Below are 55,669 nucleotides of genomic sequence, written 5' to 3' on the forward strand. Positions count from 1 at the left end.
CAGAGATGTGTATAAGAGACAGTTAGTAGTTCGTGTCGCCGCGGGGCGCGGCACGCCTTCGAATGGAGCCGACGGCACCGACTCCGAGCGGGGTTACAACAGCGCGTCGAGCCGGGTCAGGTGGAAGTCGACCGCCGCCGTCCCGGTTCGCTCGGGGTAACCGGGGCGAGTCACCTCCCCCGTCGAATCGACCGCCGAGCGGACGACGGCGGCGACCCGATAGGCGCGTGGTACCGACGGAAGCGGCCGGACCGACTCGTAGCCCGCGCGGAACGCCCGGCGGAGCGGCGCGCCGTCTTCGACGTACCAGTCGGCGACGAGGTGTTCGACCTTGGCGACGGCGAGCCCCGGCGCGGCGGCCATCGGCTGGCCCCAGTCGAGGACGGCGGTCACGCGGCCGTCGGCGACGAGCGCGTTCCCGGGTCTGAAATCCCACGGATAGAGGTTCGACGGCGGGTTCGCGGGGAGTGACACGGCCGCGGCGACCTCCTCCAGCCGGCTTCGAACCCCGTCGAACGCCGGCGGGAGCGCCGCGATTCCTTCCCGGACGTAGGCGGAGAACCACGCCTCCCAGTCGGCGTCGGCGGCGCTCACGGCGTCGAATCCGCGGTCGGTCGGCGAGTCGGAAGCATCGCCACCGTCGGCCCGCAGTCTCCCGGAAGCCGACCGTCTGAGCCGACCGTACCCTCCGAAAGAGAACGCTTCGTGAAGCTGGCCGAGGCCGACGCCGAACGACCGTGCCACGCGGCGTTGGGTCGCCGAATCGAGCGAGACGAACCGCTCGTGGAGTTCGTCGCCGGCGGCGCGCGCTGCGACGACGTACCCGAACCCGTCGACCGCGCCCGACGCGAGGACGCGGGGGACCGGAATCGTCGTGCGCTCGCGGACCGCCCGGGAGAGGGCGGCTTCGAGGGCCAGCGCCGCGGCGTCGGCCGCCGTCTGGACGACGACCTCGCCGCCGTCGGCGAACGTCGCGACCGCGGTCCGCTTGTGGTTCCCGTTCGGGACGCGGGCGGTCGTCGCGACGCGTCGCTCGGGGAACTCGCGGGCGAGCACGGTTGCGACGGGGTCCATGGAGCCACTCTAGGGGCGACGCGAACAAAGGTGCAGCGGACGGCTCCCGCGCGGCCGACCGTAGGAGGTCGTCACGGTCCGCCGTCGAGAATCGCCGAGAACTCGGAGAGCGACCGGAGGACGTACGCCGGGGCGTACGACTCGGCGTCGGGACCGGCCGCGTCAGCGACCTCCGCCTCGACTGGACACCACGCGGCGTCGAGGCCGGCGCGGTGGGCACCGTCTACGTCGAACTCCAGCGAGTCGCCGACGTGGAGGCTCGCGTCCGCCTCGGCGTCGAGGGCGTCGAGCGCCCGGTCGAACGGGTCGGGGTGAGGCTTTCGCCGCGGCATGTCGCCCGCGAAGACGACCGCGTCGAACGCGTCGGCGATGCCGAGCGCGTCGAGCTTGACGGACTGCCGCCGCTCGGGGCCGTTGGTGACGAGACCGACCCGCGCGTGGTCCCGGGCGGCGGCGAGCGCCCCCTCGGCACCCGGTCGGAACGAGACGGCCGAGTAGTCGACCGTCTGGACGAACCCGCGGGCGAGCGCCCGAACGTCGACTCCCTCGCGGTCGTGCTTCGCGGCGACGCGCTCGAAGCCGTCGGCGAGGTAGGCCTCGTGGTCGTCGTGGTCCGGCGGGCCGTCGAGCGCGGTCCAGAGGTCCGACGGCTCGCCGAAGCGGTCGATGCCGGCGGCGTCGAACGCGCCGGCGTAGATGGTCTCGCCACTCTGGTCGTTCGTACAGAGCGTGTTGTCGAGGTCGAAGAGAATCGCGTCGAACGGTGCCACACGCTCCCTTGGCGCGGCGGCGATAAAACTTCGTCCACGAGCGACGCCGTCCGCGGCGACGACGAGTCGGGGCGGTCGGCGGAGGGAGACGACGGGTCGATAGCTTGCCGCCAGCGGGCCTCAGAAGCCCTTACCGAGCAGCTCGCGGGCGATGATGTTCTTCTGAATCTCCGTGGTCCCCTCGTAAATCTGCGTGATTTTCGCGTCGCGGTAGAGCCGTTCGACGTCGTGGTCGTTGACGAAGCCGGCCCCGCCGTGAATCTGGACGGCCTCGTCGGCCACGTCGGTGGCGACGTTCGAGGCGAACTCCTTGGCCATCGACGCGAGCGCGGTCAGTTGGCCCTCGTCGTTGTCGACGCTCCACGCCGACTTGTAGGTCAACTGCCGGGCGGCCTCGGTCGCGGTGTGCATCTCCGCGAGCTTGTGTTGAATCGCCTGAAAGTCGCCGATGGGGCGGCCGAACTGCTCGCGCTCTTTGGCGTAGTCGAGCGCCCGCTCGCAGGCCCCCTTCGCGATGCCGACCGCCTGCGCGGCCACCGCGGTCCGCGTCTCGTCGAAAAACTGCATGAGCTGGAGGAAGCCCATCCCCTCGGTGCCGACGAGGTTCTCCTCGGGCACGCGCACGTCGTCGAAGACGAGTTCGGCCGTGTCGCTGGCGCGGATACCCATCTTCCCCGTTATCTTGTCGGCGGAGAAGCCGTCGCGGTCGGCCTCGACGATGAACTGCGAGAAGCCCGCGTAGCGGTCGTCCGCGTCGGGGTCGGTCTGGCACATGACGACGAAGTAGTCGCCGACGCTCCCGTTCGTTATCCACATCTTGGTGCCGTTTATCACCCACTCGTCGCCGTCCTTCTCGGCGCGGGTGCGAACCGAGGTCACGTCTGAGCCCGCCTGCGGTTCGCTGATGGCCGCGCCCATGACGGACTCGCCCTCCGTAATCGGCGGCAGGAAGCGCTCTTTCTGGTCGTCGGTGCCGAAGCTGATGATGGCCTCCGCGCCGAACCCGGCGCTCGTGATGCAGAGCCCGATACCGGGGTCGACCGCGAACAGTTCCTCTGTGACGAGGGCGTTCTCCAGCGAGGAGTAGCCGACGCCGCCGTACTCGACGGGGAAGTGCGCCCCCGTTAGTCCCATCTCCGACGCCTTGCGGACGACCTCCGCGGGATACGTCTCCGCCTCGTCGTACTCGCCCGCGACCGGTGCGACCTCGTTTTCGGCGAACCGCCGGACCTCCTCGCGGATGGCCCGCTGTTCGTCAGAGAGCGAATAGTCCATGATTGATAATCACATACATGGCCGATAACAGTTGTCACACAGCGGGAAACGTGCGGCGAGTTGATTCGACGGACGTGGCGTCGGCCGCGCCCGGGGGGCTCAGTCAGTCGACCGAGTCGGGTCGGTCCGCGGCCTCGACGGCCGCGAGCGGGAGTTCGATGACGAATACGCTCCCCCGGGGTTCGTTGTCCTCGATATGCACGGTGCCGCCGAAGTTGGTGACGATTGTCTCGACGAGGTACAGTCCCGTTCCGGTGCCGGGGCTCTCTAACCCTTTCGCGCCCTTCCCGAAGACGACCGACTTTTGTTCGTCGGAGATTCCGGGGCCGTCGTCGGCGATGCGGACGGTGACGCGCCCGTCGTCCGCCGCCGCCGAGACGGCGACCGACGGCTCGTCGCGGTCGCTGTGGACGACCGCGTTCTTCAGGACGTTCACGAACACGGAGTCGAGCAGGTCGTTGGCGGACACCGTCGCGGACGGGAGGTCGGCGACCGCGAACGTCGCGTTCGGGTGCCCCTCGCGAACGTCTTCGACGGCCTCCCGGAGCGTGGCGCCGACGTCGAGGTGACGACGGCGCTCGTCGTCGTTCGTCGCGCGCATCAGCTGTCCGAGCACGTCGGTGAGGTCGACGGTGTTGAGCGCCCGCCGGAGCGCGGTCTCCAACTGCGACCGCGCCTCGTCGGACAGCGGCTCGTGTTCGAGGACGATGTCGATGTACGCCGTCACGAGCTGCATGTCGTTTCGGATGTCGTGGCGGACGATTCGGTTCAGCACCTCCAGTTCGTCGTTTCTCGACTCCAGGGCGAGTTCGTAGTGCTTCCGGGGCGTCACGTCCCGGACCGAGACCACCCACCCGAGGGGGTCGCCGGCGCGGTCGAGCGGGATGCGCGTCAGTTCGACGTAGCGCTCGCCCTCGACGAGCACGTCGCACGACGAGTGCTCGCCGTCGAGGTCGTCGTCGAGGTCGCCGTAGTTCGGGAGGGCCTCGCTCGCCGGACGACCGAGGAGGGGGTCGCCGGTTCCCAACAGCGGCCGGACGTGGTCGTTGACGTGGACGACGACCCCGTCGGCGTCGAGGACGACGAGGCCGTCAGCCGAGTGCGCGCCGGCGGTCGCGTAGGCGAGCGGGAGGATGTCGAGGAGCTTGTAGCGGTAGACGGCGATGCCGAACGTCACCGAGGGGACCGCGAGCGAGGCGGGGATGAGGTTGACGCCCCCGGCGAGCGGCGGGGTGTGGGTGAGTTCGAGCGCGGCGACGACCGACGGAACGAGCATCCCGACGATGAGGAGCGTTGCCTGCGTCCGGTAGGGGCGGTCGAGTTCGAGCGCGTACTGACCGATGATGCCGAGTCCGAGAAACAGCAGGACGAACCCGTAGACGAGGCCGAACACGCTCACCGGGCCGTCGGCGACGGAGAGTACGGCCACGCCGTCGACGGTCGACAGCTCCCAGCCGGTGTAACCCAGTTCCAGCGGGTTGACAAAGAGGACGGCGAGGAACACCGCGGGGACGACGTACAGCGACGCCACCACGTGGCGGTCGAGCAGCTCCCGGCGGTCGGTGTACGCGAGGGCGAAGACGAAGAACGTCGGCGCGGCCGTCATCGCCCCGACGTGGAGGAGCTTGTACGCCAGCAGTTTCGCGCCGGGGTCGACGAGGAACAGCTTGACCGCCGTCGTCGCGGTCCAGAAGGCGACGGCGGCCGTCAGCACGGCGAACGAGACGACGGTCGGGTTCCGCCCGCGGCGGCGGACGAACTGGACGGCGTAGGCGGAGAGGACGCCGGCGACCACCGCCGCGAAGACCATCGGGTAGGCGTAGGCGGTGTGCTGCCAGTTCATCGAACACCTCGCTCGTCAGTCACGGTTCGAGCGGTGCCCTCGGAGGCGTCGTCTCGGAGATGGTGCCCGGCATCGTTGACTATGGACGGCGATACTCCGCCATCGGATAAAGAACTTCTCAGGGGAACCGCCGGACTGCGGGAGCGCTTCCACCGGGGGCGGCGTCAGGCGTGCAGTTCCTCGTCGACGAGGTCGACCGCTCGCGAAATCGCGCCGACCGAGGTGAGATGACCGGCTCCGACGGTGGCTTTCATCGCCTTCGCGGCCTTCCCGCGGAAGATGCTCGGGCCGACCTGCGCGACCGCGCCGTCGCCGACCGAGACGATCCAGCCGGGCACTTCGAACCGGTAGGGGTCGGGCCGCGGCGCGAAGTCGTTCCCGTCGCCGTCGAGTTCGAATTCGACCTGCGCCGCGACGTTGCCGGCGACGGTTTTCGCCTCGCGGAGGGCCGCGGAGGCGCTCGCGGGGACCGGCTCGCCGTCGGCGTCGACCGCGCGGGCCGCGTCGCCGACGACGAACGTCCGCCGGTCGAGCCGGAGGTCGGCCCTGACGGGGGGTCGCTCGCCGCCCATCGCGTCGTCGCCGGCGATGCCGCCGGTCCAGACCAGCAGGTCGTAGTCGAGGTCGCCGGTGTCGGTCGCGACGGTCGCGTCCGTCACCGACTCGACGGTCGTCTCGGTCCGAATCTCGACGCCCCTGTCGAGGAGTTCGTCGCGGACCGCCCGCTGGAACGGCTCGGCGAACGACGGCGCGACGGCGTCCAGTTGCTCCACGAGGACGACGTCGGCGTGCGCGCCCTCCTCGTCGCGGAGCGCGGCGAGTTCGCCCGCGACCTGCACGCCCGACAGCCCCGCGCCGCCGACGACGACGGTCCCGCCCTCGTCGCAGTCGTCGAAGAACCGCTTGCGGATGGTTTCGGCGTCGGCGACGCGCTTCAGCGGGACCGAGTGGGCTTCGAGGCCGGGGATGCCGTAGTAGGCGGTCTCCGCGCCCAGACAGACCGCGCAGTAGTCGTAGTCGAGCGCGTCGCCCTCGGCGAGTTCGACGGTCCGCGCGTCGCGGTCGACGCCCGTCACGCGGTCGACGACGACCTCGGCGCGGTCGAGCGCCTCGTCGAGGGGGACCTGAATCGCGTCGGCGACCGCCGGCCGTCGAATCGCGCGGTGGACTTCGTGTTGGACGAGGTGGTGCGGGGAGTCGTTCACCACGGTCAGGTCGGCGTCGACGGGGAGTCGGCGTTCGAGGTCGCGGGCGAGCGTGAGGCCCGCGTACCCGGCACCGAGAACCAGGACACGCATGGCTGTCTCGTCGGGCGCGAGCAAAAAGAGGGTGACGGCGGTCGCGGTACGCGGCGGTCGGTCGGACGCTCAGAACAGCGCTTCGGACTCGTCGAGCACTTCGGCGGGGCCGCCGACGCCCCACACGTCGGTTTCGACGCCGCAGTCGGCGACGGCTTCCTCGACGCGGTCGACGTGTTCCTCGGTGGTGTTGACGTAGACGCTCGCGCCGGTGTCGGTCGAGAAGTAGACCGGCACGTCCTCTTCGTTCCGGAGCCTGCGGACGGCGTTGAAGACGGCGATGGTGCGCGGCTGCCAGTAGACCCAGCCGGCGGGCCCGGTCATCGTCGTCGCCGCGAGCGACAGCGAGTCGTGCTCGGCGAGTTCGAAGGCGGCGTCGAAGTCGGCGTCGTACAGCGCGTCGCGCATGTCGTCTATCTGGGCGTGGATGTGGGCCATCCGGGCCTGGAACATGTGGCTGTCGGCGGCCTCGGCGTGGGCCTGCTCGGTCTCCTTGTAGGCGGGGACGTGCGCGGCGACGATGCGCAGGTCGTCTTCGAGGTCGGTCTCGATGCGCTCGGAGCGGCAGTCGGTGTCGTTCATCCCCGAGTAGAGGTGCGAGACCGCGCCCGTGACGGCGCGGGCGGCGGACGCCGACCCGCGGCGGGCGATGGTCGAGACTTCGGGATGCGTCATGTCGAGGTCGGCCGCCTCGGCGAGCGCCATCGCGGCCGCGGCGAACCCGGACGCCGACGAACCGAACCCGATGTTCGAGGGGAAGGAGTTCTCGCTTTCGAGGCGGACGCGGTGGTCGAAGTCGGCCAGCTCGCGGACCCGGTCGACGACGGCGCGGATGCGCTCCGCGCCCCGGCCCTCGACTTCCTCGCCGCCGATGACGTAGACGTCTTCGTCGGCGTCGGGGAGGAATTCGACGGTCGTCTTCGTGTGGCTCGGGGCCGTGCAGACGCTGATGCTGTCGTGGTACGGCATCCGTCGCTCCGTGTCTCGCATCCCGTGATACTTCACGAGGCCCTGAATCGGGTGGGCCTTGGCGGTGGCCTTCATGTTCGAACGCCCGTCGGACTCGGGGTTAAACGTCCCGATAGGTGTCGACACCGGCGGGTAACGGGTACAGTCGGTCGGAAATCGAGTGCGCGCCGGCGGGACGGCCGGCGCGGGTCGGTCGCAACGGTGCGCAGGAAGGACGCACGTTCTCCCTCTCCAGCGGGAGGCGGTCGAGTTCGATACGGTGGGTCGCTCGTTCGGTTACTTGGGTAGTCGTATCGTGTTGGCTGTCTCGTGATTGATTCGCTGGGTTCGGTTCGATTGGTTGGCTGGTTAGTCGAGTTCGATGCGGGCGGTTCGTTACGATGCGGGCGGTTCGTTACGATGCGGGTGGTTCGTTACGATTCGATTGGTTGGCTGGTCGTTCGAGTTCGGTGCGGGTGGTTCGTTGCTGTTCGTCGTCGTGCGATTGGTTCTGCCCGGCTATTCTGTGGACTCGGATTCGTGTCCTCGCTCCCAGACGTTCATGACGCTCTCGCCTGTGGGCGGTGTGTGGCTGACGTCTCGCATCGTCTTCGGGCGGTCACTTGTGTTGCTCATGTGTTGCCTTGGTAGTTGCTACCACGGTTCGTGGATAAAGATTTCGGCGATGTTATATTACGACTTATTAGCATACTAGGAGATATGAGGGGCGAGTCGAGCCGGACCCGAACGCGGGCGGAGCGCACGCCGGAGGGGCGGCGACTGGCCGTCTCCCGACGGATTTCGGCTCCCGCGGACGCGGCGTGGGACGTGTTGGTGTCGGTCGCCGACTGGCCCGACTGGGGGCCGAGCGTGTCGGCCGTCCGCGGCGTCGACGGACGCATCGAGGCGGGGAGTCGCGGCGAGGTCCGCGTCGCCGGCGTCTGGGTCCCGTTCAGCATCGAGACGTGCGACGACGAGTCCCGTCGGTGGACGTGGCGCGTGGCCGGGATTCCGGCGACGGGACACCGCGTGGAGTCGGTCGGGGCCGACCGCTGCGAGGTGGCGTTCGAAGTGCCGGTTCTCGCGGGGCCGTACGCCGCGGTCTGTGCGCTCGCGCTGCGCAGAATCGAGCGGCTCGCGAAGCGGCGGCTCACAGACGAGGCGAGCCGGGGCCGAAGTGAGTGAGTGAGGTGAGTCAGCGAGCCGAGGACGTATCTCCAAGCGACGGCTCAGAACGGGCCGAACAGCACGAACGCAGCCGCGACCGCCGCGATGACCACGGCCGCGACGAGGAGTGCGAGCGCGCGACCGGAGCCGGCGTCCCCGGCGGCGTCCGCCTCGGCCGCGGCGCGGGCTTCCTCGGCGTCGATCTCGTCGACGATGTCCTCGAACTCCGGTTCGTGCGGCTCGTGATACTCGTCGATGATAGCCTCGTCGAGGTCGGCGTCCTCGAGCGCTCCGACGAGGTCGGGAAGCGTCACGAGTTCGATGGGGGCTTCGACCTCGTCGGGGTCGACGAGGAGCGCCCGGTCGCCGTTGTCGTCGGGCTCGTCGAGCTGTTCATCGTCCGCGAACGCGAGCGCGAGCGTCTCTTCGGCCCGCGCTTCGTCGCCGGTCGTCAGGAGCGTCCCGTCGATACCGCGGCCGTCGCAGCGCTCCGCGAACGCCTCGACGCTCCGGGCGTCGAACGCGGCCTCGACGTCTATCCAGACGACCTCGGTCGGCTGTGACTCGCCTTCGGGAGCCGCAAAGAGGAACGTCCGCTCGTCGCGGGCGGTCCGTTTCGTCCGCTCCCCGCGGGCCGAGCGGACCCGCTCGACGACGGTCGCCGCGTCGTCGGTATCGAGAAACGAGAGCACACTCGACAACGACACGTCGCTCATTGTTCGGACAGACTTCGCATCCCGCGATAAACCTTCGCGCCTCATTATCAATTTATGATAACCGGCGGGTCGTCGGCACAGCCTCGTCGGGACGTCAGTCGGGGCGGACGAGTTCGAACCGGTCGTCGGTCGTCGCGTACTCGTTGCCCGCGAGCCGGCCGACCGCGTCGAGTTTCCTCGTGTCGAGTTTGCCGTCGGTCAACACTTCGTCGGCGACGTGCGCGTGGACGACTTCGCCGAGGACGAGCGTCGAGGAGCCGACCTCCACGCTGTCGTAGAGGGTGCACTCGAAGGCGACTTTGGCGTCGGCGACGCGGGGAGCGTCGACCCGGACGGACTCGGCCTTCTCGATGCCGGCGTGTTCGAACTCGTCGACGCCGGGCGGGACCGTCGCGGCGGTCTCGTTCATCGCCTCGACGAGGTCTCGGGTGACGACGTTGACGACGAACTCGCCGCGGGAGATGGCGTTTCGCGGCGTGTCCTTCAGCGACGGGCCGCGGCCGACCGGCGCGAAGACGACGACCGGCGGGTCGACGCTGGCGACGGTGGAAAAACTGTACGGCGCGAGGTTGTCGGCGTCGTCGCCGCGGGTGCTCACCCACGCGATGGGGCGGGGGACCACCGCCCCCGAGAGCAGGCGGTACGGCGAGCCGAACTCGTCGGGCGCGCCGTCCATCAGCGACCCGCCTCCGCGGGCGGACGGGGTCGGCTATGCGGCGGGAGACGTGCGGGTGTCGAGTCCGGTATTGCGTCGGTCATGAATGGGTGTGTGGTGGGTTCGGACGCCGATGAATCTGTGGGGCCGCGGCGGGTCGGGAGGCTCGTCGTCGTCGCGTGGGAGTCGCCTCGGCGCGGTTAGAACAGCGTCAGGCCGACGGCGTAGGACCACGTCGTCCCGCTGAGCGCGAGGAAGACGAGCGCGCCGCCGAGCATGACGACGTTCTTCAGGAAGCTCGTCATCTCGGACTCCTGTTGGTCCTCGGGAACCGCCCAGAAGTCGTGGAACACCGGTGTCCCGACGACGAGGAAGACGGCGACGGCACCGGCGGCGAGCGCGGGCAGGACGCCGAGGGCGATACCGAGACCGCCGAACACGAGCATCCCGCCGGAGACGACGACGCCGAGGCGAGCCGCCGGCAGGCCCTTCATCTCGGCGTAGCCGGTCATGTGGTCGAGGTTCAGGAAGTGGTTGAGTCCCATGAACGCGAGCACCGCGCCGAAGAGGACGCGCGCGAGGAGGAACGCGATGTCCGCGCCGGGAGCGGCGAACTGGAGCGCGACGCTCATCTCGGTACCTCCGTCGCGGCGGTGGTTCTGTGACGGTCCGTCGTCGGGTGTGGTACTATCATTACGTTACCTGGTACGAGACGGAACCGATATATGTGTTTGCTGGCATACATGTCACCGGGTAACCGTGCAGGTATCCGGTTACGCCGGCGTCACTCCAAGTCGGTAACGTCCACGAAGAGTCCGGACGTTCGGTGGTAGAATCGGCACACTCTGGACGAGTAAGTGAGAGAACGTTTCGTTCTTAACCAATATATGGTACGTATATGGTAGTATTGTTTGACCCTCGAAAGATATACCCCGCTTGGCAGTGCATATCAGTACGGGACGTGTCAACCATGATGAAAACAACCAGCGGAGAGTCTCATTTATGACCGAGACGTGGGATTCCGCGGGGTACATTGCGAGTTCTCGGTACCGACTGGACGTGTGTCGGTACCTCTCAGAGCACGGTTCGGGACTTCCATCTCGAATCGCCGCGGAGACCGACCTCGCACAGCCGCACGTGTCTCGGGCGCTCTCCGAACTGCGGGAGCGGGGCATCGTCGAACTGTTGGTACCGGAGTCACAACAGAAAGGGCGACTCTACGGACTGACGGACCTCGGCGAACTCGCCTACGAACGGGTCGCACTCGACCGGGAGGCGGACATCACCGTCGTCGACGACGGCGGGTTCCCCGCGCCCGAACTATCCTCGGATTTACAGAAAGCGTACGGGGGCGCGCTCCGAGCAATCGCGTGGTGTGAGCCGATTCAGACGCGGATTCGCTTCTTCGAGCAGTCGCTCATCGAACGCTACGACGAAGACACCGTCAAGACGCTCGTCGCGACGCTCACGAACGAGGAGGCCATCGACCAACCCCTCGAAGACCTGCCAATCGGAGGGCCGGAACTCGTCGCGTTCGCCATTGACGACGCGCTCATCGTCAGGGTGCCCCTCGAGGACGGCGTGAAACTGCTCGTCTCGCTCGACGCGACCGTCGACGTGACGCTCAACGAACTCCGCGATTCCTGCCGGCAGATGACGGCTACGGCCCTCGACTCCTAACTCCGACGCTTTTGTCTCCCAGCCCCGTACTGCGAGCCGTGCCACAGCGATGCTCCGTCGTCGGTGTCGACGGCTGTCGGTCGGGCTGGGTGTGCGCCGTCGCCGCCGCGGACGGCCTCTCCGTGCGGATCGTCTCTGACTTCGCCGCCGTCTGGGACCTCGCCCGCGAGCGTGACGCCGAGCGGGTGCTCGTGGACATCCCTATCGGTCTTCCCGAGTCCGACCGCCGCGCGTGCGACCGCGAGGCCCGCGACCTGCTCGGCGCTCGGGCCGCCACCGTCTTCTTCGCGCCCGTCCGGGCCGTCCTCGACGCCGACTCCCACGAGGCGGCAAGCGCGGCGAACCGCGAGCGAACCGGGGCGGGGCTCTCGATTCAGGCGTGGCACCTCGTGCCCAAAATCCGCGAGGTAGACGCCGTTCTTCGGGAGACACAGCGCGCCCGACAGCGCGTGTTCGAATCCCATCCCGAACTCGCCTTTGCCGCCTTCGCCGGCGAACCGCTCTCGGAACCGAAGTCGACGCCCGAGGGGCGCGACCGTCGTCTCGACGCGCTCAGGACGGCGTTCGCCGGAGCCGGAGTCGGCGACGACGGTTCGAATGCCGGCGCGACGGACGCGCCGAAGTTCGACGCCGAGCGCGCCTACCGCGAGACGCTGGCCCGGACGCTCCGACGCGACGTGGCTCGCGACGACGTGCTCGACGCGCTCGCGCTCGCGGCCGCGTCCCGGCGACCGCTCGCGACGCTCCCGAGCGACCCGCCGCGGGACGCCGCCGGACTGGAGATGGCGATTCGCGTCCCGACGGGGGCTCTCGGGGCGAATACAGAAATTTGACAATCACTAGCATCTATCCGTAAAATCTTGAAACACACGAGTATATAGTCAACAATAGTGTTGGGTATTCTTTGGGGAGAAGATATTTATGCACGGTGTTCAATCGGATAGATGGCGCGGCCACTGTCGCCACCACGGAATACTCAGCCCAGCCCAATGCGTGATTCAGTGCCAGCACGCAGTCGGTCGCGCCTCCCGCTGCCTCTACGCGGGTTCGACGTCCCCGCCCCGGACTCGAACCCGACCGTTTCAACGCTCTGAGCGCCCGCCACGGTCGGTCTACCGCCCTGTTATCGCCCGGTTTCGGTCCTGTGTCCCCGGCCCGAAGCTACATCTACAACCCATCCTAACCCCGCGTATGTACACCGGCAGGACGGACCAGCCCTGCTGTCTCTGCGACGACCCGAAGACGGTCGCCCGCATCGCGGTCCCCCCGCGAGCGGTGACGCTCATGGAGAACGCCGCCCCCATCGCGTGGCGCGACATCGTCGGCGACGTGACGCTCCAGTTCTGCGAGAGCGACTGGGAACTCGTCACCGAGTTGGTCTTGGACCTCGGCATGCACCCTCTCTCTCGGTGCAACGTCGCCCGCGCGGACTTCAGTATCCGCGAGGACTTCGAGGCGCTCCTGAACAGCACCCGCGAGGAACCAGACCAGACAGCACAGGAAGACCGCATGCTCGCCGAGGCCCGCGCCGTCATCGACGACGCCGACGACCCGATGGTCGAAGCGCGCGACCTCGTGGAGGCCCACGTCGTGGTCCGCGCGCTGGCCGAACTCGGCGTCGACAGGCCCGCGTGAGTCGCGTTCGGTGAGTCCCACGGAACCGTCGACTCGGTCGTTCTCACCGGGCTGACTGTCTCGCGTAGGCCGAACACCGTATTTCTCCGCAGGGGACGTATCAGAGACCAGTTGGGTCGGTCCGTCGCCGCCCCCGCGCCGATGTCCGCGGACCCGGACGCCGTCGGTGCCGCCCGCCGGGACCTCACGATGAAGAGTTACACCGCTATCTTGGTCGCCGTACTGCTCGTCCTCGCCGCGCTCCCGACACCCGTCGCCGGCCAGCAGGCCGAACCGAACAACGTCCCCGTCTTCCGCGCGTACGTGGTCGACCCGGTGGTCGAACCCGGCGTCGAGACGACGGTGCGAGTGGTCTTCGCCAACGACCCGGTCGACACCGAAGACGTGGCGAAAACCGCGGAGAACGTCCGCGTCAGGCTTGACCCGCGGAGCACGCCGTTCACCGTCAGGACCGGCGACCTGTTCGTCGGCACGATGAACGACAGCGACACCCGCGAGGTCGCCTTCCGGGTCGAGGCCCCCGAGAACGTCGCGGCCGGCGAGTACAACCTCCGCCTCGACGTGTTCTACGAGTTCGACAACGCCCACCGCCGCGTCTACCGCCTCGACGTGCCCGTCAGAATCGAAGAGCGCGTGCGGTTCGCCGTCGTCGGCGCGGACTCGTCGGTCCCCGTCGGCGGGAGCGGCGCGGTCGCGTTGACCCTGCAGAACACGGGCGAACTCGACGCGCGGAACGCCGTCGTCGCGGTGACCGCCCAGTCTGCCGACGTGAGCTTCGACGGCGCGCAGACCGCGAGCAGTTTCGCCGCCGACTGGCCCGCCGGCGAGAATCGGACCTTCGTCTACGACACCGCGCTCGATTCCGAGGCGTCCGTCCGCGGCTACGTCCTCGGCGTCGCCGTCGCCTACGAGGACCCCGACGGCGCGCGCCGACAGTACCCCGACCTCGCCGCCGGGTTCGTCCCCTCGCCCAAGCAGTCGTTCTCCGTCGCGGACGTGACGAGCACGCTCCGCGTCGGCGACGAGGGTCGAATCGAGGGCGTCGTCGTCAACGACGGGACGACCCTCGCGCGCAACGCGGTCGTGACGCTTTCCCTCCCCGAGGGGAGCGCGACGGCGACCGAGACCGAGTTCGCCCTCGGCGACCTCGAACCCGGCGAGCGCGTCCCGTTCTCGTTCGACGTGGGAATCTCGGACGACGCGGACGCCGGCCCCCGGCAGTTCACCGCGACGGTCGCCTACCGCGACGCCGGGGGTGACCGGCGCACCGGCGACGACATCGACCTCCGGGTCGCCGTCGCGGCCGCGACCCCCGAGTTCGGCGTGACCGTCGACGAGGGCACCGTCGCGCCGGGCCGGAACGGACAACTCCGCGTGACGGTCGTCAACGACCGCGACGAGACGCTCACCGACATCTCCGCGAAGATATACCTCGAAGACCCCCTGTCGTCTGCCGACTCCGAGGCGTTCGTGGACGAACTCGCACCCGGCGAGTCGGCGACGCTCGTGTTCGACGTGTCGGCCGCCCGCGGCGCGCTGGAGAAGGACTACCCGGCCGAACTCGACTTCCGCTACGACGACGGCGCGGGCGAGACGACCATCTCGGACGCCTACCGCGTGCCCGTCCGCGTCGAGGCACCCGAAGACAGTGGCGGTCTCCCGTTCGGCCTCTCGGCCCCGCTCGTCGGCGCGGTCGTCCTCCTCGCGGCGGTCGGCGGCGCGGGCGTCCTCGTCGTCCGCCGGCGGGGGCGGCGCTGAGCCGTGGCCCGACTGGAGTTCCAGCGGTTCGTCGACTGGGTCGACCACCGCATCGTCAACCGCTCGCGGCGCGTCATCCTCGTCTTCCTCGTCCTCACGCTGGTGTTCGGGGCGGGACTGAGCGCCGTCTCGACCGAGGCGGGGACCGAGCAGTTCGCCGAGGAGGTGCCGGAAGAAGAGGCGTTTTCGCGCGTCACCGAGGAGTTCTCGCCGCGCTTCGAGGCGGGGACCGGTAGCACGCAGCTCATCCAGCGCGCGCCGAACGTCCTGACGAGGCGCGAACTCCTGCGGATGCTCGAAGCGCAAAAGCGCCTCTCGGACCGCGACGACCTCCGCGTCGTCGGTACCGCCAGCGCCGCCTCGGTCGTCGCGGAGACGCTCGACGCCGACGCCGACGGCCTCGACGAGCAGATTGCGGCGCTCGAACGCGCGACCGACAGCGAGGTCGCCGCCGCGGTCCGCGAGAACGCCGACAACGAGCGTTTCACCGGTCTCCTCGCCGACGACTTCAACCCGACCGCGGCGAGCGCCTCGGCGACGATTGCGGTCGTCACCCACTCGATTCCGCTGGCCGACGAGGCCGGCGCGGGACAGGGCGGCGACAGCCCGCTCACCCCGATTCAGCGGACCGCCGGGCGCGTCGTCGCCACCGTCGGCGGCGACATCTCCGTCTTCGGCTCGGGCGTCATCGCCGACGAGTTCGGGACCGTCATCGCCGACTCGCTCGTCCTCGTCGTGCCCGCGGCCGTCGTCTTCATCCTCCTCTTTCTCGTCGTCGCCTACCGCGACCTCGTGGACCTGCTGTTGGGGACCGCCGCGCTCGGGATGGCCATCGTCTGGACGTTCGGCTTCCTCGGACTCGCGGGCATCCCGTTCAACCAGATTATGATCGCCGTGCCGCCGCTGCTCCTCGCGGTCGGCATCGACTTCGGCATCCACGCGGTCAACCGCTACCGCGAGGACCGCGCCGAGGGGCTTCCCGTCGGCGATGCGATGCGAAAGGCGACGGACCAGCTCCTCGTGGCGTTCTTCATCGTCACCGCGACCACCGTCATCGGCTTCCTGTCGAACCTCGTGAGCAACCTCACGCCGATTCGGGACTTCGGCGTCGTCGCGGCCATCGGCATCGTCTTCACCTTCCTCGTGTTCGGCGTGTTCCTCCCGGCGACGAAAGTCGAGGTCGACAGGCTCCGGGAGCGCTACCCGATTCCGACGTTCAGCCAGTCGCCGCTCGGCCGCGAGGGGAGTTCCCTCGGGACAGTTCTCCGGGTCGGCGTCGCGCCCGCCCTCCGCGCCCCCGCCGTCGTGCTCGTCGTCGCGCTCGTCCTCTCGGGGTCGGCGATGTGGTACGCCACGGGCGTCGACACCGAGTTCGGACAGGAGGACTTCCTGCCGCCCGCGGAGGCCCCGGCGTACCTGAAATCCCTCCCAGAGCCCTTCGCGCCGGGCGACTACAGCGTCGTCGCCGACATCGAGTTCCTCGAAGAGCGCTTTTCGTCCTCCCAGAGCGGGGTCGTGACGGTGTATCTGGAAGGTCGGCCCACGGACGACGCCTACCTCGAAACGCTCGACCGGGTCGCACAGGACCCGCCGGACACCTTCATCGTCGAGGACCGCCGGGCCGACTCGACGAGCGTCCTCACCGTCATCGAAGCCGAGGCCCGGGAGAACCCCGAGTTCGCCGCGGTCGTCGCGCGACACGACCGCGACGGCGACGGCGTCCCCGACCGGAACCTCGCCGAGGTGTACGACGCGCTGTTCGCCACCGACTCGGCCGCCCGCGCCGGCGAGTACCTCGCCGACGACTACCGGAGTTCGCGGGTCGACTACCGCGTCCGGGCCGACGCGGACGACGACGCGGTCGTCGCCGACGCCCGCGAGGTCGCCGCGCGCTTCCGCGGTCCGAGCACCGCCACCGGCGCGGTCGTCGTCTTTTCGGCCATCTCGGACCTCATCCTCGACTCCGCGGTGCAGAGCCTCGCCATCTCGATGGCCGGCACCGGCGCGTTCCTCGTGTTCGTCTACTGGTGGCTCGAACGCCGCCCGTCGCTCGCGCTCGCCAACCTCGTGCCAATCCTCGTCGCGGTCACGTTCGTCGCCGGGACGATGCGACTCGCCGGCATCTCCTTCAACGCCTTCACCGCGACGGTGCTCGCGCTGACCATCGGACTCGGCGTGGACTACTCGGTCCACGTCGTCCACCGCTTCGTCGACGAGCGCGCCGACCACGACCTCGAAACCGCGCTCGACCGGACGGTCCGCGGCACCGGCGGCGCGCTCGCGGGCAGCATGCTCACGACCGTCTTCGGCCTCGGCGTGCTCGTCCTCGCGGTGCTCTCGGTCCTCGGCCAGTTCGGCCTGCTCACCGCCGCGAGCATCGTCTACTCGTTCCTCGCGTCGATGCTCGTGTTACCCTCGGCGCTGGTCCTCTGGGACCGGTTCAGCGGCAACGACCCGCTCGTTCCCCTGGGCGGCGTCGAGCGCGAGTCCGGCGCGGCGGCGACCGCCGACTGAGACCCGCGTCCCCGCTCACGCCCCGCTCGTATTCGCGCTCCCGCTTACGCGCCGGCTGGTATTCGACCCACTCACGCGCCGGTTCCGACGCCGAACAGCCGCGTCGACCCCCACGAGAGGACGACGATGCCGACGATGAACACCGCGAGCGCGGCCATCATCGGAAACGGGTCGAGCGACGGCCCGCCGAGGAACGGCCCGCGGACGATGAGAAACGAGGTGCCCATCGAGAGGCCGAGTCCGACGCTCGTGACGAGCGTGAAAAACAGTTTTGCGACGCCGATGCCCCGCGTGTCGTTCCGGAAGCGCATGGGGACAGGTCCCCCGAACCCCGCTTGAACGATTTGGCCGTCTCGTTGATGTTATCGGGCGGTTGTCGGGTTCTCGTCAGCGCTCGACGCGGAAGCCGGTCTCGCCGTCCGGCTCCTCGTAGGTGACGTCCACGTCCTCGACGGACGCCATCGGACTCCCCTCGTGGCACCACTCGACCATCGCCTCCACGTCGTCGCGGGGCCCCTCGAAGACGGCCTCGACGCGGCCGTCCGAGAGGTTCTTCACCCAGCCGTCGACGCCGCGGTCGCGGGCGGTGTCGCGGGTCGTCGCCCGGTAGTAGACGCCTTGTACGTGTCCCGAGACGTAGACGTGCGCGCGGGTTCGACCGTGTTCGCTCATGGCTCCCGATTCGTCATCCGTCGTCAAAGGCGTGCTGCCTCGGGCGGTCGGTTCGGCGGTCCGTCCGACGCCGGCGTCGCCGTCTCCCCGCCCGTCGCCGCGACCGCGCCGGCCGCCCCGTGCCCCCGACCCGCACGCATCCGGCGAACCGTCAGCATCTAAGTACGACCCACCCAACGCTGGACTATGGAACTCTTCGGCACCGCCGGTATCCGCGGGAGCGCGACGGAGCGAGTCACGCCGGAACTCGCCCTCAGCGTCGGCCGCGCCGCCGGCCTCGCCGCGCTCGAATCGGACGCGCCCGCCGAGTTCGTCGTCGGCCGCGACGGACGGACGACCGGGCAGGGCCTCGCCGCCGCCGTCGAGGCCGGTCTGCTCTCCGCCGGCGCGGACGTGACCCGCGTGGGCGTCGTCCCGACGCCGGCGCTCGCGTTCGCCTCGCGGGGTCGACGCGGCGTCATGCTCACCGCCTCGCACAACCCCCCGACGGACAACGGCATCAAGATGTTCGTCGACGGGCAGGAGTACGACCGCGACCTCGAACGCGACATCGAGACGCGGGTCGAGGCGGGCGCGTCCCCGGCCGACTGGGACGACTGGGGCGCGACGGGGACGAGCGGCGTCCTCGACGCCTACCGAAGCGCTATCGTCGAGTTCGCCGGCCGGCACGGGGCGGCCCTCGACGGTCTCAACGTCGCCGTCGACTGCGGCAACGGGATGTCCGCGCTCGGCACGCCGCAGGTCCTCCGCGACCTCGGCGCGCGCGTCGTCACGCTCAACGGGCAGATAGACGGCCACTTCCCCGGGCGCGAGTCGAAGCCGACGCCCGAGACGCTCGCGGACCTCATCGCGTTCGTCGCCGACGGCGACTTCGACTTTGGCATCGGCCACGACGGCGACGCCGACCGCATCGTCATCATCGACGGGGACGGCGAGGTCGTCCACGAGGACACCGTCATCGCCATCGTCGCCGAGCACTACGTCCGCGTCTCCGACGCCGACGACCCCGTCGTCGTCACGACGCCCAACGCCTCGGGCCGCATCGACGAGCGGGTCCGCGAGGCCGGGGGTCGCGTCGAACGCGTCCGCCTCGGCGCGCTCCACGAGGGCATCGCCAGCGCCCGCGCCGGCGGCGGCGACGTGGTGTTCGCGGCCGAGCCGTGGAAGCACATCCACCCGTCGCTCGGCGGCTGGATAGACGGCGTCGCGTCGGCGGCGCTCGTCGCCCGCCTCGCCGCCGAATCCGGCATGGCCGGCCTGCGCGAACCGGTCACGGAGCGCCCGTACCGCAAGGTGAGCGTCCCGTGTCCCGACGAGAAGAAGCGGGCGGCGATGGCGGCGCTCGAAACCTCGCTTCCCGACGCGATGGCCCCCGAGTCGGTCGACACCGAGTACGGCGTCCGACTGGAGTTCGCCGACGCGTCGTGGACGCTGGTCCGCCCGTCCGGCACGGAACCCTACATCCGCGTGTACGCTGAGGCCGACGACGTGGACCACCTCGTCGACGAGGTGACGGCCGTCGTCGAGGCCGAAATCGAGGACGCCTGAACGGGCTTCGAAGAGGTTTTTCGCCGGCGCAAGCGGCCGGCCAGGTGCGAACTCGACGCCGGCGGACGTGAACCTCGCTCCCGTTCTCTACGATTTGCAAACGTGGTGATGTGACGCCGATGAAACCGCGAAACGACACCTTTATGCAATTTTCGCGGCCCCTGTCTCAATAGGAGTTCATACATATGGACAGACGTTCTTTTGTCAAAGCGGCAGGGGTCGCGGGTATCGCTGGCCTCGCAGGTTGTACGGGCGGACCGTCCGAGGGGAGCGACGACACGACGGCGACGACGACCGAGTCGTCCGGCGGCGAGGAGACCACCACGGCCGAGCAGACGACCGAGGAGTCCGGTCCGGCGGCCAACGTCGGCATGGTCTACGCGCTCGGCGGTCTCGGTGACAAGTCGTTCAACGACGCCGCGAAGCGCGGCATCGAACAGGCGGAATCGGAACTCGGCATCGCCTACGACGAGGCCCAGCCCTCGGCGGCGGAGGAGTTCCCGCAGTTCCAGCGCCGGTTCGCGCAGTCGTCGAACCCGGACTACGACCTCGTGTCGTGTATCGGCTACGCGCAGAAGTCCGCGCTCTCCGAAACCGCACCGAGTTTCTCGGACCAGAAGTTCATGATCGTCGACGACGTGGTCGACGAGGACAACGTGGCGAGCTACCTGTTCCGCGAGGAGCAGGGCTCGTTCCAGGTCGGCTACCTCGCCGGCCTCATCACGACCCAGGAGTTCTCGGCCGGCTCCGGCTCGACGACGGCCGACTCGAAGAGCGTCGGCTTCGTCGGCGGCACCGAGACCGAGCTCATCCGCAAGTTCCAGGCCGGCTACGAGGCCGGCGTGGCGCACGCGGACGAGGAAATTTCCGTCGACGTGGCCTACGTCGGGTCGTTCTCCGACTCCGCGAAGGGCAAGGAGATTGCCACCTCGATGTACGACAACGGCGCTGACGTCGTCTACCACGCGGCCGGCGGCAGCGGCCTCGGCGTCTTCCAGGCGGCCAAAGAACAGGGCAAGTTCGCCATCGGCGTCGACTCCGACCAGTCGCAGACCGAACCGAACTACGCCGACGTCATTCTCGCCTCGATGGTCAAGCGCGTCGAGTCGGCGGTGTACACCTCCGTCGAGAACGTCGTCAACGACGAGTTCAACGGCGGTTCCACCACGACGCTCGGCCTCGAAGAGGACGGCGTCGCCGCCGTCTACGGCGCGGAACTCGGTTCCGAAATCCCGCAGGACGTGAAGGATTCGCTCTCGGAGTCCCGCGAGGCTATCATCGCCGGCGACATCGAGATTCCGACGACGACCGAGTAACGCCGCACTCGACACTCACATTTCTTTCGACGCCGCCCGCCGAGCGACGGCATTCCCGAACCTTGGGGTCAATGTTGCCGCTTTCACACCGCGGTCGGCCGAACATGCTCGCGGGTTGAACGGTTCGAACTCCCCGAGAACCGCCGCGACGCTCCGTGTGGACCACTCCCGCGCCGACTCGAATCCCACGAGTTTAAGCGAACCCCCCCGAAAAAAGGGTCAAGATGAGCACCGCTGTTCATCTCGACGAAATCACAAAACGGTTCCCCGGCGTCGTGGCGAACGACGACGTGGACCTGACCGTCGAGCGCGGCACGGTGCACGCACTTCTGGGAGAAAACGGGGCCGGCAAGACGACGTTGATGAACATCCTCTACGGGCTCTACGAACCCACTGAGGGGACCGTCCACGTGGACGGGGAACCGCGGGACTTCGATTCGCCCGCGGACGCCATCGACGCCGGAATCGGCATGATTCACCAGCACTTCATGCTGGTCGACCCCATGACGGTCGCCGAGAACATCGTCCTCGGCAACGAACCGCGCAAGTGGTTCGGCACGACCGTCGACCGGGAGCGTGCGCGCCAGGAGGTCATCGACCTCTCGAACCGATACGGATTCGACGTGAACCCCGACGACGCCATCGAAGACGTGAGCGTCGGCGTTCAACAGCGCGTCGAGATTCTGAAAGCACTCTACCGCGGGGCCGACATCCTCATTCTGGACGAGCCCACCGCGGTCCTCACCCCGCAGGAGGTCGAAGAGCTGTTCCGCGTCTTCGAGGAGCTGACCGCCCAAGGCAAGACGATTATCTTCATCAGCCACAAGCTCGGGGAGGCGATGCACGCCGCCGACGACATCACCGTCCTCCGAGACGGGAAGAACGTCGGCACCGTCAAGGCTGACGAGACCTCCAACGAGGAGCTCGCCGAGCTGATGGTCGGCCGCGAAGTTCTCCTCGAACCGAAGGCTGAACCGCAAGAACCGGGCGACGAGGTGCTCGCGGTGCAGCACCTCTCGGCCGAGGACAACCGCGGTATCCCCGCCGTCTCCGACGTGTCGTTCGACATCCGCGAGGGCGAGGTGTTCGGCATCGCCGGCGTCGACGGCAACGGCCAGTCGCAGTTGGTCGAGGCCATCACCGGCCTGCGGACGCCGACCGGGGGGGCGATTTCCTACAAGGGCCGGGACATCACCGGCGCCTCTCGCCGCTCCCGCATCGCCGACGGGATGGCGTACATCCCCGAGGACCGCCACGAGCGCGGGCTCGTGATGGACTTCGACCTCGTCCAAAACGGCATCCTCGGCAGCCAGCACAGCCCGACGTTCGCCGCCGACGGCCGGATAAACTGGTCCGACGCGCGCGACCACGCCGAGCGAATCATCGACGAATACGACGTTCGACCGCCCCACGCCGACGCCGACGCCGAGTCCTTCTCCGGCGGCAACCAACAGAAGTTCATCGTCGGCCGCGAGTTCGAACGCGAACCGGACCTCGTCGTCGCCACCCACCCGACCCGCGGCGTGGACATCGGCGCGATGGAGTTCATCCACGAGCGGCTCTTGGACCTCCGAGCCGAGGGCAAAGCGGTGCTCCTCGTCTCCTCGAAGCTCGACGAGGTACAGGGCCTCTCGGACCGCCTCGGCGTCATGCACGACGGCGAACTCATGGACATCGTAGACCCACGCAACACCACCGAAGAAGAGATCGGCCTGCTCATGGCCGGCGAACGCCCCGACGCCGACGCGACCGACGCGGAACCGCCGGTGGGTGACGCCAAATGAGCGCGACCGAGAACGCGAAGGCCGTCCTCCGACGGCTGACGGCCGCCTCCGCGACCGAGCGCATCCTCATCAGCTTCGCCGCGCTCGTCATGGCCGTGCTCGTCGGCGCGGTCATCATCCTCGTCTCGGGCCGCATCACGACGTGCCAGACCGCGGCGACGACGCTGTTCGGGACCGGCTTCTGTTACGACCCCGTCGAGGTGTACCTCGTGTTGTTCAACGGGGCGCTCGGCGAGCCGTTCCTCGTGAACAGACCGGGGATTCTCAAACCGCTCAACCCCGACTGGAACCCGCTGAGCTTCGGACTGGCGCTCACGCTCAAGGAGACGACGCTCCTCATCTTCACCGGCCTCTCGGTCGCCGTCTCCTTCCGCGCGGGCCTGTTCAACATCGGGACGCAGGGACAACTCGTCCTCGGCGGCCTCGCGACGGCGCTGTTTTCCTTCTTCGTCGCGCCGCTGCTCCCGTCGGGTCTCGTCGGCGGCCTCATCCTGATTCCGCTCGCCGTCATCGTCGGCGCGCTCGTCGGCGGTCTCTACGGCGCGATTCCGGGCGCGCTCAAGGCGTACGCCGACGCCAACGAGGTCATCACGACCATCATGCTGAACTTCATCGCGGCGCAGATCGCGTTCGTCCTCGTCAGCGAGTTCTACGGCAACCCCGACTCGCAGGTCGTCGAGACGACGCCGCTTCCCGACTGGGCGACGCTCCTCCCGGTGGCGTTCCCGCAGGGCGGCGACTTCTCGATTCTCGCGCTCGCGTTCGGTCTCGCGCTCGTCGTCGCCGTCTGGTTCCTGCTCGAACAGACCTCGTTCGGGTACGACCTCCGGACGAGCGGCGAACAGCCGGAAGCCGCCGAGTACGGCGGCGTCGACGCCAAGCGCACGACCGTCACGAGCATGTTCCTCTCCGGCGCGCTCGGCGGCATGGGCGGCGCCATCTGGGTGCTCATGGTCATGGGCAAGTGGCAGGCCGGCGTCCCCGCGCTCGGATTCGACGGCATCACCGTCTCCATCCTCGCGGGGAACAACCCGTTCGGGGTCGTCCCGGCGGCGCTCCTGTTCGGGACGCTCAAATCCGGCTCGCTCGCGGTTCAGTTCGGGACCGGCGTCCCGAAACAGCTCGTCGGCGTCCTCCGCGGCCTCATCATCCTGTTCGTCGCGATGCCCGAGTTCTTCCGCATGCTCGGTTCCGCGATCGACCTCGAACCGGACCGCGAGACCGTCGCCACGGACGGCGGCTCCCTCGGAGGTGACGACGAATGAGTACGACCACTATCGACCGACTCCGCGACACGGAACTGTCTTACAGAGCGACCCTCGCCGGCGGGGCGCTGAGCGTCTTCCTGCTCATCGCGCTCCTCGGTCTCGCGTTCCCGGGCAGCATCTGGGGCAACTTCCTCGCCATCCTCACGAGTCGGAGCACGCTCTCGTCGGCGCTCCGGCTCTCGGTACCCATCACCTTCGCCGCGCTCGGCGGTATCTTCTCCGAGAAGGCCGGCGTGGTGAACATCGGGCTGGAAGGGCTGCTCATCATCTCGGCGTTCACCGCGGTCATCACGACGGCCGTCGTCGGCCCCGAGATGACCGTCCTCGGTCTCCCGGCCATCTGGATCGGCTTCTTCGCCGGCATCCTCTCGTCGGTGCTGTTCTCGGCGCTGTTCGCCGTGGTCTGCATCCGATTCAAGGCCGACCAGATTATCGCCGGCCTCGCCGTCTGGCTCATCGCGCTCGGTCTCGCGCCGTTCGCGGCGACCGTCTACTACGGCGGCGTCAACACCGACAACCTCGGGACGACCCTCGGGACGTGGACGATTCCCGTCCTCTCGGACATCCCGTTTTTCGGCGCGTTCTTCGACGCCGACCCCGCGGTGTACATGATGCTCGTCGCGGTCCCGGCGTCGTGGTACGTCCTGAACCGCACGGCGTTCGGCCGCCACGTCCGCGCGTCCGGCGAGAACCCGAAGGCGCTCGACACCGTCGGCGTCGACGTGAGCCGCGTCCGCTACGCGGGCGTCCTCCTCTCGGGCTTCCTCGCCGGCATCGGCGGCTCCGCGCTGTCGCTCGGCCTCGGTCAGTTCGTCGGTAACAACCAGACGATGGTCAACGGGAAGGGCTTCATCGCCATCGTGGCGTACCTCTTCGGGAACTACAACCCCATCGGCGCGTTCGGCGCGTCGTTCCTCTTCGCGGGGCTGGAGGCCGCCCAGATTCGCCTCCAGCAGGTACCCGGCTACGCCATCCCCGACTCGCTCATCCAGACGATTCCGTACGTGACCGTCCTCGTCGTCCTCGCGCTCGTCGGCCGCACCCGCATCCCGGAGGCGGCAGGCGAGCACTACGACACCGGTGACGACAACCGCTGAGCGACCCGGAATCCTCGTTTCCCCCGTCTTTTCCGCTCCCCTGTTCTCCGTTTTCGCCCGTTCGAGCGCCGCATCTCGGGCGGGCCGGTCTCCGTCGAACCCCTCCCGAACGGTCGGTGCGGGAGTAAAGAGTTTTCAGCCCGCGATATGGAGGTGATACCATGTCCACAGACGAGAACGACACCGCCGAGGAGTCCTCGGCGAGCCCACGGACCCAGTCCGTGGACGTGGTGGTCGTCGGCGCGGGAACCTCCGGCTGTTACGCCGCCGCCACCATCGCGAACGCGGGCTACGACGTGACCATCGTCGAGCGAAAGTCCGCGGAGGAAGCGGGGCACATCGCCTGCGGGGACGCCCTGAAGGGCGCGGACGCCTTCCCCGAGGCGATTCCGAAGTCGAAAATCGAGCCCGCGTTCACCAACACCGAGGTCGACCACGGCCGCTTCGAGATTCCGCAGGAGGACACCGTCCTCGATATCCCGGTCCCCGGCGAACTCGCCGTCATCGACCGCTGGGAGTACGGCCGCCTCATCATCGAGGGCGCGGACGAGGCCGGTGTCGAACTCCACTACGACACGGTCGTCCAGGACGTGAAACAGGACGACGACGGCACCGTCACCGGCATCGTCGGCAAACACGACGGCGAGGTCGTCGAGTACGACGCCGACATCGTCATCGACGGCGCGGGCTCGCTGTCGCTCCTGCAGGACAAGGTGGACTTCTCCGACGCCACCTTCGACACGAACGTCTCCTACCAGCACTTCTCGTCGGCGTACCGCGAGGTCGTCGAGGTTCCCGAACCCGTCGAGTGGTCCGACGCGCTCGTGTTCAAGCCGGCCGAGGTCGCCGCGGGCTACGTCTGGTACTTCCCGCGGACCGAGACCGAAATCAACGCCGGTCTCGGCTTCCAGATGACGGAGGAGCCGATGAAGCTCGTCGACGACCTGAAGAAGGACCTCCGGGAGCGCCCCGAGTTCGAGGGCGCGGAGGTCATCGACAAGCTCGGTGCCGCGCTCCCGACCCGCCGGCCCTACGACTCGGCGACCGCGCCGGGCTACATGGCCGTCGGCGACGCCGCGGCCCACGTCAACCCGACGACCGGCGGCGGCATCGCCGGCGCGGCCTACGCCGGCAAGTACGCCGGCGAGCAGGCCGCAATCGCGCTCGACGCGGGCGACGTGAGCGAGGAGATGCTCTGGCGCTACAACCAGCGCGTCATGGACCACTTCGGCGGCCGCTACGCCAGCCTCGACGTGTACAACATCCTCTCGACCGCCGTCGACGTGGACGACCTGATGGGCCTCATCGCCTCCATCCCCGGCGAGAAGCTCGCCGAGGCGCTCTACTCCGGAACGACCTCGTTCGGCCCCGTCCTCCTCGCGCAGACCGCGGCGTCGAGCTACGGTCACTGGAGCCAGATTTACGAGTTCTTCAAAATCAAGCGCCTCGCCGACGAACTGCTGGCCCACTACGGCCGCTACCCGACCCGACCGAGCGCCCTCGAGGGCTGGAAGGTCGAGCGGGACCGCATCATGGACGACATCTACGAACTCACGGGCGCGGACCCGAAGTACTGACCTCGGACTCCGCCGCGAACGAGACGTTTCGGAACTCGAACCGGGCACCCCCGTTTTCGCCGTCCGTCGCCGCCACCTCCCAGCCGTGCGCGTCGGCGACGCCGGAGACGATAGCGAGGCCGAGGCCGGTCCCCCGCGAGTCGGTGCTGTAGCCCGACTCGAAGATGCGCTCCCGTTCTTCCGGTGGGATGCCGGGGCCGTCGTCCTCGACGAAGAAGCCGTCTTCCAGCGGACCGACCCGGACGTTGACGCCGGGCGTTCCCCCGTCAGTGGCGTCCGGCACCGGTCGTCTGACCCCCGGATTCGGTGCCTCGTCGGCCGACGGTCGACCACCTGCCGCGCCGCGCTCGACGGCGTCAGACGCGGTCTGGTCGCCTGTCGAACTGCGTTCGACAGCGTCACCGGACACAGTCCGGTTGCCTGTGGAACCGTGTTCCACAGCGTCGTCGGATGAAATCCGACTGCCCGTGGAACCCTGTTCCACAGCGTCGTCGGGACCCTCCCGACGGCCTGTAGAACCGTGTTCCACCGAGTTCCGAAACAGGTTCTCGAAGACGGCGGTGAGCCGTCCCCTGTCGGCGAGGAGTTCCGCGTCGGCCTCGACGGTCAGGCCCGACGCGCCGAGACTGGTGTTCGTCACCGCGTCCGCGGCCACGGTGGCGAGGCTGACGCGCTCGACCTCGCCGACCGACTCGCCGGCTCGGGCGAGCTGTAACACGTCTTGGATGAGCGCCTCCATCCGGTCGTGGGCGTCGGCGACCGTCGAGAGGTGCTCCGTCCCGTGGCCGTCGCGGGCGAGTTCGAGCCGCATCTGGGCGACGTTCAGCGGGTTTCTGAGGTCGTGCGTGATGACCGACGCGAACTGGTCGAGCCGGTCGTTGCGGCGGCGGAGGTCCGTCTCGCGGGCGTCGCGGTGGGTCGACCACCGGACCGCGCCGACCGCGAGCGCGGCGGACCCGACGAGAAGCGCTCCGTCCTCGAAGACGAGCGTGAACGCCTCGGGCTGGACGACGACCTCGTCGACCGCGTCGCTGACGGCGTAGACGGCGACCAGCGCGGTCCCGACGTACAACGGCCGCCAAATCGTCTGCACATCGCGGACGCTCCCGACGACGAACGCGCCGGCGAGCGGAATCGGAACCAAGAGGAGTTCCACGGCGAACCGGAGCCAGTGAACCTCGGGGCTGTCGGGGAAGACGGCGACTTGGACGACCGCGACGCCGACGGCGATGCCGACGACTGCGAGACCCGGACGCAGGTCTGCGTCTTCGGTCGATTCACCTCCGAGGAGCCCCATCGCTGGCGGCTATGCACGGGGGGGACAAATAACCGCTGGCGGTTCGTCGCGGGCGATCCGGTCGAGCGCGAGTCAGCTCCGACGAGCCGAGGTGGCCGTAAATCGCTCAAGCGGCGCTCTCGGCGCGACTCAGCGTTTCTTCGCTCGACTCAGGGGCGGCCGGCGGCGATTCGTTCGACGCTGCCGGCGAGCACGTCCACGGCGATGCGGATGGTTTCCTCGTCCACGTCGAACGTTCGGGTGTGGTGGCCGCCGGGGTGGTCGGTGCCGACGCCGACGTAGGCCGCGAGGCCGCCGCGGTCCTGGACGTACTGCATGAGGTAGGTCGCGTCCTCGCTGCCGCCGAGGTCGTCGCTTTCGAGAATCGAGGTGACGCCCTCGACCCCCTCGCTCACGCCGCCGACGATGGCCGCGAGCGCGTCGTCGCTCCGGGCGCTCGGGGCCTTCCCCTCGACCCCGATTTCGACCTCGCAGTCGTGCATCGCGGCCGCCGACTCGATGACGGTGTGGGCGCGGTCTTCCATGTACTCCATGAGCTCCGTCGTCGCGCCGCGCACCTCGCCTTCGATGAACGCCTCCTCGGCGACGATGTTCGTGGCCGTGCCGCCGCCCATCAGGCCGACGTTGACGCGGGTCGGTCCGTCGGAGTGCCGGGAGATACCGTAGAGGTTCTGCGTGGCCGCCGCGGCCGCGAGGTTCGCGTTCTTTCCCTCCTCGGGCTTCGCGCCCGCGTGGGCCGGCGCGCCGGTGAACTCGGCGCGGAAGTGCGACACCGCGAGGAAACCGCCGACGCCGCAGACGACCTCGCCGGTCGGGTGGTCGAGACCGACGTGAAGCGCGAGCAGGTAGTCAACGTCGTCGAGGTGGCCGCCCTCGGCGACGGCCTTCCCGCCGGCGACCTGTTCTTCGCTCGGCTGGAAGAACACCTTGAACGTCCCCTCGAAGTCGGACTCGACGACGGCGTCGAGGACGCCGATACCGATTGTCGCGTGGGCGTCGTGGCCGCAGGCGTGCATGAAGCCCTCGTTCTCGGAGCGGAAGCCCTCGGCGGCCGGGAGGTGGTCGCCGTCCTCGGATTCGGTGATTGGGAGCGCGTCGATGTCGACGCGGAGCCCGACGGTCGGGCCCTCGCCGCGTTCGACGACCGCGACCGCGCCGGTGTAGCCGCCGACGAGGCGGTCGAGAACGTCCTCGCGCGCGCCGGCCTCGCGGGCCCGCTCGAACCACGCGTCGAGTTCGGCGTCGTCGGGGACGGCCATGCGCTCGTCGGCGTCGAGTATCTCCGGGCCGACGTAGAGCGCGTCGAGGTCGCGCGTCTCCAGTTCGTCGACGAGGCGGGCGGTGGTGTAGAACTCGCGCCACGCGGGTTCGGGGTGGCGGTGCAGGTCGCGGCGAAGCGAGACGAGGTCGTCCATCGTCGCTCGGTGGCTCATGTCCGGACTCTTTTCTCCCGGCGATGATAAACGCTCCCGACGGTTCGTGGCCGAGAAACTCAAGTTTGGAAGAAATAGTTGGAGGAAATTCGTGCCTATTATATATCACAGTCAATCTCTGACAAACGATGCCAGAAGAACCGGACATCGAGCTCAGTTTCCGTGGCGGGCGCCTCGTGAGCGCCCTGCCCATCGCCCTGTTCATCGCGTGGGCGATTTTCCAGAGTGGTATCCTCGGTATCGGCGATACGACCGGCCTCGTCGCGGGGATGCTGACAGGACTCATCGTGGGACTACTGTTCGTCCGGGGAGATTGGAAGGACTACGCGGACGTCGTCTTCGCCGGCATGACCCGCCGGGTCGCCGCGACGGCGGTCGTCGCGTGGCTCTGGGCGGGCATGTTCGCCGAGACCATCCAGGTCGGCGGCTTCGTCGACGGCCTCGTCTGGGCGGCCACGGTCCTGAACGTCGGCCCGGGGCTGTTCCCGGCCGTGACGTTCCTGCTCGCGGCGCTGTTGGCGACCGGTATCGGCACCGGCTACGGCACCGCAATCGCCTTCACGAGTCTCGTCTTCCCGGCGGGGCTCCTCCTCGGTGCGAACCCCGTGTTGCTGTTCGGCGCGATTCTCTCCGGCGCGGTGTTCGGGGACAACCTCGCGCCCGTCAGTGACACCACCATCGTCTCCGCGGTCACGCAGGACGCCGATATCGGTGGCGTCGTCGCCTCGCGGGTGAAGTACGCCGTCGTCGCGGCGACGCTCGCAATCGCGGCGTACCTCGTCGCCGGCTTCGGAATCCCCGGCGTCTGGGGCGGCATGCCGCACGTCGACGTGGCCGGCGAAGTCTCCGCGTCCGTGTCGCCGTGGGGACTCGTCCACCTGCTCGACATCGCCGTGGTCATCGCGCTCGCCGTCCGCGGCCGACACATCATCGAGGCCGTCTCGTGGGGACTGCTCCTCGCGGCGGCGTTCAACGTCGCGCTCGGCGCGGCGAACTTGGTGGACGTTTCGGTCGGGAGCATGCTCCTGTTCAGCGCGCCGCAGAACGGACTCACGCAGGCGGTCGAGGCGCTCCCGCTCCTCGGGGCCGTCGTCGAGACCGTCCCCGCGGGGCAGGTCGGCGTCGGCGGGAGCGTCTACTCCGGCGCGGCCGGCTTCTTCCCGCTCATCGTCCTGACGCTGCTGCTCGTCGCGGGCGCGGAAGTCATGCGCGCCGGCGGCGGCTTCGACGCGATTCAGGAACTCGTCATCGACCGCGTCGCCACGACGGTCCGCCGCGCGGAGACCACGATGGTCGTCGGGACGGCGCTCGTCAACGCGACGGTCACCATCAACACGGCGGCCGAAATCGCCATCGCGCCCTACGTCGCCACGCTCGGCAAGCGCTTCAACATCAACGGCTACCGCCGCGCCAACATCCTCGACGCCAACACCTCGGCGCTGGGGTACATCTTCCCGTGGGGCGGCGGCCTACTCGCGGGCTACGGGGCCATGCAGGGCCTCGTCGGCGGCGAGGCGACGCCGTGGTTCACGGCGGAGATGCTCGTGAACCCCGCGTCGGTCTTCCCCTACGTGTTCCACGGCTGGTTCCTCGTGGCGGTGTTCCTGTTCGCCGCGTGGACCGGCTACGGCCGCGAGTACGTCTCCGACCGTACGAGCGAGGAGGTGAGCCGCGTATGAGCCGCCTCGATAAGCTCTTGGCCGGCTGGACGTTCCGCACCGCGACGCCGACGTTCGAACCCGGCGAGGTCATCACGGCCTACGTCAGCGAGCGCAACGGCGACGGTCTCACCGTCCGCATCGGCGACTCGGTCATCCGGGTCGAAGACGGCCGAGGCGCGGCCGTCGAGGACAAGGTTCGGCTGGAGGTCACGTCGTTCGACGCGACCAATCACGTCGGTACCGGCGAGGTAGTCGAGGTCCTCGGGCCGGACGCCTGAGCGGTCGAAAAACAGACAAAAAAGCGCAGACCCGCGTCTTCTTTCGCGCTCCGTGACCGCCGTCAGCGACGGTGACCGAGCGGTTTCTTCTGTTCGACTTCGATTTCGAGGTGGACGCTGTCGGGGAACTCCTTGAGGCCGACCTCGCGGGCGATCTGGTCCGCGCCGTGGATTTCGAGCCGACGGGTGTACACGGGGTATGACCACGACGAGAACTGGTCGCCGGGCTGGAGCGTCCGATACTGCGGGACGCTCACCTGCTTCGGCTGGTCGGAGTGGGGGCCGCGGCACTCCGCGCCCTTCCGCTCGACGAACTGCTTGAGGTCGTCGACCACTCGGTCGAGGACCGCCTTATCACCGCTTTGAAAGGTGAGTTTTGTGACGAAGGCCATAGCTGGGTACTACTCCTTGTTGCACGCTCCGACGGTAAAAGCGCATCTACACGAACCGGGGACTCCGGGCTTCCGCCACCCGAATCCCGAACGAACGACCGTGCGAACGCGCTACAATCTCCGATACCCTCTTAAAGGGTGGCACGTTTATTTCGGGTAATGGCAGTCGAAGCGGTTAGCGCTGGAGCCATTCTCTTCCGCGACACCCGCGGCCGGAGGGAGTACTTACTCCTGAAGAGCCGTCCCGGGGACTGGGAGTTCCCGAAGGGCGGGGTCGAAGGGGACGAGGAGCTTCAGCAAACGGCAATCAGGGAGGTCAAAGAGGAGGCGGGAATCCAAGATTTCCGTCTCATCGACGGCTTCCGCGAGGACTACAGCTACGTCTTCGAGGCGAACGGTACGACGATTCACAAGACGGTTCACCTCTTCATCGCGCGCTCGTTCGAGGCGTCCGCGGAGCTCTCGACAGAGCACCGCGACCTCCAGTGGCGCGACTACGAGCAGGCCATCAACACCATCACGCAGGACGGCCCCCGCGAGATATTCGAGCGCGCACACGAGTTCCTCGACGAACTCGCCGAGCGGAACGAGGGCGAACACAAGTACCTGAAGTAGCGTCGGTCGGTTCGACCGACGCCCGAGACGCGACGAGAGCGAGCGACAGCGCCGCGAGTCGGCGCGGGGGCAACACCCGCGGCGTCGTCTGCGTCGTCGTCGGGTCGCACCCCGAAGCCACCCGACCGAAACGCCTTCGGCTTCCCGCCGCAACTCCCGGTCGTGAGCGACGCCGCCGACCGCGACCCCGAGTTCGCCTTCGAGCTGCGGGTCTGCCGCTGGGCCGAGCGCGCGTGGCACCCCGACGGCCCGCGCCCCGCGTTCGTCGCCCGACAGCTCGGCACCCGAGAGCGCCGCTGGGACACCGTCGTCGTGGAGGTCGACCCCGAGGCGTTCGCCGCCCGGCGCGCCCTCTCGACCGACGGCTTCGACTCCGACCTCTTGCGCGTCGTCCGCCACGCGCCCGCCGAGTGGGCGTGGTACCGAGACGCCATTCCCGAACCGGATTTCCCGTGGCGACACGTCGTGCCGGCGGTCCACCGCGCCGCGGGGCTCGGACTGGTCGAGAAGCGCCGCGGCTCGCGGAACCGCGTCGAGTACCGCCGGACCGCCCCGTACCCCGACTGGGTCGAGCGCGTCGTCGCCATCGAGAACAAGCCGGACCTCGACGCCAGCGCCGCCCGCGCGCTCGCTGACCAACTCGAACACGACGTGTCGCGGGCGCTCGCCGACGAGGTCTGGGTCGCCACCGAGGTGACGGGCCGGCGGGTCGAACCCGCTCTGTTGGAGGACCTGCCGGTCGAAGTCGGCATCCTCGGCGTCGACGGCGACTCGGCGGAGGTGCTGTGGCATCCGAGTTCGCTCTCGCCCGACCCCGACGACGCCCGGCGGCGACTCGTCCTCGCCGAGCGGGCCTACGACCGCGGCTGGCGGAACTACGTGGACACGATGCGCCCCGACTGCCGGCACTTCGAACTCGACCGGCGCGGGCGGGCGCTCGTCCCGCGGTGCGCCGCGAAAGACTGCTATCAGAGCCAGCGCGAGTGCGCCCACTCGTGTCCGTCGTTCGAGCCGGAGCCCCCGGCGTGGCGGATGAAGGGCTGGCCCATCGAGGGCGGCCCCGGCAAGGGCGTGCGCCGGATTCTGGACGCGCGGCGCGAGCGCGCCAGAGACCGTGCCGAACGCGATAGTGAGAACGCCTAAATTCGCGCCCCTCTGACCGGGCAGTATGGAGCGATTCCAGAACACGAGCCTGCCGGACTGGGACTGGTGGGGAAAGCTCTGGCCGACGCCGGGCGAGACGCTTCGGGAACTCGGACTGTCGACCGGCGACACCGTCGTCGAAATCGGCTGCGGAAACGGCTACTTCGCGCTCCCAGCGGCGCGAATCGTCGCGCCGGCCCCAGTGTACGCGGTTGACCTCGACGACCGACTGCTCGCGGAACTCGAACACCTCGCCGACCAGCAGCGCATCGACAACGTGGCGACGGTTCGCGGCGACGCCCGCGAGCTATCGGCGCACGTGTCCGACCCCGTCGACGTGGCGCTCTTCGCGAACGCGTTCCACGGGGTCGACGACCGCGACGAGTTCCTGACGGAAGTCGAGTCGGTCCTCGCCGACGACGGCCGGTTCGTCGTCGTCAACTGGCGACCGCTCCCCCGGTCGGAGACGACCGTGGCCGGCGAGCCCCGCGGCCCGCCGACCGAGCTACGGCTCGGTCCCGAAGAGACCGCCGCGATAGTCGAGGACGCGACCGGCCTCGCGGTGACGGCGGAAATCGACATCCCGCCGTACCACTACGCGCTGGTGTTCGAGCGGCGAGCGTAGCGACCGTGGAACGGGGGATTAGACGACTTCCACGTCGACCTCGTCGCGCTCGACGGCGAGGCGGAACGTGGGGACGGTTCGGTAGACGACCTCGATGACGCCCTTGCGGCGGAGGCTCTGGAGCGCCCGGCGCACGTCGTCCACGTCGGGGTCGATGTCGAACTCCTCTCGGAGCTTGTTGAGGACGCTGACGACGCTCTCGGAGCGCTCGTCGGGGCCGGCGACGACCTCGAAGACGCGGGCTTCGAGCGAGGGGACGCGGATGACGCTCGGTACGGACTCGGCCTCGTCGTCGCCCTCGACGCCGGGTTCGACGCCGACGAGTTCGGCGGCCTCGGCCGTCGCGCGGATGAGGCTGTTGTCGTCGCGGTAGTAGTAGTCTTTGAGCTCGGACTCGAGGTAGCGGTGGACTTCGCTCCCGCTTTCGAGGTCCCAGCGGTTCTGTAACTCCTTGTTCTTCGTCGGCTGGAGCCGGACGATGTCGGCGAGGCGTTCTTTCGCCTCGTCGGAGAGCGTCATATCGGTGGATTCGACGGAGGGGGTATAACGTTGTTCTGGATTCTTCAGCGCGACCGCGGAACGTTAATTATTATCCCTGTCCCTTGCGTCGGCTCGACCATGAGCTGGGACACCCTCCGACTCGACTGGGACGGCGACGTGGCGACCATCACCATCGACCGCCCCGAGCAGATGAACGCGCTCAACGCGGACACGCTCGACGCGCTCGAAGACGCGCTCGACGAGGCCGAAGACGGCGGCGCGCGGGTGGTCGTCCTCACCGGCGCGGGCGAGAAGGCGTTCATCGCGGGCGCGGACATCGGCTACATGAAGGACATCGGGTCGCCCGCCGCGCAGGCGTACGCCGAGCAGGGTCACCGCATCGCGACGCGCTTGGAGGAGTTCCCCGCGCCGACCATCGCGGCCATCAACGGCTACGCCTTCGGCGGCGGCATGGAGTTCGCGCTGGCGTGCGACCTCCGGGTCGCCTCCGAGCGCGCGCTGCTCGGTCAGACCGAAATCGACCTCGGCATCATGCCCGGGTGGGGCGGGAGCGTCCGCCTGCCGGCGCTCGTCGGCGACGAAGTCGCCCGTCGACTCATCTTCTTCGGCGAGCGCATCGACGCCAGCGACGCCCACGAGTACGGCATCGTCGGCGAGGTCGTGGCCCACGACCAACTCGACTCGCACGTCGAGGACCTCGCCGCGGACCTCGCGTCGAAGCCGCGACACGCCCTCGCGGGCGCGAAAGCCGCCATCAACATGTCCCACGACGCCCCGCGGGACGCCGCGCTCGACTTCGAGGCCCGCGTCTGGAGCGGCCTGTTCGGCACCCACGACCAGCGCGAAGGGATGGACGCCTTCCTCGACAAGCGCGACCCCGACTTCGAGTAGGAAACCGACGGGAAGCCCCGTTTCGACGGCGCAATCGGTCAATTAGCTTCGTCCGTACTCAGTGATACCCGTGCTAGCACGGCTCCTACAACTGCTAAGGCGCTGCATGTATAATGAATAATCGTGCAAGATTCCATCACGCTCGGCCGCGTCGAATCCCTCCTCGAAGACCTCTCGTACCCGGTCTCGCGCCGGGACGCCGCGGCCTCCCTCGACGGTGTGACGGTGCTCATGGCCGACGGGAACGCCGACCTCGGCGAGTTGGTCGGGAACTGCCTCACGGCCGAGTTCGCCGACGCGAAGGACCTGTACTACGAACTGAACAACGCGATGCCGATCGAGGCGCTCGGCGAGCCGGGGCAGTCCGACGGCGACGCCTGAGCCGCCCGTTCGACACCGGCTTTTTTAGCGCTCACCCCGCGAGCGGGGCGCAATCCTGACGCTTAAGTCCCTCAAGCGGTAGGACGTACTATCATGGAGTTTTGCGACGACTGCGGGTCCCTGATGACGCCGCAAGACGGCGTCTGGGTCTGTCCGAACGGCCACGAGAAAGCGCGCGACAGCGAAAAGGAAAAATCGATGGTCACGACCGAGGGCCAAGAGTCCAGCGAGGTCGTCGACATGTCCGACGTGGACAACGCCGACATCGGCCCGACGACGAAGACCATCTGCCCGAAGTGCGGCCACGACGTGGCGCGCTACGAGATGAAGCAGATCCGCTCGGCCGACGAGTCCGAGACGCGTTTCTTCACCTGCGTCGAGTGCGACCACAAGTGGCGCGAAGACGACCACTGAGCGACTCGCCTTTTTCAGCCCTCCGTCCGTAACGCGGGGTATGTCCGACGCGCTCGCCCCGCCGACGCTCCCGCCGCTCGAGGGGTGGGTCCGCGTCGACGACGCGACCGACCGGCCGTTCGAACTCGGTCCCGTCAGCGTCGTCGCCCGAACCGTCGTCTACGAGGACGCCACCATCCGCGAGCGCGTCCCGGCGACCGCCGACGGCCCGTGGCGCTTCCTGTTCGCCAGCCGCCTCGAAATTCGGCCGCACACGCCGCCGTCGAAGGCGCTGACGAAACTGGTCGGCAAGCGCGCGAGCGCCGGTTTCGAATCCCGCCTCGGAGCGCGCGGCTTCTCGGACGTTCGGCGCGTCGAGTCGCGGACGCTTCGGGTTCGAGTCGGTGGCGGCGACGAGACTGGTTCCGCCGGCGACGGCGGGACCGAAGCCGAGGCCGACGTGGTCCGGTACGCCGCGACCGTCGAACTCGCGGGGGTCGAACTCGCGGCCGACGCCTACCTCGCGGTGACGCCGGTCGACGGCGAGTTCCTCCTGACCGGCGGCGCGTACCCCCGCGAGGTCCGCGGCGGCGACGCGGAGACGGCGGCGGCGCTCCGCGAGGTAATCGAGCCGGAGCGGTTCAGAGAAGAGCTGTTTCGCGTGATTCGCCGCGTCGGGTGAGGCGACGCCGACGGACCGAAAGCGGGGCTGGCCCGGCGGCGTCGGCGTCGTTCACTCGTTGCGGGCGAAGACGAGGTAGCCGGTGTGGCCGACGCCGGCGGTCGAGGGGCGCGACCCGCGGTCGTTGAAGTCCATGTGCCGCTGAATCGTCTCGAACGTCTCCACGTCCGACAGGCCCGCCTCTCTTGCGGCTTCGACGGCCGCGCGCGTGCCCTCCACGAACGGGGAGTAGACGGCGACGTAGCCGCCGGTCACGAGGAGGTCCGGCGCGTGTCGGACGACCTCGGGCGCGTTCTCGGTGTCGAGGGTGAGCACGTCGAACGCCGACGCCGCGAGGTCGTCGACCTCGTCTGTGATGTCGCCGGTGCGAACGTCGACGCGCTCTTCCACGCCGGCGAGTCGCATGTTCTCGCGGGCGACGTCGGCGAACTCGGCGTCGCGTTCGAACGTCGTCACGTCGACGCCGAGGCGACCGAGGTACGCCGAGAGGACGCCCGTGCCGGTGCCCGCGTCGAGGACGCGCTCGCCGGCCGCGACGCCGGTGTGGCCGACGATGAGGCCGATGTCGCGCGGCATCATCGGCGCGCCGGTGCGCTCGAAGTGGTTGAAGAGGTCCGGGCCGCGCGGCTCGCGGACGAGGAACTCCTCGCCGATGTGGGTTTCGAGCGTCTGGCCGGCTTCGACGTCCTCGGGGACGGTGAGCATCCCGAGGTCGGTGTGCAGCTCGTCGCCGGGCGCCCGGAGGTACTCCCGGTCGCCGTGGACGAGGAGTATCACTCCAGTCGCGAGATGGCCGCGGCGAGGTCGCCGTCTTCGGCCTCCAGCGCTTCGCGGGCCTCGTCTTCGGGGACGCCGGCGCGCTGGGCCACGATGGCCACGTCGTCTGCCGGGATGGCGTCGGCGGCCTGCGCGGCCTCGTCGTCGCCGTCGTCACCGGCACCGAGTTCGCGCGTCTCGGGCTCGCCGACGATTTGGTAGGTCTCCTGGCCCTGCGCGTCCATGCGCGTGACCTGCGCGTCAGAGAAGACGAGTTCCTCGTCGGCCGTCTTGATGACGACTTCCTCGGCATCGAGCTCCGTCACGTCGATGCCCATCTGCTTCATCATTTGCTGCATTTTGCGTGGGTTCATCCCGCCGCCTCCAAACATACCCGAAGGGTCGGGGTGAGCGCTCAAAAGCGTGGCGAACGTCGGTGCGCGGCGGGGCGAGCCCGGGCCGACGCTCGCTGGCTCACTCGACCCGCGTGCTGACCGCGAGACCGCTCCCGACCGGGAGGACGATGGTCTCGTACCGCGGGTCGGCCCGCACCGCGTCGAGGAACGCCGCGATGCCGCGGGTGTCGGCGTCGGCCCCGTCGAGCGCCTCAGCCTGCCCCTCGCTCCAGTCGGTGAGCGCGCCGAAGTCGACGGGGCCGCGCATCACGTTGTCGGCGACGACGACGCCGCCTTCCGTGACGCGGTCGGCGACGAGGTCGAACGCCTCGGCGTAGCGGTGTTTCTGGTGGTCCAAGAGCACGAGGTCGAACTCGCCGTCGACGCCCTCGAACAGGTCGAGCGCGTCGCCTTCGAGGAAGGTCGTCCGGTCGGCGAGGCCGGCGCGGTCGAGAAAGTCCCGCGCCATGTCGAGTTCGTGGGCGTCGTGTTCCGTCAGGTAGAGCTCGCCGTCGTCCGCCATCCCCTCGGCGAACCACGTCGCGGAGTAGCCGAAGCCGGAGCCGAACTCGAACAGCCGCTCCGCGTCCGCGAGGTGCGCGAGGACGCGGAGGACGCCGCCCGCTTCGGGGCCGATAATCGGGAAACCGTGCTCATCGGCGTACGCGGCCATCTCGGCCTGCACCGCGTCGTGTTCGGGCGCGGTCGCCGCGAGGAACCGCCGCGTCTCGTCGGTCAGGATGTCCATGGCGAAGCAGGGCGCGCGAGCGACATAAAATCGGTCGCAGCGGCCGGATTCGTGGGTTCCGTCGCGGGCGCGTTTGCGCTCCGCCCTCACCGCGTCCGTCGTCTCGGTCTCACGGTCTCGCGTCCGCCCTCGTCGCGTCCGCAGTCGGCGGCAGCACCGCGATTCGCCGACCCGCGTACGCTTAAGTAGGGACAAACCACATCTTCGACCATGTTTGATCCCGACGAGCTCGAAGAGATTCGGGAGGCGAAAGCCGAGTGGGAAGAGGAGACGCTGGGGCCGACCCTCGACCGCTTCGGGGAGCGAAAGGAGGAGTTCACGACGGACACGGGCGGCAACGTCGTCGAGCGGCTCTACACGCCCGACGACGCCGACGTGGACTACGACGAGGACGTGGGCTTCCCGGGCGAAAAGCCCTACACGCGCGGGGTCTATCCGACGATGCACCGCGGGCGGCTCTGGACGATGCGGCAGTACGCCGGCTTCGGGACGGCCGCCGAGACCAACGAGCGGTTCCGCTACCTCATCGACAACGGCTCGTCGGGGCTGTCGCTCGCGTTCGACCTGCCGACGCAGATGGGCTACGACTCCGACGCGATGATGGCCGCCGGCGAGGTCGGGAAGTCGGGCGTCGCCATCGACAGCCTCCACGACATGGAGACGGTGTTCGACGGCATCGACCTCGGGGAGGTCTCCACGTCGATGACCATCAACGCCCCGGCGGCCGTGTTGCTGGCGATGTACGTCGCGCTCGGCGACAAGCAGGGCGTCCCCCGCGAGGAGCTCCGCGGCACCATCCAGAACGACATCATGAAGGAGTACATCGCGCGGAATCTCTACATCTTCCCGCCGGAGCCGTCGATGCGGCTCATCACGGACATCTTCGAGTTCTGCGCGGCGGAGACGCCGAAGTTCAACACCATCTCCATCTCCGGCTACCACATCCGCGAGGCCGGGTCGACCGCCGCCCAGGAGGTCGCGTTCACCCTCGGTAACGGCATCCAGTACGTGCAGGCCGCGGTCGACGCCGGCCTCGACGTGGACGAGTTCGCCCCCCAGTTGTCCTTCTTCTTCAACGCCCACAACAACATCCTCGAAGAGGTGTCGAAGTTCCGTGCCGCCCGGCGGATGTGGGCGAAAATCATGGAAGAGCGCTTCGGCGCGGAGAACCCGAAGTCGATGCAGTTGAAGTTCCACACCCAGACCGGCGGGTCGACGCTCACCGCCCAGCAGGTCGAGAACAACGTCGTCCGGGTCGCCTATCAGGCGCTGGCGGCCGTCCTCGGCGGCACGCAGTCGCTGCACACCAACGGGAAGGACGAGGCGCTGTCGCTGCCGACCGAGAAGTCGGTTCGGACGGCGCTCCGCACCCAGCAGATTCTCGCCCACGAGTCGGGCGCGGCGGACACCATCGACCCGCTGGCGGGGAGCTACTACGTCGAGGCGCTGACCGACGACATCGAAGACGAGGCGTTCGACCTGCTCGACGAGGTCGACGAGCGCGGCGGCATGCTCGACGCCGTGAAGAACCAGTGGGTCCAGCGGGAGATTCAGGACGTGGCCTACGAGCGCCAACGCGAGATTGAGGAGGGCGAGCGCGTCATCGTCGGCGTCAACGAGTATCAGGTGGACGAGGAGCCGACCGTCGAGGTCCAGGAGGTCGCCGAAGAAGACGAGACCAAGCAGGTCGAGTCGCTCGAAGCCCGGAAGGACGACCGCGACGAGGCGGCCGTCGAGGCCGCTCTGGAGGACATCCGCGCCGCCGCGAACGGCGACGAGAACCTCCTCCCGCTCATCGTCACGGCGGTCAAGGCCTACGCGACGGTCGGCGAGATATGCGGCGTCCTCCGCGAGGAGTTCGGCGAGTACGAACCCGGCATGGCCTGAGTCGGCCCCCGAGACTCGGCGGCAACCAATGCCGGCGGTCGCGTTCCGTCTCCCTTCAGTCCGACCGCCCAGCCCGTCTCGCCCCGTGCCAACTAGTCACTCGAATTATACATTCACCCGGCTAACGAGTTTTATTATCACCCCCCGAGTGGAGACAATCGAGGCTTATGATGCCGCTTATCGTATTCTAAACCCGTCACACGCCCGGCCGCCGTCTGTCGGCGCGAGGTTCGCGCCACCAGTCGCTCGACGTTTCGAGCGGCGGCCGTCGCGTTGCGGGGCTCTTCGACCGGAGAGCCCCCGGTATCGCATCCGATTGTCCACCTCACCAGACGAATGTCACGAAGACGCTCCCGAGACAGTCGTACCGTCTCCGACTACCGACCCTCCCATCACCGACCCGCGCCCTCGCTCGCGACGCAGGCCGTCCTGCTCGCGTCGATGGCCGCGGTCGTCGCGGTCGTCACCTTCCCCGTGGCGTCGCTCGCGGTCGCCGTCACCGTCGCCGCCATCGTCGCCGTCGCCCGCGCCGTCGTCACCCGGGCCGACCGCTCGATGCTGACGGTCGACGTGCCCGGCGTCCCCGTCGAGGTCACGGTCGCCCGGACCGCCCGCGACTGAGGACCGGCCGAACGCCGTGAGTCCCACACCGCCCCCGCTCGCGTCCCTCACACACCTCGCACGCTCCACGCCACTCACGACCACCGCACCCCTCACGGCCGTCACACCCCTCTCGACCGTCACGACTCCCGCGTCCCGCTCTTGACGCGCGCTTCCGCGCTCATTTTCGTTCCCGCTCTCGACGCGTTTCCCGCTCTTAGGTCACTCACCGACCCCGGCGAGTCGGGTTCGAAGCACCCGCACGACCGCCACGACGAGCATCGCTTGGAGGTAGCCGAAGACGGCGAGCGCCGGGTAGAACGTCGCCGTCTCGCGGACGCCGAACTCGTTGGCGGCGAGCGTGTCGAAGAAGAAGGCGGCCACCAGCGCGGGGAAGTCGACGAACCAAATCTCCTTCGGCAACACGCCGAAGAAGCCGACCGCCCACGCGGCCGCGAGCACGGCGAAGACGGCGACTGTGGCCCGGTCTGTTGCGAGTCGAGCGAACCCGCGCGCGAGCCGCCGCGGGTCGCGGGCGGCGCGCCGGGACGTCGGCGTCATCGTCGGCTCACGCCACGTCGGCGTTCGACTCGGACGCCGATTCCGCGTCGGCGTCGTCGTCGCCGACGAGTTTGACGGCGGTCCCGTAGGCCAGAATCTCGGCCGCGCCCTGCGTTACCTCGGCGGTCACGTACCGGACGCCGACGACGGCGTCGGCACCCATCGCCTCCGCCTCGGCAACCATCCGGTCTGTCGCCTCGTCTCTCGCCTCGGCCATCAGCCCGGTGTAGGACTTGAGCTCGCCGCCGACGATGTTCCGGAGCCCCTGCGTGATGTCGCGGCCGACGTTCCGAGCGCGAATCGTGTTCCCGCGGACGGCACCCAGCGTCACCTCGATGTCGCGGCCGACGACCGACTCAGTTGTAGTTACTATCATGACATGAGTATCGAACCGTCTGGGTTTATCCGTTGCGCCCGACGAACTGGTGACATGCACTTCGACCACGTCGGAATCGCCACGCCCGACGCCGCCGGGCTGGCCGCGCTGTTCGCGGAGCTGTTCGACGCGCCCGTGGCCCACGAGGAGACGTTCGACGGCATGTCGGTCGTCTTCCTCGAACTCGAAAACGGCTACTTCGAACTGCTCGAACCCCACGAGGAGGGTGCCATCTCGAAGTTCCTCGACAAGCGCGGCGGCGGCATCCACCACGTCGCCATCGAGACCGACGACATCGAGGCCGCGCTCCGGACCGCCGAGGCCGCCGGTGTCGACCGCATCGACGAGGAACCGCGCCCCGGCGCGTGGGGCCACGAGGTCGCCTTCCTCCATCCCAAGTCCACGGGCGGCGTCCTCGTCGAGTTCGTCTCGCACTGAGCGATGACGGGAGATTACCCCGACGACACGGCCGACGACGACGCGCCCGCGGACGGGTCGACCGACGACGACGCAGCCGCCACCGGCAGTTCAGACGGTGGCGATGAGGGCTCCGCCGCTGACGGCTCCGCACCCGGCGGCGAGGGTCGCGGGTTCGCCGGACCGATGCGCGACTGGCTCTCCCACCGGGTCGCCGCGACGCCCGACCGAGAGGCGCTCATCCACGCAGCGACCGGCGACTCGTGGACCTTCCGCGAACTCGACGCGCTCGTCGACGAGACCGCCGGCCAACTCGCCGCGCTCGGCGTCGAGGCCGGCGACCACCTCGGCGTCGTTCTCGACCCCGGCGTGGACTACGTCCGACTCATCCACGCCGCGACGCGGCTCGGGGCGGTGCTCGTCCCGCTCAGCGACCGACTCACCCCCGACGAGGTCGGCCGCAACGTCGAACTCGCGGACGTGACGACGCTCGTCTGCGGCGAGTCCACCGAGTCGACGGCGGTCGAGGCCACGACCGACGTGCCCGTCGTCTCCGTGGACGACCCGCGCTGGGAGGGCGTCATCAACCTCTCGTCTATCGCGCCGAAGCGGGTCGAACCCGCGGGCTGGTCGCTCTCGGAGACGATGCTCCTGCTTTTCACCTCGGGGACGACCGGGACGCCGAAGGCGGTGAAACTCACGATGGGCAATCTGCTCGCCAACGCCGTCGCCGGGGCGTTCCGACTCGGCGTCTCGCCCGACGACCGGTGGCTCGTCACGCTCTCGCTGCACCACATGGGCGGCATCGGCCCGATTCTCCGCGGCCCGCTGTACGGGACGACCGTCGTCCTCCGCGAGGGGTTCGACGCCGGCGGCGCGGCCGACGACATCGGCAAGTACGACGCGACGGGCGTCTCGCTCGTGCCGACGATGCTCAAGCGGATGCTCGACAGCAGGGGCACGCTCTCCGATTCGCTCCGCGTGGTGCTCCTCGGCGGCGCGCCCGCCCCCGACGACCTCGTCGAGCGCTGTCGGAACTACTCGGTGCCGGTCTACCCGACCTACGGCATGACCGAGACGGCCTCGCAGGTCGCCACCGCGACCCCGGACGAGGCGTTCGACGACGTGGGGACCGTCGGGCGACCGCTGTTTTTCACCGACCTCTGGGTCGTCGACGAGGACGGCACCGCCGTCGAACCCGGCACGCCGGGCGAAATTGTCGTCTCCGGACCGACCGTCTCGCCCGGCTACTACCGGAACCCGGAGGCGACCGCCGACGCCTTCACCGACGCCGGCCTCCGGACCGGCGACATCGGCTACCGCGACGACGACGGCCTCCTGTACGTCCTGAACCGGAAGGACGACCGCATCATCACCGGCGGCGAGAACGTCGACCCCGGCGAGGTCGCGGCGGTCCTGCGGGAACACCCGGCGGTGGACGACGCCGTCGTGCTGGGTATCCCCGACTCCGAGTGGGGCGAGCGCGTCGCCGCGCTCGTCGTCCCCGCCGACCCGGAGAACTCCCCGGACGACGAGGACCTCGACGCCTTCTGCCGCGATCGGCTCGCCGGGTTCAAGTGTCCGAGACTGGTCGAGACCGCGGAGGAACTCCCGCGGACCGTCTCGGGGACCATCGACCGCGAGGCGGTCCGCGGGCGACTGGTCGCGGCCAAGCCCGTCGCGGAGGCCGAACCGGAGCGCGCGGCGGCCGAGGAACGCGACGAAGCGCGCGCGACCGAGAGCGGACGCGAAGCCGACGACCCCGAAGCCGAAGCCGACGAGGAGCCGCCCGCGAGCGACGCCGACGGGGCCGCCATCGACGACGCCGAGGCCGACCCGGCGGACGCGGACGCGGAACGTGGCGGAGACGACGGTGGCGAGGCGACAAGAGACGACGACGGTGAGGCGATAGCCGACGAAGACGAACGCGGTGACGTCGAGAGCGCGGAGGGCGACATCGACGACGGCGACGGCGGCGACGACGAACCCGCTCCCGACCGCGACGAGGAGTGAACGCGCCCGCGGGTGAAGCAAAACCCACAGCCCGCGTCTCGCCGGGTTGTGTCCAAACAATCATTACGTTTTACCGCAAGTGGACTGTATGGTAGGTGCTACCAACCAGACGCTTCGGCCGTTCCTGTGGCGCGCGGGCAAGCTCTTTCCGGACCGCGAAATCGTCTCTCGGACCGCCGAAGGGCTGGAACGCTACACGTACTCGGAGTACGAGGGACGCGTGGCACGGCTCGCGGGGGCGCTTTCGGACGCCGGCATCGGGGACGGCGACCGGGTGGCGACGTTCTGCTGGAACCACAACCGACACTTCGAGACGTACTTCGGCGTGCCGTCGATGGGCGCGCAGCTGCACACCATCAACCCGCTTCTCCCCGACCACCACATCCAGTACATCGTCGAGAACGCGGCTGACCGCATCATCTTCGTGGACCCGTCGCTCGCGCCGAAACTCGCCGGCGCGGTCGATGAGGACGCCTTCGCCTCCGTCGAGCAGTTCGTCGTGATGGCCTCCGAGGTGCCGGACGACGTGGGGCTGTCCCCGGTGACGGACTACGAGTCGTTCATCGCCGACTCCCCCGACGAGTACGACTGGCCGGACCTCCCGGAGGACCAACCGGCGGGGATGTGCTACACGTCGGGGACGACCGGCGAACCGAAGGGCGTCGAGTACTCCCAGCAGATGCTGTGGGCGCACACGATGGCGACGCTCCCCAAGTCGGGTCTCGACATCGGCGCGGAGGACGTCATCATGCCGGTCGTGCCGATGTTCCACGTCAACGCGTGGGGCCTGCCGTTTTCGACGACCGCGGCGGGCGCGAAACACGTCTATCCCGGCCCGTCCCCGACGCCCGAGGACCTCGCCAAACTCATCGAGGAGGAGGGCGTGACGATGACCGCGGGCGTGCCCACGGTGTGGCTCGGCCTGCTCGACTACCTCGACGAGCACGACGCGGACATCTCGTCGCTCGAACGCATCATCATCGGCGGGTCGGCCGCGCCCAGGTCGGTCATCCGCCGGTTCGACGAGGAGTACGACGTGGACGTGCTCCACGCGTGGGGGATGACCGAGATGTCGCCGGTCGGCACCGTCGCGCATCTCAAGCCGGGGATGGAGGACCTCCCGGCCGAAGAACAGTACGAAAAGCGCGCCAAGCAGGGCCTGCTCGCGCCGGGACTGGAGATGCGCGTCGTCGACGACGACGGCGACGAGGTCCCGTGGAACGGTGAGGACTTCGGCGAACTCTGGGTGCGCGGCCCGTGGGTGACGACCGAGTACTTCGAGCGCCCCGACGCGAACGAGGAAGACTACGAGGGCAACTGGCTGAAGACCGGCGACGTGGTCACGGTGGACGAAGACGGTTACGTCCAAATCGTCGACCGGGCGAAAGACGTCATCAAGTCCGGCGGGGAGTGGATTTCGTCGGTCGAACTTGAAAACAGCATCATGGCTCACGACGACGTGGCGGAGGCGACCGTCATCGGCGTGCCCCACGAGCGCTGGCAGGAGCGCCCCGTGGCCTTCATCGTCCCGAAGGCGGGCGCGGACGAAGCGGCGCTCAAGGCCGAACTCGTCGCGCTCGTCGAAGACGAGTTCCCGAAGTGGTGGGCCCCCGACGAGGTCGTCTTCATCGAGGAGGTCCCGAAGACCGCGACCGGCAAGTTCGACAAGAAGGTGCTCCGAGACCAGTACGACGACTCCTCGCTCATCGAGGGCAAGACGCCCGACGCGGAGGCCCCGTCGGACGAGTGAGCGCCGGGTCGGTCGTGGGTTCTAACGAAGAACCAGTTTGAAGTTTAGACTGGTTCCATACACTATTTTTACTGTACAATCCTATGTCGGGACATGGAACTTCTCGACGACTCCATCGTGCCCGAACACGCCCGCGAACTCAAGCGGGAGGCCCGCGAGTTCGCCAAAGAGCACATCGAACCGGTCGCGGAGGAATACTACGAGTCCGGCGAGTACCCCCACGAGGTCCTCCAGGCGGGGATGGACGCGGGGCTCGTCGCGCAGGACATCTCCGAGGAGTACGGCGGCAAGGGCTTCGACCTCCAGCAGATTCTGGCAATCTCCGAGGAGTTCTACCGCGCCGACGCCGGCATCGCGCTGACGCTCCAACTCGCCTCGTTCGGCTGCGAGATTATGGAGGACTACGGCAGCGAAGAACAGAAGGAGAAGTGGCTCCGCCCGGTCGCCGAAAACGAGCAGATTTCGGGGCTCGCGGTGTCCGAGCCGCAGACCGGCTCCGACATGGCCGGCATGGAGACGACCGCCGAGAAGACCGACGACGGCTACGTCCTCAACGGCGAGAAGTACTGGGTCGGCAACGCCGTCGAGGCCGACTGGCTGACGGTGTACGCCAAGACCGCCGACACCGACGACCGCTACTCGAACTACTCGATGTTCATCGTGCCGACGGACACGCCCGGCTACGAGGCCGAGCACATCCCCGAGAAGATGGGCATGCGCGCGTCCAAGCAGGGCCACATCGTCTTCGACGACTGCGAGGTTCCCGAGGAGAACCTCATCGGCACCGAGGGCGGCGGCTTCTACATGCTCGCGGACTTCTTCAACCACGGTCGCATCATCGTCGGCGGCCACAGCCTCGGCCTCGCCGCCGCCGCCATCGAGGAGGCGTGGGAGTTCGTCCACGAGCGGCGGGCGTTCGGCCGCAACGTCTCGGAGTTCCAGGCGGTCCAGCACATCCTCGCCGACATGCGCATGGAGTTCGAGGCGGCCCGCGCGCTCAACTGGCGCGCCGCCGAGAAGGTCGAAACCAACGAGGACGCCGGCTTCTGGGCGGCCGCCGCCAAGACGAAGTCGACCGAGACGGCCGTCGACGTGGCCGAACGCGGCATGCAGCTCCACGGCGGTCGGTCGGTCCTCAACGAGTACAAGATTTCGCGGGTCTACCGCGACGTTCGCATCCCGGTTATCTACGAGGGCGCGAACGAGATTCAGCGCAACCTCATCTACCGGCAGGGCGCGCTCTGAGGCGACCCGAGACCGGGGAGAGAACTGACAACTCGTTTTCCGGTTTGGCATCGCTTGACCGGAACGCAGTTACTATCTGAGCGTCGTACCTTGACTCAGCAAATGGTACGCACGAGCGTTATCGGCTGCGGAAACATGGGGAGCGCCCTCCTCACCGGGCTCTGGAAGGCGGGCGGTCACTCGGTCGTCGCCTGCGACCTCGACCCCGACGCCCTCGCCGCGGTCGCCGACTACTGTGAAGCGACGACGGACGACGTGTCGCGCGCCGCCGACGCCGACGTGGTGTTCGTCGCGGTCAAGCCCGACATCGTCGAGGCCGTCCTCTCGGAACTCGACCTGTCTCCCGACCAGACTCTCGTCACTATCGCCGCGGGCGTCCCGACCTCGTTCGTCGAGGCGCGCACCGACGCCCGCGTCGTCCGCATCATGCCGAACCTCGCCGCCGAGACCCGCGACATGGCCGCGGCGGCGACCGGCGACCTGACCGACGAGGTCCGCGAACTCCTCTCGGACGTGGGCGAGTTCGTCGAGGTCGAGGAGTCGCAGATGGACATCGCCACCGCGGTCAACGGCAGCGGCCCGGCCTTCGTCTTCTATCTCATCGAGGCCGTCACGCAGGCCGGCGTCGCGGGCGGGCTCTCCGAGGAAGACGCCGAGATTCTCGCCGCCCAGACGTTCAAGGGCGCGGCCGAGACCGTCGTGCAGGACGACCGCAGCGCCGACGAACTCATCGACGCGGTCTGCTCGCCGAACGGGACGACCATCGAGGGGATGGAGGTCCTCTGGGACAGCGCCGCCGACGAGGCCGTCACCGAGGCGGTCGTCGCCGCCGAGCGCCGGTCGAAGGAGCTCGCGGAGGACTTCGCCGATGAGTGAGGTGAGCGAGACGACGGAGACCTCCGAGGTCGCCGAGCCCGACCCCGACGCGGTCGCCGCCGCCCGCGACGCCGCCGCCGAGGCGAAGCGCGTCATCGTCAAGGCCGGCACGAACTCGCTGACCGACGAGGACTCCAACCTCGACGACGACAAGCTCGACAAGCTCGTCGACGACATCGAATCGCTCCTCTCGCGCGGCAAGGAGGTGCTTCTCGTCTCCTCGGGCGCGGTCGGTGCCGGTATCGGCCGCCTCGACCATCCCACAGCTGACCGCGACACCCTCGAAGCGTCGCAGGCGCTGTCGACGGTCGGCCAGAGCCTCTTGATGCACCGCTACACCGAGAGCTTCGAGCGCTACGACCGGAAGGTCGCCCAGATTCTCATCACCCAGCACGACCTGGAGAACCCCGAACGGTTCACCAACTTCCGGAACACGGTCGAGACGCTGTTGGAGTGGGGCGTCGTGCCCATCATCAACGAGAACGACGCGGTCGCCACCGAGGAGCTCCAAATCGGCGACAACGACATGATTTCGTCGAACATCGCGGTCGGCATCGGCGTCGACCTGCTCGTGACGCTCACCGACGTGGGCGGCGTCTACACCGGGAACCCGAAGGAGGACCCCGACGCCGAGCGCATCGAGGTCGTCGGCGACAACTACAGCGACGTCGAGGACATCGTCACCGCGAGTTCGACCGGCGGCTTCGGCGGCATCCAGACGAAGGTCCGCGGCGCGCGCGACGCCGCCGAGTACGGCATCCCCGCCGTCATCGCGAAGTCGACCGAACCCGACGTGCTGGCGAAGATCGCCGAGCGCGAATCGGTGGGAACAATGTTCCTCCCCCTCGATGGTGAACTCGATGACTGAGCGAGACACGACCGCGCAGGTCGAACAGGCACAGTCGGCGGCGCTGCGCCTCGCCAACGTCGACGCGGCCGACCGCGACGCCGCGCTCGGAGCCATCGCGGACGCCATCCGCGACAACAGCGAGGCGATTCTCGCGGCCAACCGCGAGGACGTCGAGGAGGCCGAGGCGATGCTCGCGGACGGCGAGTACACGCAGGCGCTCGTCGACCGCCTCAAACTCGACGAGGCGAAACTCGACGACATCGCCGGGATGGTCGAGTCCGTCGCCGAGCAGGACGACCCGCTCGGCGAGACGCTGGAAGCGCGCGAACTGGACGCGGACCTCGAACTGTACAAGCTCTCGGTCCCCATCGGCGTCGTCGCGACCATCTTCGAATCGCGGCCCGACGCGCTCGTCCAAATCGCCGCGCTGGCGCTGAAGTCCGGCAACGCCGTCATCCTCAAGGGCGGCAGCGAGGCGAGCGAGTCGAACCGCGTGCTGTACGAGACGATTCTGTCCGCCACCGAAGAGCTCCCCGACGGCTGGGCGACGCTCATCGAGGCCCACGAGGAGGTCGACCGCCTGCTCGAACTCGACGACATGGTCGACCTCGTGATGCCCCGCGGCTCCTCGGAGTTCGTCAGCTACATCCAGGACAACACCCAGATTCCCGTCCTCGGCCACACCGAGGGCATCTGCCACGTCTACGTCGACGAGGCGGCCGACCTCGACATGGCGGCCGACATCGCCCTCGACGCGAAGGTGCAGTACCCCGCGGTCTGCAACGCCGTCGAGACGCTCTTGGTCGACGAGTCCGTCGCCGCCGACTTCCTGCCGACGGTCGTCGCGCGCTACCACGACGAGGGCGTCGTCCTCCGGGGCGACGAGGCGACCCGCGAGCACGTCGCTGTCGACCCCGCGACCGACGACGACTGGGACACCGAGTACGGCGACCTCGAACTCTCCATCAAGGTCGTCTCGGACCTGTACGACGCGGTCGACCACATCAACGCCCACGGCTCGAAACACACGGAGTCCATCGTCACCGGCGACGCCGAGCGCGCCGAGACGTTCATGACCGGCGTCGACGCCGCCAGCGTCTTCCACAACGCCTCGACCCGGTTCGCCGACGGCTACCGCTACGGTCTCGGCGCCGAGGTGGGCATCTCGACGGGCAAGATTCACGCCCGCGGCCCGGTCGGTCTCGAAGGGCTGACGACCTACAAGTACTACCTCGAAGGCGACGGCCAGTTGGTCGCCACCTACGCCGGCGAGGACGCCGTCCCCTTCACCCACGAGGCGCTCGACGCCGAGTGGAACCCCGGCCACCGAAGTCGGCGAGACTGAGCGCGCCGGACGCCCTTCGGTCGTCGCTCCGCGTTTCGAATTCTCGCGGCACATAGAACTATATCCCTGACAGTCGCCTCTCCGGTAGAGTCGTCTCCGCTGCGACTCGGTGACTCCAATGGATTTAGACGAATTCGTCAGCACGCACGCACCGTCCGAAGGCGGCGAATCCTTCGAACTCGAAAACTCGAAACTGCTCGACGTGGCTCTCGACGGGAGCGTCATGGCCAAGGCCGGGTCGATGGTCGGCTACACCGGCGACATCTCCTTCGAGCGGAAGTCCGCCGGCGGCCTGACGGGGATGCTCAAGAAGAAGGCCACGGGCGAGGGCGACGTCATGATGCAGGCGACCGGAACCGGGCACCTCTATCTCGCAGACCAGGCCAAGGAGGTCCAGATTCTCGAACTCGACGCGGGCGAGGAACTGAGCGTCAACGGTAACGACGTGCTCGCGTTCGAGTCGAGCGTGAACTGGGACATCAAGATGCTGACGAGCATCGCCGGGGCGTCCTCCGGCGGCCTGTTCAACGTCTTCCTCGAAGGCCCCGGCCACGTCGCCATCACGACCCACGGCGAGCCCATCGTCCTCCAGACGCCGGCCAAGACCGACCCCAACGCGACCGTCGCGTGGAGCGGAACCGTCTCGCCGTCGTCGAACCGCGACATCAACATCAAGGGCCTGCTCGGCCGCTCGTCGGGCGAGTCCTACCAGCTCGAATTCGCGGGCGAAGGCGGCTTCGTCATCGTCCAGCCGTTCGAGGAAGTCGGCCCCGGCGAGTAGTCGCCCGGCGCGACTCCGACTCCAGTTTTGCGCTCAGCGGCCGTTTTTCGGCCGTTTTCGTCGTTACTCGGACCGAACGGGCCGAGACGGCGCGTATCTCTCGTGCCCGGCGGACATATATTGTCTGCCTGAACTGTTATGCCGGCTCCGTCCTAATCCCGGCGTATGGGTGACATCAGCGTCCATCTGGTCGACCGCGGTCGCGTTCTCACGGATATGGGGTACGTCCTCGACGGGTACACCATGGGGAGCGCGTCGAACCGAAGCCCCGACCACGAAACGGCCGAGTTCGTCGTCTGGAACGCCGTCGTCGACGGCCCCGACCGGACGGTGCTGTGGGACACCGGAGCGAACCCCGAGGCGGGCGACGGCTACTGGCCCGCCCCGCTGTACGAGGCGTTCGAGTACGTCGACGCCGCGGAACACACGCTCGAAGGCGACCTCGATTCGGTCGGCTACGACCTCGGCGACATCGACGCCGTGGTGATGAGCCACCTGCACCTCGACCACGCGGGCGGCCTCGCCGAGTTCGCCGGGACGGACGTGCCGATATACGTCCACGAGGAGGAACTGAAGTTCGCGTACTACTCGGCGAAGACGACTGAGGGCTCCATCGCGTACCTCGCGTCGGACTTCGACCGCGACCTGAACTGGGACGTCGTCCACGGCGGCGAGCACACGCTGTTCGACGGCTTCCGGCTCGTCCACCTGCCGGGTCACACCCCCGGCGTGCTGGGCGCGCACATCGAGACGCCCGACGGCGACGTGCTCGTCGCGGGCGACGAGTGCTACGTCGAGGGCAACTACACGGACGAGGTGCCGCTCGGCCCCGGCCTGCTCTGGAGCGAGCGCGACTGGTTCGAGAGCCTCCAGAAAGTGAAGGAACTCGAACGCCGGACCGGCGGCGACGTGCTGTTCGGCCACGACCTCGAACGGTTCGAGTCGTTCGGCGACGGCTGGAACGTCTGAGACGGGCGACGGCGTGCCCGACGAGGCTCTGATTTTCACGCGTCAACCGCAGAACGGCGGGCGGCCGCGGCACTCATCGCGTCCGAAGAACGTAAGAAGGGAACCGCAGGGATTGGCTGGGTTGGGTGGTGTGGGTTGGGGTGGAGTGGGGGATTGAATGGCCGGTGGAGACGACGGACCGGCCTAAATCATGAGTTGCACGTCGGCGTCGGCCATGTGCTGGAGGGCCGTCGCCGCGCCGACGCCGGTGGTGACGCCGTCGTAGAACTCGGCTTCGTCGTAGCCCATCAGCTCGATGGTCATCTGGCAGGCCTGGAGGTCCACGCCCATGTCGAGGGAGGTCTCGATGAGTTCCTCGACGGTCGCGGTCCCGTTCTCCTGAATCTTCTTTTCCATCATGCTCGTGGCGACGTTGTCCATGAAGGGCAACGCGGCCACGGCGTTCGGCATCGGCATGCTCGGGTTGCCGACCGCGCTGAGCTTCAGGTTCTTCGACTTCTCCTCGTGGAGGATGTCGAGCCCCCAGAACGTGTGGAAGACCACGACGTCCCAGCCGAAGGCGGCCGCCGTGCTGGCGAGGATGAGCGGCGGGTACGCCATGTCGAGAGTGCCTTTGGTCGCGATGATGGTCATCGACTTCTGTCCGTCGTCGTCGGTGGCCTCCCGAAGGTCGGAGACCTCCTCCTGCAGGGCTTGGACCTGCGCGCGGAGGTCTTCGACGGAGGCGGCTCCCGCGTCGACGGGCGCGTCGGCGTCCGAGCTCATTCCTTCTGGATGAGGTGGCGGAAGACCGCGTCGCCGTCTTCCTCGGCCTCTTCCTGGTCGAGCATGGAGACGCCGTCGGTGGAGTCAGCCCAGCCCTTCAGGTCGCTCATGCTGCCGGAGTCGGTCGCGACGACCTGCAGAATCTCGCCGCTTTCGAGGTCGTCGACCGCGCCGCGGGTCTTGACGACGGGCATCGGGCAGGACAGTCCTTTCACGTCGAGGGTTTCGGTGGGTTCGTATGTACTCATTTTTCGAGGTCACCTGTGTTGGGTGTATTCCACAATATAGGGGTGCTTCGTAAAAGTGTGTCGGTTCTTGGGTAGACTACACAATACTTAGGCTCGACAGCGATGCATGCCGAAATCGGCGGTTAAACGGGGCTTAGCGTCATTACACGCTCGCACGAGTGCGAAATCGCACTACATTCTGACGATATATTCTGAGTTAGTATTGCAAGAAATTCAAACTACCATCCGAAAGCTTAAGTCGAACCACCCGATAGTGGGTGATGCATACATGACCGTTCCAGACCTGCCGGAACTCGAAGTCGACGTGCCAGTCATCGAGCCCGAGACGCTGAAAGCCCGCATCGACGAGGGCGAGGCGCTCACCATCCTCGACAATCGCGTGCCGTCGGAACACGAGGATTGGCGCATCGACGGCGAGAACGTCTCCCACGTCAACATCCCCTACTTCGAGTTCCTCGACGAGGAGCTCGACGAGGCGCTGTTCGAGGACCTGCCCGAAGACGAGGAGTTCGTCGTCCTCTGTGCGAAGGGCCACTCCTCGGAGTACGTCGCCGGGCTCCTGATTCAGGAGGGCTACGACGCCGTGGCGCTCGAACGCGGGATGAACGGCTGGGCGAGCATCTACGAGTACACCGAACTGGAGACCGACGGCGACGCGCTCGTCGCGCAGTACCAGCGCCCCTCCAGCGGCTGTCTGGCGTACCTCGTCGTCGACGGCGACGAGGCGGCCGTCGTCGACCCGCTTCGGTACTTCACCGACGAGTACGTCGCCGACGCGAAGGCCCTCGGCGCGGAACTGAAGTACGCCGTCGACACGCACATCCACGCCGACCACATCAGCGGGGTCCGCACGCTGGTCGAAGACCACGGCGTCACGGGCGTCATCCCCGAGGCCGCCGAGGACCGCGGCGTCGACTACGACACGCCCTACGACACAATCGCGGACGGCGAGACGCTCACCGTCGGCGACACCGACATCGAGGCCATCCACACGCCCGGCCACACGACCGGCATGACGACCTACGCGGTCGACAACGTGCTGTTCACGGGCGACGGCCTGTTCATCGAGTCGGTCGCCCGCCCCGACCTCGAAGACGGCGACGAGGGCGCGCCCGACGCGGCCGGAATGCTCTACGACTCGCTGCAGGAGCGCGTCCTCTCGCACGACGACGACGCCATCGTCGCCTCCGCGCACTTCAGCGACGCGGCAATCCCCGCCGCCGACGGCAGTTACACCGCCACGCTCGGGGAACTGAAGGACACGATGGACGCACTTTCGATGCCCAAAGACGAGTTCGTGGAGTTCATCCTCTCGGACATGCCGCCGCGGCCGGCCAACTACGTCGACATCATCGAGACGAACCTCGGCGTGCAGGAGTCGGACGACGACCGCGCCTTCGAGCTCGAACTCGGGCCGAACAACTGCGCGGCCAGCAACGAAGCCCTCACGAACTAAATGTCGGGTCTGACGCCGCTCCTCGTCGAAGGGCTCTTTCCGAACGGTATCGCGCACTACGCGCTCGGCGGTCTCCTCATCGGCCTCGGGACCGCCGTCATCTACCTCGGGACGGGCATCATCGCCGGCGCGAGCACCTTCCTCGAATCGACGCTGTCGTACGCCTCCGACCTCCCGCGGTTCAACAAGGCGAAGTACGTCGCCTCGCGGGACTGGCGGGTCGTGTTCACCCTGAGCATCGTCGCCGGGGCCGCCATCTACACCGTCCTGTTCGGTGACGGCTGGTGGGTCTCCGACGTGCAACCGTGGCGCTTCGCCGTCGGCGGCGTCCTCGTCGGCGTCGGCACCCGAATCGGGAAGGGCTGTACGTCCGGCCACGGGGTCTGCGGCGTCGGCTCGCGCTCGCGGACCTCGCTCGTCAACGTCGCCACGTTCATGCTCGTCGCCATCGGGGTCGCACAGCTCCTGAGCGCGCTGGGGGTGTCGCCGTGAGCGACGACGAACGCGGACTCGGGTTCATGCTGGTCGTCGTCGCGGGCGGCCTGATATTCGGGTTCGGCCTCGCCGTCAGCAACATGGCCCGCCCGGAGGTCGTCCTCGACTTCCTCCAGTTCGACGACCTCGGTCTCGTCTTCGTGATGGGCGGGGCCGCGGTCGTCACCGGCACCGTCTTCGCGCTCGCCGAGGCGTTCGGCGACCGCGCGCCCCTCACCGGGCGCGACTACGGCCGCCGCCTGAAGTCGT

57 protein-coding genes (1 of these 57 cut by a window edge) are annotated in these 55,669 nt (G+C 68.4%); 35 read left to right on the forward strand and 22 right to left on the reverse strand.

Annotated elements, in window-relative coordinates; genetic code table 11:
- Window positions 1–93: 93 nt before the first annotated feature.
- From C454_RS15305 to mvaD, 6 genes are all read right to left on the reverse strand, one after another.
- Window positions 94–1,074: a phosphotransferase family protein gene (locus C454_RS15305; RefSeq protein WP_004977095.1), complete on the reverse strand. Its 981-nt coding sequence runs from the start codon at window positions 1,072–1,074 to the stop codon at window positions 94–96.
- A 71-nt stretch (window positions 1,075–1,145) separates the two neighbouring features.
- Entirely contained in the window at window positions 1,146–1,844 is a 699-nt protein-coding gene (locus C454_RS15310) for an HAD family hydrolase (protein ID WP_004977096.1), read from the reverse strand.
- 120 nt (window positions 1,845–1,964) lie between these two features.
- On the reverse strand, window positions 1,965–3,119 hold the full coding sequence (locus C454_RS15315; RefSeq protein ID WP_004977097.1) for an acyl-CoA dehydrogenase family protein: 1,155 nt from the start codon (window positions 3,117–3,119) through the stop codon (window positions 1,965–1,967).
- 103 nt (window positions 3,120–3,222) lie between these two features.
- A complete protein-coding gene (locus C454_RS15320; RefSeq protein WP_004977098.1) occupies window positions 3,223–4,962 on the reverse strand; it encodes a histidine kinase N-terminal 7TM domain-containing protein in 1,740 nt (579 codons plus the stop codon).
- A 164-nt stretch (window positions 4,963–5,126) separates the two neighbouring features.
- Window positions 5,127–6,260, reverse strand: a complete 1,134-nt coding sequence (locus C454_RS15325; RefSeq protein WP_049905214.1) for an NAD(P)/FAD-dependent oxidoreductase — start codon at window positions 6,258–6,260, stop codon at window positions 5,127–5,129.
- 69 nt (window positions 6,261–6,329) lie between these two features.
- Window positions 6,330–7,304, reverse strand: coding sequence for a phosphomevalonate decarboxylase MvaD (gene mvaD, locus C454_RS15330; protein WP_004977100.1), 975 nt, complete (start codon window positions 7,302–7,304; stop codon window positions 6,330–6,332).
- A gap of 624 nt (window positions 7,305–7,928) precedes the next feature.
- On the opposite strand from mvaD, the gene C454_RS15335 reads away from it, so the two are divergent.
- The gene (locus tag C454_RS15335) at window positions 7,929–8,393 is read left to right on the forward strand and encodes an SRPBCC family protein (RefSeq protein WP_004977101.1); all 465 of its coding nucleotides are present in this window, start codon (window positions 7,929–7,931) and stop codon (window positions 8,391–8,393) included.
- Window positions 8,394–8,437: 44 nt separating this feature from the next.
- Here C454_RS15335 and C454_RS15340 read toward each other — a convergent pair whose 3' ends face one another.
- From C454_RS15340 to C454_RS15350, 3 genes are all read right to left on the reverse strand, one after another.
- On the reverse strand, window positions 8,438–9,091 hold the full coding sequence (locus tag C454_RS15340) for a hypothetical protein (RefSeq protein WP_004977102.1): 654 nt from the start codon (window positions 9,089–9,091) through the stop codon (window positions 8,438–8,440).
- 94 nt (window positions 9,092–9,185) lie between these two features.
- Entirely contained in the window at window positions 9,186–9,767 is a 582-nt protein-coding gene (locus C454_RS15345; protein ID WP_004977103.1) for a flavin reductase family protein, read from the reverse strand.
- 179 nt (window positions 9,768–9,946) lie between these two features.
- Window positions 9,947–10,378 carry a DoxX family protein gene (locus C454_RS15350; protein ID WP_004977104.1) on the reverse strand — a complete coding sequence of 144 codons (432 nt, stop codon included), beginning with the start codon at window positions 10,376–10,378 and terminating at the stop codon, window positions 9,947–9,949.
- 370 nt (window positions 10,379–10,748) lie between these two features.
- Between C454_RS15350 and C454_RS15355 the strand changes: the two genes are divergently transcribed.
- The 5 genes from C454_RS15355 to C454_RS15375 all read left to right on the forward strand — a co-directional run bounded on the left by C454_RS15355 (window position 10,749) and on the right by C454_RS15375 (window position 17,333).
- Window positions 10,749–11,426: a winged helix-turn-helix domain-containing protein gene (locus tag C454_RS15355; RefSeq protein ID WP_004977105.1), complete on the forward strand. Its 678-nt coding sequence runs from the start codon at window positions 10,749–10,751 to the stop codon at window positions 11,424–11,426.
- A gap of 38 nt (window positions 11,427–11,464) precedes the next feature.
- Window positions 11,465–12,259, forward strand: coding sequence for a DUF429 domain-containing protein (locus C454_RS15360; RefSeq protein ID WP_049905215.1), 795 nt, complete (start codon window positions 11,465–11,467; stop codon window positions 12,257–12,259).
- 358 nt (window positions 12,260–12,617) lie between these two features.
- Complete coding sequence (locus tag C454_RS15365; protein WP_004977107.1) at window positions 12,618–13,061, forward strand: hypothetical protein; 444 nt, start codon at window positions 12,618–12,620, stop codon at window positions 13,059–13,061.
- A 111-nt stretch (window positions 13,062–13,172) separates the two neighbouring features.
- Window positions 13,173–14,819 carry a COG1361 S-layer family protein gene (locus C454_RS15370; protein WP_233510291.1) on the forward strand — a complete coding sequence of 549 codons (1,647 nt, stop codon included), beginning with the start codon at window positions 13,173–13,175 and terminating at the stop codon, window positions 14,817–14,819.
- A gap of 3 nt (window positions 14,820–14,822) precedes the next feature.
- The gene (locus tag C454_RS15375; RefSeq protein WP_004977110.1) at window positions 14,823–17,333 is read left to right on the forward strand and encodes an efflux RND transporter permease subunit; all 2,511 of its coding nucleotides are present in this window, start codon (window positions 14,823–14,825) and stop codon (window positions 17,331–17,333) included.
- A gap of 71 nt (window positions 17,334–17,404) precedes the next feature.
- Here the strand turns inward: C454_RS15375 and C454_RS15380 are convergent, their stop codons facing one another.
- Window positions 17,405–17,644, reverse strand: a complete 240-nt coding sequence (locus C454_RS15380) for a hypothetical protein (RefSeq protein ID WP_004977111.1) — start codon at window positions 17,642–17,644, stop codon at window positions 17,405–17,407.
- Window positions 17,645–17,720: 76 nt separating this feature from the next.
- Window positions 17,721–18,005, reverse strand: a complete 285-nt coding sequence (locus C454_RS15385) for an acylphosphatase (RefSeq protein ID WP_004977112.1) — start codon at window positions 18,003–18,005, stop codon at window positions 17,721–17,723.
- Window positions 18,006–18,191: 186 nt separating this feature from the next.
- On the opposite strand from C454_RS15385, the gene C454_RS15390 reads away from it, so the two are divergent.
- From C454_RS15390 to C454_RS15415, 6 genes are all read left to right on the forward strand, one after another.
- The gene (locus tag C454_RS15390; protein WP_004977113.1) at window positions 18,192–19,553 is read left to right on the forward strand and encodes a phosphopentomutase/phosphoglucosamine mutase; all 1,362 of its coding nucleotides are present in this window, start codon (window positions 18,192–18,194) and stop codon (window positions 19,551–19,553) included.
- A 185-nt stretch (window positions 19,554–19,738) separates the two neighbouring features.
- Complete coding sequence (locus tag C454_RS15395; protein WP_004977114.1) at window positions 19,739–20,869, forward strand: BMP family lipoprotein; 1,131 nt, start codon at window positions 19,739–19,741, stop codon at window positions 20,867–20,869.
- Between the two features lie 224 nt (window positions 20,870–21,093).
- On the forward strand, window positions 21,094–22,653 hold the full coding sequence (locus C454_RS15400) for an ABC transporter ATP-binding protein (protein WP_004977115.1): 1,560 nt from the start codon (window positions 21,094–21,096) through the stop codon (window positions 22,651–22,653).
- The gene (locus tag C454_RS15405; RefSeq protein WP_004977116.1) at window positions 22,650–23,918 is read left to right on the forward strand and encodes an ABC transporter permease; all 1,269 of its coding nucleotides are present in this window, start codon (window positions 22,650–22,652) and stop codon (window positions 23,916–23,918) included. The genes C454_RS15400 and C454_RS15405 overlap by 4 nt, the downstream gene beginning before the upstream one ends.
- On the forward strand, window positions 23,915–25,018 hold the full coding sequence (locus tag C454_RS15410; protein WP_004977118.1) for an ABC transporter permease: 1,104 nt from the start codon (window positions 23,915–23,917) through the stop codon (window positions 25,016–25,018). The genes C454_RS15405 and C454_RS15410 overlap by 4 nt, the downstream gene beginning before the upstream one ends.
- A gap of 161 nt (window positions 25,019–25,179) precedes the next feature.
- Complete coding sequence (locus tag C454_RS15415) at window positions 25,180–26,595, forward strand: geranylgeranyl reductase family protein (protein WP_004977119.1); 1,416 nt, start codon at window positions 25,180–25,182, stop codon at window positions 26,593–26,595.
- Here the strand turns inward: C454_RS15415 and C454_RS15420 are convergent.
- Together C454_RS15420 and C454_RS15425 are read right to left on the reverse strand one after the other, a co-directional pair.
- Window positions 26,570–27,892, reverse strand: a complete 1,323-nt coding sequence (locus tag C454_RS15420) for a sensor histidine kinase (RefSeq protein ID WP_004977120.1) — start codon at window positions 27,890–27,892, stop codon at window positions 26,570–26,572. The genes C454_RS15415 and C454_RS15420 overlap by 26 nt on opposite strands.
- Window positions 27,893–28,041: 149 nt before the next feature.
- A complete protein-coding gene (locus tag C454_RS15425; protein ID WP_049905216.1) occupies window positions 28,042–29,325 on the reverse strand; it encodes an amidohydrolase in 1,284 nt (427 codons plus the stop codon).
- Window positions 29,326–29,453: 128 nt separating this feature from the next.
- Between C454_RS15425 and C454_RS15430 the strand changes: the two genes are divergently transcribed.
- Window positions 29,454–31,004, forward strand: coding sequence for a Na+/H+ antiporter NhaC family protein (locus C454_RS15430; protein ID WP_004977128.1), 1,551 nt, complete (start codon window positions 29,454–29,456; stop codon window positions 31,002–31,004).
- Window positions 31,001–31,264: a DUF7513 family protein gene (locus tag C454_RS15435; RefSeq protein ID WP_004977129.1), complete on the forward strand. Its 264-nt coding sequence runs from the start codon at window positions 31,001–31,003 to the stop codon at window positions 31,262–31,264. The genes C454_RS15430 and C454_RS15435 overlap by 4 nt, the downstream gene beginning before the upstream one ends.
- A 62-nt stretch (window positions 31,265–31,326) precedes the next feature.
- Here the strand turns inward: C454_RS15435 and C454_RS15440 are convergent, their stop codons facing one another.
- Complete coding sequence (locus C454_RS15440) at window positions 31,327–31,656, reverse strand: uS10/mL48 family ribosomal protein (RefSeq protein WP_004977130.1); 330 nt, start codon at window positions 31,654–31,656, stop codon at window positions 31,327–31,329.
- 159 nt (window positions 31,657–31,815) lie between these two features.
- Between C454_RS15440 and C454_RS15445 the strand changes: the two genes are divergently transcribed.
- The 3 genes from C454_RS15445 to C454_RS15455 all read left to right on the forward strand — a co-directional run bounded on the left by C454_RS15445 (window position 31,816) and on the right by C454_RS15455 (window position 34,039).
- Entirely contained in the window at window positions 31,816–32,271 is a 456-nt protein-coding gene (locus C454_RS15445) for a bis(5'-nucleosyl)-tetraphosphatase (protein ID WP_004977131.1), read from the forward strand.
- 162 nt (window positions 32,272–32,433) lie between these two features.
- Window positions 32,434–33,414: a DUF5787 family protein gene (locus tag C454_RS15450; RefSeq protein WP_004977132.1), complete on the forward strand. Its 981-nt coding sequence runs from the start codon at window positions 32,434–32,436 to the stop codon at window positions 33,412–33,414.
- Window positions 33,415–33,439: 25 nt separating this feature from the next.
- Entirely contained in the window at window positions 33,440–34,039 is a 600-nt protein-coding gene (locus tag C454_RS15455) for a class I SAM-dependent methyltransferase (protein WP_004977134.1), read from the forward strand.
- Between the two features lie 18 nt (window positions 34,040–34,057).
- Here the strand turns inward: C454_RS15455 and C454_RS15460 are convergent, their stop codons facing one another.
- Window positions 34,058–34,558, reverse strand: a complete 501-nt coding sequence (locus C454_RS15460; protein WP_004969904.1) for a DUF5797 family protein — start codon at window positions 34,556–34,558, stop codon at window positions 34,058–34,060.
- A 99-nt stretch (window positions 34,559–34,657) separates the two neighbouring features.
- On the opposite strand from C454_RS15460, the gene C454_RS15465 reads away from it, so the two are divergent.
- The 4 genes from C454_RS15465 to C454_RS15480 all read left to right on the forward strand — a co-directional run bounded on the left by C454_RS15465 (window position 34,658) and on the right by C454_RS15480 (window position 36,887).
- Entirely contained in the window at window positions 34,658–35,431 is a 774-nt protein-coding gene (locus C454_RS15465; RefSeq protein ID WP_004977135.1) for an enoyl-CoA hydratase/isomerase family protein, read from the forward strand.
- 123 nt (window positions 35,432–35,554) lie between these two features.
- Window positions 35,555–35,812 carry a DUF5789 family protein gene (locus tag C454_RS15470; RefSeq protein ID WP_004977136.1) on the forward strand — a complete coding sequence of 86 codons (258 nt, stop codon included), beginning with the start codon at window positions 35,555–35,557 and terminating at the stop codon, window positions 35,810–35,812.
- A gap of 93 nt (window positions 35,813–35,905) precedes the next feature.
- The gene (locus C454_RS15475; RefSeq protein WP_049905217.1) at window positions 35,906–36,226 is read left to right on the forward strand and encodes a transcription factor S; all 321 of its coding nucleotides are present in this window, start codon (window positions 35,906–35,908) and stop codon (window positions 36,224–36,226) included.
- 40 nt (window positions 36,227–36,266) lie between these two features.
- Window positions 36,267–36,887 (forward strand): DUF6517 family protein, encoded by a 621-nt coding sequence (locus tag C454_RS15480; protein ID WP_004977138.1) that lies wholly within the window; start codon window positions 36,267–36,269, stop codon window positions 36,885–36,887.
- A 51-nt stretch (window positions 36,888–36,938) separates the two neighbouring features.
- On the opposite strand, the gene C454_RS15485 is transcribed toward C454_RS15480, so the two are convergent.
- The 3 genes from C454_RS15485 to C454_RS15495 form a co-directional block, all read right to left on the reverse strand.
- Window positions 36,939–37,664, reverse strand: a complete 726-nt coding sequence (locus tag C454_RS15485; protein ID WP_004977139.1) for a methyltransferase domain-containing protein — start codon at window positions 37,662–37,664, stop codon at window positions 36,939–36,941.
- Window positions 37,661–38,035 (reverse strand): nascent polypeptide-associated complex protein, encoded by a 375-nt coding sequence (locus tag C454_RS15490; RefSeq protein ID WP_081605244.1) that lies wholly within the window; start codon window positions 38,033–38,035, stop codon window positions 37,661–37,663. The genes C454_RS15485 and C454_RS15490 overlap by 4 nt, the downstream gene beginning before the upstream one ends.
- An 82-nt stretch (window positions 38,036–38,117) precedes the next feature.
- A complete protein-coding gene (locus tag C454_RS15495) occupies window positions 38,118–38,786 on the reverse strand; it encodes an O-methyltransferase (RefSeq protein ID WP_004977141.1) in 669 nt (222 codons plus the stop codon).
- 210 nt (window positions 38,787–38,996) lie between these two features.
- Between C454_RS15495 and C454_RS15500 the strand changes: the two genes are divergently transcribed.
- Window positions 38,997–40,673, forward strand: coding sequence for an acyl-CoA mutase large subunit family protein (locus C454_RS15500; RefSeq protein WP_004977142.1), 1,677 nt, complete (start codon window positions 38,997–38,999; stop codon window positions 40,671–40,673).
- A 336-nt stretch (window positions 40,674–41,009) separates the two neighbouring features.
- Window positions 41,010–41,294, forward strand: coding sequence for a hypothetical protein (locus tag C454_RS21065; RefSeq protein WP_004977143.1), 285 nt, complete (start codon window positions 41,010–41,012; stop codon window positions 41,292–41,294).
- A gap of 201 nt (window positions 41,295–41,495) precedes the next feature.
- Here the strand turns inward: C454_RS21065 and C454_RS15510 are convergent, their stop codons facing one another.
- Window positions 41,496–41,834 (reverse strand): hypothetical protein, encoded by a 339-nt coding sequence (locus tag C454_RS15510; RefSeq protein ID WP_004977144.1) that lies wholly within the window; start codon window positions 41,832–41,834, stop codon window positions 41,496–41,498.
- A gap of 7 nt (window positions 41,835–41,841) precedes the next feature.
- A complete protein-coding gene (locus tag C454_RS15515) occupies window positions 41,842–42,210 on the reverse strand; it encodes a YbjQ family protein (protein ID WP_004977145.1) in 369 nt (122 codons plus the stop codon).
- Window positions 42,211–42,264: 54 nt separating this feature from the next.
- Here C454_RS15515 and mce point away from each other — a divergent pair, with 54 nt between their 5' ends.
- The 9 genes from mce (at window position 42,265) to C454_RS15560 (ending at window position 52,456) form a co-directional block, all read left to right on the forward strand.
- A complete protein-coding gene (gene mce / locus C454_RS15520) occupies window positions 42,265–42,648 on the forward strand; it encodes a methylmalonyl-CoA epimerase (RefSeq protein ID WP_004977146.1) in 384 nt (127 codons plus the stop codon).
- A gap of 3 nt (window positions 42,649–42,651) precedes the next feature.
- The gene (menE, locus tag C454_RS15525; RefSeq protein WP_004977147.1) at window positions 42,652–44,640 is read left to right on the forward strand and encodes an o-succinylbenzoate--CoA ligase; all 1,989 of its coding nucleotides are present in this window, start codon (window positions 42,652–42,654) and stop codon (window positions 44,638–44,640) included.
- Between the two features lie 88 nt (window positions 44,641–44,728).
- On the forward strand, window positions 44,729–46,390 hold the full coding sequence (locus C454_RS15530; protein ID WP_004977149.1) for a long-chain fatty acid--CoA ligase: 1,662 nt from the start codon (window positions 44,729–44,731) through the stop codon (window positions 46,388–46,390).
- A gap of 93 nt (window positions 46,391–46,483) precedes the next feature.
- Entirely contained in the window at window positions 46,484–47,635 is a 1,152-nt protein-coding gene (locus C454_RS15535; RefSeq protein WP_004977150.1) for an acyl-CoA dehydrogenase family protein, read from the forward strand.
- A gap of 102 nt (window positions 47,636–47,737) precedes the next feature.
- Window positions 47,738–48,511: a pyrroline-5-carboxylate reductase gene (gene proC / locus C454_RS15540; RefSeq protein ID WP_081605245.1), complete on the forward strand. Its 774-nt coding sequence runs from the start codon at window positions 47,738–47,740 to the stop codon at window positions 48,509–48,511.
- Window positions 48,504–49,379: a glutamate 5-kinase gene (gene proB / locus C454_RS15545; protein WP_004977153.1), complete on the forward strand. Its 876-nt coding sequence runs from the start codon at window positions 48,504–48,506 to the stop codon at window positions 49,377–49,379. Before proC ends, proB begins: the two co-directional genes overlap by 8 nt.
- Window positions 49,372–50,706 carry a glutamate-5-semialdehyde dehydrogenase gene (locus C454_RS15550; RefSeq protein ID WP_004977154.1) on the forward strand — a complete coding sequence of 445 codons (1,335 nt, stop codon included), beginning with the start codon at window positions 49,372–49,374 and terminating at the stop codon, window positions 50,704–50,706. The genes proB and C454_RS15550 overlap by 8 nt, the downstream gene beginning before the upstream one ends.
- 118 nt (window positions 50,707–50,824) lie before the next feature.
- Window positions 50,825–51,487, forward strand: a complete 663-nt coding sequence (locus C454_RS15555; protein WP_004977155.1) for an AIM24 family protein — start codon at window positions 50,825–50,827, stop codon at window positions 51,485–51,487.
- A 165-nt stretch (window positions 51,488–51,652) separates the two neighbouring features.
- Window positions 51,653–52,456 carry an N-acyl homoserine lactonase family protein gene (locus tag C454_RS15560; protein WP_004977156.1) on the forward strand — a complete coding sequence of 268 codons (804 nt, stop codon included), beginning with the start codon at window positions 51,653–51,655 and terminating at the stop codon, window positions 52,454–52,456.
- Between the two features lie 183 nt (window positions 52,457–52,639).
- Here the strand turns inward: C454_RS15560 and C454_RS15565 are convergent, their stop codons facing one another.
- Window positions 52,640–53,221, reverse strand: coding sequence for a DsrE/DsrF/DrsH-like family protein (locus C454_RS15565; protein WP_004977157.1), 582 nt, complete (start codon window positions 53,219–53,221; stop codon window positions 52,640–52,642).
- A complete protein-coding gene (locus C454_RS15570; RefSeq protein WP_049905219.1) occupies window positions 53,218–53,469 on the reverse strand; it encodes a sulfurtransferase TusA family protein in 252 nt (83 codons plus the stop codon). Before C454_RS15570 ends, C454_RS15565 begins: the two co-directional genes overlap by 4 nt.
- 268 nt (window positions 53,470–53,737) lie before the next feature.
- Here C454_RS15570 and C454_RS15575 point away from each other — a divergent pair, with 268 nt between their 5' ends.
- The 3 genes in view from C454_RS15575 to C454_RS15585 are tightly spaced (each overlapping or abutting the next) and all read left to right on the forward strand, a layout consistent with a single transcriptional unit that may run on beyond the window.
- On the forward strand, window positions 53,738–54,925 hold the full coding sequence (locus C454_RS15575; protein ID WP_004977159.1) for an MBL fold metallo-hydrolase: 1,188 nt from the start codon (window positions 53,738–53,740) through the stop codon (window positions 54,923–54,925).
- A complete protein-coding gene (locus C454_RS15580; RefSeq protein WP_004977160.1) occupies window positions 54,926–55,417 on the forward strand; it encodes a YeeE/YedE family protein in 492 nt (163 codons plus the stop codon).
- Window positions 55,414–55,669, forward strand: the 5' portion of a protein-coding gene (locus C454_RS15585) for a DUF6691 family protein (RefSeq protein ID WP_004977162.1). 209 nt of this gene lie beyond the right edge of the window; only the first 256 of its 465 coding nucleotides appear in the window; it begins with the start codon at window positions 55,414–55,416; the stop codon falls past the right edge of the window. Before C454_RS15580 ends, C454_RS15585 begins: the two co-directional genes overlap by 4 nt.

Source organism: Haloferax gibbonsii ATCC 33959, from assembly GCF_000336775.1.
Lineage (GTDB): Archaea > Halobacteriota > Halobacteria > Halobacteriales > Haloferacaceae > Haloferax > Haloferax gibbonsii.

What these genes read in the sequence shown, in the direction of transcription:
- C454_RS15555 (WP_004977155.1), top strand. Translation starts at nt 50,825, where the DNA reads ATGGATTTAGACGAATTCGTCAGCACGCACGCACCGTCCGAAGGCGGC.
- C454_RS15315 (WP_004977097.1), bottom strand. Translation starts at nt 3,119, where the DNA reads ATGGACTATTCGCTCTCTGACGAACAGCGGGCCATCCGCGAGGAGGTC.
- C454_RS15550 (WP_004977154.1), top strand. Translation starts at nt 49,372, where the DNA reads ATGACTGAGCGAGACACGACCGCGCAGGTCGAACAGGCACAGTCGGCG.
- C454_RS15405 (WP_004977116.1), top strand. Translation starts at nt 22,650, where the DNA reads ATGAGCGCGACCGAGAACGCGAAGGCCGTCCTCCGACGGCTGACGGCC.
- C454_RS15395 (WP_004977114.1), top strand. Translation starts at nt 19,739, where the DNA reads ATGGACAGACGTTCTTTTGTCAAAGCGGCAGGGGTCGCGGGTATCGCT.
- C454_RS15440 (WP_004977130.1), bottom strand. Translation starts at nt 31,656, where the DNA reads ATGGCCTTCGTCACAAAACTCACCTTTCAAAGCGGTGATAAGGCGGTC.
- C454_RS15500 (WP_004977142.1), top strand. Translation starts at nt 38,997, where the DNA reads ATGTTTGATCCCGACGAGCTCGAAGAGATTCGGGAGGCGAAAGCCGAG.
- C454_RS15475 (WP_049905217.1), top strand. Translation starts at nt 35,906, where the DNA reads ATGGAGTTTTGCGACGACTGCGGGTCCCTGATGACGCCGCAAGACGGC.
- proC (WP_081605245.1), top strand. Translation starts at nt 47,738, where the DNA reads ATGGTACGCACGAGCGTTATCGGCTGCGGAAACATGGGGAGCGCCCTC.
- C454_RS15305 (WP_004977095.1), bottom strand. Translation starts at nt 1,074, where the DNA reads ATGGACCCCGTCGCAACCGTGCTCGCCCGCGAGTTCCCCGAGCGACGC.
- C454_RS15340 (WP_004977102.1), bottom strand. Translation starts at nt 9,091, where the DNA reads ATGAGCGACGTGTCGTTGTCGAGTGTGCTCTCGTTTCTCGATACCGAC.
- C454_RS15560 (WP_004977156.1), top strand. Translation starts at nt 51,653, where the DNA reads ATGGGTGACATCAGCGTCCATCTGGTCGACCGCGGTCGCGTTCTCACG.
- C454_RS15345 (WP_004977103.1), bottom strand. Translation starts at nt 9,767, where the DNA reads ATGGACGGCGCGCCCGACGAGTTCGGCTCGCCGTACCGCCTGCTCTCG.
- C454_RS15355 (WP_004977105.1), top strand. Translation starts at nt 10,749, where the DNA reads ATGACCGAGACGTGGGATTCCGCGGGGTACATTGCGAGTTCTCGGTAC.
- C454_RS15565 (WP_004977157.1), bottom strand. Translation starts at nt 53,221, where the DNA reads ATGAGCTCGGACGCCGACGCGCCCGTCGACGCGGGAGCCGCCTCCGTC.
- C454_RS15530 (WP_004977149.1), top strand. Translation starts at nt 44,729, where the DNA reads ATGGTAGGTGCTACCAACCAGACGCTTCGGCCGTTCCTGTGGCGCGCG.
- mce (WP_004977146.1), top strand. Translation starts at nt 42,265, where the DNA reads ATGCACTTCGACCACGTCGGAATCGCCACGCCCGACGCCGCCGGGCTG.
- C454_RS15400 (WP_004977115.1), top strand. Translation starts at nt 21,094, where the DNA reads ATGAGCACCGCTGTTCATCTCGACGAAATCACAAAACGGTTCCCCGGC.
- proB (WP_004977153.1), top strand. Translation starts at nt 48,504, where the DNA reads ATGAGTGAGGTGAGCGAGACGACGGAGACCTCCGAGGTCGCCGAGCCC.
- menE (WP_004977147.1), top strand. Translation starts at nt 42,652, where the DNA reads ATGACGGGAGATTACCCCGACGACACGGCCGACGACGACGCGCCCGCG.
- C454_RS15445 (WP_004977131.1), top strand. Translation starts at nt 31,816, where the DNA reads ATGGCAGTCGAAGCGGTTAGCGCTGGAGCCATTCTCTTCCGCGACACC.
- mvaD (WP_004977100.1), bottom strand. Translation starts at nt 7,304, where the DNA reads ATGAAGGCCACCGCCAAGGCCCACCCGATTCAGGGCCTCGTGAAGTAT.
- C454_RS15365 (WP_004977107.1), top strand. Translation starts at nt 12,618, where the DNA reads ATGTACACCGGCAGGACGGACCAGCCCTGCTGTCTCTGCGACGACCCG.
- C454_RS21065 (WP_004977143.1), top strand. Translation starts at nt 41,010, where the DNA reads ATGTCACGAAGACGCTCCCGAGACAGTCGTACCGTCTCCGACTACCGA.
- C454_RS15570 (WP_049905219.1), bottom strand. Translation starts at nt 53,469, where the DNA reads ATGAGTACATACGAACCCACCGAAACCCTCGACGTGAAAGGACTGTCC.
- C454_RS15460 (WP_004969904.1), bottom strand. Translation starts at nt 34,558, where the DNA reads ATGACGCTCTCCGACGAGGCGAAAGAACGCCTCGCCGACATCGTCCGG.
- C454_RS15480 (WP_004977138.1), top strand. Translation starts at nt 36,267, where the DNA reads ATGTCCGACGCGCTCGCCCCGCCGACGCTCCCGCCGCTCGAGGGGTGG.
- C454_RS15425 (WP_049905216.1), bottom strand. Translation starts at nt 29,325, where the DNA reads ATGAGCCACCGAGCGACGATGGACGACCTCGTCTCGCTTCGCCGCGAC.
- C454_RS15515 (WP_004977145.1), bottom strand. Translation starts at nt 42,210, where the DNA reads ATGATAGTAACTACAACTGAGTCGGTCGTCGGCCGCGACATCGAGGTG.
- C454_RS15390 (WP_004977113.1), top strand. Translation starts at nt 18,192, where the DNA reads ATGGAACTCTTCGGCACCGCCGGTATCCGCGGGAGCGCGACGGAGCGA.
- C454_RS15320 (WP_004977098.1), bottom strand. Translation starts at nt 4,962, where the DNA reads ATGAACTGGCAGCACACCGCCTACGCCTACCCGATGGTCTTCGCGGCG.
- C454_RS15335 (WP_004977101.1), top strand. Translation starts at nt 7,929, where the DNA reads ATGAGGGGCGAGTCGAGCCGGACCCGAACGCGGGCGGAGCGCACGCCG.
- C454_RS15420 (WP_004977120.1), bottom strand. Translation starts at nt 27,892, where the DNA reads ATGGGGCTCCTCGGAGGTGAATCGACCGAAGACGCAGACCTGCGTCCG.
- C454_RS15575 (WP_004977159.1), top strand. Translation starts at nt 53,738, where the DNA reads ATGACCGTTCCAGACCTGCCGGAACTCGAAGTCGACGTGCCAGTCATC.
- C454_RS15325 (WP_049905214.1), bottom strand. Translation starts at nt 6,260, where the DNA reads ATGCGTGTCCTGGTTCTCGGTGCCGGGTACGCGGGCCTCACGCTCGCC.
- C454_RS15380 (WP_004977111.1), bottom strand. Translation starts at nt 17,644, where the DNA reads ATGCGCTTCCGGAACGACACGCGGGGCATCGGCGTCGCAAAACTGTTT.
- C454_RS15430 (WP_004977128.1), top strand. Translation starts at nt 29,454, where the DNA reads ATGCCAGAAGAACCGGACATCGAGCTCAGTTTCCGTGGCGGGCGCCTC.
- C454_RS15510 (WP_004977144.1), bottom strand. Translation starts at nt 41,834, where the DNA reads ATGACGCCGACGTCCCGGCGCGCCGCCCGCGACCCGCGGCGGCTCGCG.
- C454_RS15350 (WP_004977104.1), bottom strand. Translation starts at nt 10,378, where the DNA reads ATGAGCGTCGCGCTCCAGTTCGCCGCTCCCGGCGCGGACATCGCGTTC.
- C454_RS15495 (WP_004977141.1), bottom strand. Translation starts at nt 38,786, where the DNA reads ATGGACATCCTGACCGACGAGACGCGGCGGTTCCTCGCGGCGACCGCG.
- C454_RS15415 (WP_004977119.1), top strand. Translation starts at nt 25,180, where the DNA reads ATGTCCACAGACGAGAACGACACCGCCGAGGAGTCCTCGGCGAGCCCA.
- C454_RS15435 (WP_004977129.1), top strand. Translation starts at nt 31,001, where the DNA reads ATGAGCCGCCTCGATAAGCTCTTGGCCGGCTGGACGTTCCGCACCGCG.
- C454_RS15535 (WP_004977150.1), top strand. Translation starts at nt 46,484, where the DNA reads ATGGAACTTCTCGACGACTCCATCGTGCCCGAACACGCCCGCGAACTC.
- C454_RS15580 (WP_004977160.1), top strand. Translation starts at nt 54,926, where the DNA reads ATGTCGGGTCTGACGCCGCTCCTCGTCGAAGGGCTCTTTCCGAACGGT.
- C454_RS15490 (WP_081605244.1), bottom strand. Translation starts at nt 38,035, where the DNA reads ATGTTTGGAGGCGGCGGGATGAACCCACGCAAAATGCAGCAAATGATG.
- C454_RS15410 (WP_004977118.1), top strand. Translation starts at nt 23,915, where the DNA reads ATGAGTACGACCACTATCGACCGACTCCGCGACACGGAACTGTCTTAC.
- C454_RS15455 (WP_004977134.1), top strand. Translation starts at nt 33,440, where the DNA reads ATGGAGCGATTCCAGAACACGAGCCTGCCGGACTGGGACTGGTGGGGA.
- C454_RS15465 (WP_004977135.1), top strand. Translation starts at nt 34,658, where the DNA reads ATGAGCTGGGACACCCTCCGACTCGACTGGGACGGCGACGTGGCGACC.
- C454_RS15385 (WP_004977112.1), bottom strand. Translation starts at nt 18,005, where the DNA reads ATGAGCGAACACGGTCGAACCCGCGCGCACGTCTACGTCTCGGGACAC.